The organism is Bradyrhizobium sp. CCGUVB1N3, assembly GCF_024199925.1.
Lineage (GTDB): Bacteria > Pseudomonadota > Alphaproteobacteria > Rhizobiales > Xanthobacteraceae > Bradyrhizobium.
In genome coordinates, this window is record NZ_JANADR010000001.1 from 8,021,376 (window position 1) to 8,079,046 (window position 57,671).

47 protein-coding genes, 4 pseudogenes and 1 riboswitch (2 of these 52 cut by a window edge) are annotated in these 57,671 nt (G+C 57.5%); of the genes and pseudogenes, 30 read left to right on the plus strand and 21 right to left on the minus strand.

Features of this window, described 5'->3' with window-relative positions; all coding sequences use genetic code 11:
- The 11 genes and pseudogenes from NLM33_RS38020 to NLM33_RS38070 all read right to left on the minus strand — a co-directional run.
- On the minus strand, nucleotides 1–130 hold the beginning of the coding sequence (locus NLM33_RS38020) for a GNAT family N-acetyltransferase (protein ID WP_371930040.1). 530 nt of this gene lie to the left of the window's left edge; 130 of the gene's 660 nt are visible here — the first part of the coding sequence; it begins with the start codon at nucleotides 128–130; the stop codon falls past the left edge of the window.
- 17 nt (nucleotides 131–147) lie between these two features.
- Nucleotides 148–329, minus strand: a pseudogene (locus NLM33_RS38025) (branched-chain amino acid ABC transporter permease); the annotation flags it as partial.
- 564 nt (nucleotides 330–893) lie between these two features.
- On the minus strand, nucleotides 894–1,577 hold the full coding sequence (locus NLM33_RS38030; RefSeq protein WP_254103531.1) for a helix-turn-helix domain-containing protein: 684 nt from the start codon (nucleotides 1,575–1,577) through the stop codon (nucleotides 894–896).
- Between the two features lie 780 nt (nucleotides 1,578–2,357).
- Nucleotides 2,358–2,687 carry a hypothetical protein gene (locus NLM33_RS38035; protein ID WP_254103532.1) on the minus strand — a complete coding sequence of 110 codons (330 nt, stop codon included), beginning with the start codon at nucleotides 2,685–2,687 and terminating at the stop codon, nucleotides 2,358–2,360.
- A gap of 38 nt (nucleotides 2,688–2,725) precedes the next feature.
- Complete coding sequence (locus NLM33_RS38040; RefSeq protein ID WP_254103533.1) at nucleotides 2,726–3,415, minus strand: ABC transporter ATP-binding protein; 690 nt, start codon at nucleotides 3,413–3,415, stop codon at nucleotides 2,726–2,728.
- Complete coding sequence (locus tag NLM33_RS38045; RefSeq protein ID WP_256570583.1) at nucleotides 3,402–4,148, minus strand: ATP-binding cassette domain-containing protein; 747 nt, start codon at nucleotides 4,146–4,148, stop codon at nucleotides 3,402–3,404. The genes NLM33_RS38040 and NLM33_RS38045 overlap by 14 nt, the downstream gene beginning before the upstream one ends.
- The gene (locus NLM33_RS38050) at nucleotides 4,145–5,161 is read right to left on the minus strand and encodes a branched-chain amino acid ABC transporter permease (protein WP_254103535.1); all 1,017 of its coding nucleotides are present in this window, start codon (nucleotides 5,159–5,161) and stop codon (nucleotides 4,145–4,147) included. The genes NLM33_RS38045 and NLM33_RS38050 overlap by 4 nt, the downstream gene beginning before the upstream one ends.
- Nucleotides 5,162–5,165: 4 nt before the next feature.
- The gene (locus NLM33_RS38055) at nucleotides 5,166–6,029 is read right to left on the minus strand and encodes a branched-chain amino acid ABC transporter permease (protein ID WP_254103536.1); all 864 of its coding nucleotides are present in this window, start codon (nucleotides 6,027–6,029) and stop codon (nucleotides 5,166–5,168) included.
- 77 nt (nucleotides 6,030–6,106) lie between these two features.
- Nucleotides 6,107–7,342: an ABC transporter substrate-binding protein gene (locus tag NLM33_RS38060; protein ID WP_254103537.1), complete on the minus strand. Its 1,236-nt coding sequence runs from the start codon at nucleotides 7,340–7,342 to the stop codon at nucleotides 6,107–6,109.
- Between the two features lie 119 nt (nucleotides 7,343–7,461).
- Nucleotides 7,462–8,298 carry a phosphodiesterase gene (locus tag NLM33_RS38065; protein WP_254103538.1) on the minus strand — a complete coding sequence of 279 codons (837 nt, stop codon included), beginning with the start codon at nucleotides 8,296–8,298 and terminating at the stop codon, nucleotides 7,462–7,464.
- 28 nt (nucleotides 8,299–8,326) lie between these two features.
- Entirely contained in the window at nucleotides 8,327–9,499 is a 1,173-nt protein-coding gene (locus NLM33_RS38070; protein WP_254103539.1) for a cobalamin-independent methionine synthase II family protein, read from the minus strand.
- Nucleotides 9,500–10,473: 974 nt separating this feature from the next.
- Between NLM33_RS38070 and NLM33_RS38075 the strand changes: the two genes are divergently transcribed.
- Nucleotides 10,474–11,379, plus strand: a complete 906-nt coding sequence (locus NLM33_RS38075) for a LysR family transcriptional regulator (protein WP_254103540.1) — start codon at nucleotides 10,474–10,476, stop codon at nucleotides 11,377–11,379.
- Between the two features lie 281 nt (nucleotides 11,380–11,660).
- Here NLM33_RS38075 and NLM33_RS49895 read toward each other — a convergent pair.
- Nucleotides 11,661–12,155, minus strand: a pseudogene (locus tag NLM33_RS49895) (GGDEF-domain containing protein); the annotation flags it as partial.
- Between the two features lie 565 nt (nucleotides 12,156–12,720).
- Between NLM33_RS49895 and NLM33_RS38080 the strand changes: the two are divergent.
- Entirely contained in the window at nucleotides 12,721–13,032 is a 312-nt protein-coding gene (locus tag NLM33_RS38080; RefSeq protein ID WP_254103541.1) for a hypothetical protein, read from the plus strand.
- Between the two features lie 318 nt (nucleotides 13,033–13,350).
- On the opposite strand, the gene NLM33_RS38085 is transcribed toward NLM33_RS38080, so the two are convergent.
- Nucleotides 13,351–13,623, minus strand: coding sequence for a hypothetical protein (locus NLM33_RS38085; RefSeq protein WP_254103542.1), 273 nt, complete (start codon nucleotides 13,621–13,623; stop codon nucleotides 13,351–13,353).
- On the opposite strand from NLM33_RS38085, the gene NLM33_RS38090 reads away from it, so the two are divergent.
- Complete coding sequence (locus tag NLM33_RS38090; RefSeq protein WP_254103543.1) at nucleotides 13,622–13,816, plus strand: hypothetical protein; 195 nt, start codon at nucleotides 13,622–13,624, stop codon at nucleotides 13,814–13,816. The two genes, NLM33_RS38085 and NLM33_RS38090, sit on opposite strands and share 2 nt — an antisense overlap.
- Before the next feature lie 111 nt (nucleotides 13,817–13,927).
- Here NLM33_RS38090 and NLM33_RS38095 read toward each other — a convergent pair whose 3' ends face one another.
- From NLM33_RS38095 to NLM33_RS38105, 3 genes are all read right to left on the minus strand, one after another.
- Complete coding sequence (locus tag NLM33_RS38095; RefSeq protein ID WP_254103544.1) at nucleotides 13,928–14,185, minus strand: hypothetical protein; 258 nt, start codon at nucleotides 14,183–14,185, stop codon at nucleotides 13,928–13,930.
- A 44-nt stretch (nucleotides 14,186–14,229) separates the two neighbouring features.
- A complete protein-coding gene (locus NLM33_RS38100; RefSeq protein WP_254103545.1) occupies nucleotides 14,230–14,454 on the minus strand; it encodes a hypothetical protein in 225 nt (74 codons plus the stop codon).
- A 315-nt stretch (nucleotides 14,455–14,769) separates the two neighbouring features.
- Complete coding sequence (locus NLM33_RS38105) at nucleotides 14,770–15,255, minus strand: MobA/MobL family protein (protein WP_254103546.1); 486 nt, start codon at nucleotides 15,253–15,255, stop codon at nucleotides 14,770–14,772.
- Nucleotides 15,256–15,316: 61 nt separating this feature from the next.
- Between NLM33_RS38105 and NLM33_RS38110 the strand changes: the two genes are divergently transcribed.
- The 3 genes from NLM33_RS38110 (at nucleotide 15,317) to NLM33_RS38120 (ending at nucleotide 17,567) form a co-directional block, all read left to right on the plus strand.
- Nucleotides 15,317–16,174 (plus strand): type IV secretory system conjugative DNA transfer family protein, encoded by an 858-nt coding sequence (locus NLM33_RS38110; RefSeq protein WP_254103547.1) that lies wholly within the window; start codon nucleotides 15,317–15,319, stop codon nucleotides 16,172–16,174.
- 109 nt (nucleotides 16,175–16,283) lie between these two features.
- Nucleotides 16,284–17,219 (plus strand): hypothetical protein, encoded by a 936-nt coding sequence (locus NLM33_RS38115; protein WP_254103548.1) that lies wholly within the window; start codon nucleotides 16,284–16,286, stop codon nucleotides 17,217–17,219.
- A gap of 12 nt (nucleotides 17,220–17,231) precedes the next feature.
- Nucleotides 17,232–17,567 carry a hypothetical protein gene (locus NLM33_RS38120; RefSeq protein ID WP_254103549.1) on the plus strand — a complete coding sequence of 112 codons (336 nt, stop codon included), beginning with the start codon at nucleotides 17,232–17,234 and terminating at the stop codon, nucleotides 17,565–17,567.
- A 622-nt stretch (nucleotides 17,568–18,189) separates the two neighbouring features.
- On the opposite strand, the gene phnY is transcribed toward NLM33_RS38120, so the two are convergent.
- The 3 genes from phnY to NLM33_RS38135 all read right to left on the minus strand — a co-directional run bounded on the left by phnY (nucleotide 18,190) and on the right by NLM33_RS38135 (nucleotide 22,078).
- Nucleotides 18,190–19,632 carry a phosphonoacetaldehyde dehydrogenase gene (phnY, locus tag NLM33_RS38125; RefSeq protein ID WP_254103550.1) on the minus strand — a complete coding sequence of 481 codons (1,443 nt, stop codon included), beginning with the start codon at nucleotides 19,630–19,632 and terminating at the stop codon, nucleotides 18,190–18,192.
- A 138-nt stretch (nucleotides 19,633–19,770) separates the two neighbouring features.
- On the minus strand, nucleotides 19,771–20,931 hold the full coding sequence (gene aepY, locus NLM33_RS38130; protein ID WP_254103551.1) for a phosphonopyruvate decarboxylase: 1,161 nt from the start codon (nucleotides 20,929–20,931) through the stop codon (nucleotides 19,771–19,773).
- 70 nt (nucleotides 20,932–21,001) lie between these two features.
- A complete protein-coding gene (locus NLM33_RS38135; RefSeq protein ID WP_254103552.1) occupies nucleotides 21,002–22,078 on the minus strand; it encodes a methyltransferase in 1,077 nt (358 codons plus the stop codon).
- Nucleotides 22,079–22,803: 725 nt separating this feature from the next.
- On the opposite strand from NLM33_RS38135, the pseudogene NLM33_RS38140 reads away from it, so the two are divergent.
- The 5 genes and pseudogenes from NLM33_RS38140 to NLM33_RS38160 form a co-directional block, all read left to right on the plus strand.
- A pseudogene (locus NLM33_RS38140) lies at nucleotides 22,804–23,683 on the plus strand (cyclohexanone monooxygenase); the annotation flags it as partial.
- Nucleotides 23,684–23,740: 57 nt separating this feature from the next.
- Nucleotides 23,741–26,191 (plus strand): CoA transferase, encoded by a 2,451-nt coding sequence (locus NLM33_RS38145; RefSeq protein WP_254103553.1) that lies wholly within the window; start codon nucleotides 23,741–23,743, stop codon nucleotides 26,189–26,191.
- Between the two features lie 609 nt (nucleotides 26,192–26,800).
- Nucleotides 26,801–27,724 carry a 3-hydroxyacyl-CoA dehydrogenase gene (locus NLM33_RS38150; protein ID WP_254103554.1) on the plus strand — a complete coding sequence of 308 codons (924 nt, stop codon included), beginning with the start codon at nucleotides 26,801–26,803 and terminating at the stop codon, nucleotides 27,722–27,724.
- 437 nt (nucleotides 27,725–28,161) lie between these two features.
- Nucleotides 28,162–29,055: a 3-keto-5-aminohexanoate cleavage protein gene (locus NLM33_RS38155; protein WP_254103555.1), complete on the plus strand. Its 894-nt coding sequence runs from the start codon at nucleotides 28,162–28,164 to the stop codon at nucleotides 29,053–29,055.
- Nucleotides 29,056–29,281: 226 nt separating this feature from the next.
- Complete coding sequence (locus NLM33_RS38160) at nucleotides 29,282–30,604, plus strand: MFS transporter (protein ID WP_254103556.1); 1,323 nt, start codon at nucleotides 29,282–29,284, stop codon at nucleotides 30,602–30,604.
- A 313-nt stretch (nucleotides 30,605–30,917) separates the two neighbouring features.
- Here the strand turns inward: NLM33_RS38160 and metE are convergent, their stop codons facing one another.
- Nucleotides 30,918–33,248: a 5-methyltetrahydropteroyltriglutamate--homocysteine S-methyltransferase gene (metE, locus tag NLM33_RS38165; protein WP_254103557.1), complete on the minus strand. Its 2,331-nt coding sequence runs from the start codon at nucleotides 33,246–33,248 to the stop codon at nucleotides 30,918–30,920.
- Nucleotides 33,249–33,351: 103 nt separating this feature from the next.
- A riboswitch (cobalamin riboswitch) is annotated at nucleotides 33,352–33,577 on the minus strand.
- A gap of 542 nt (nucleotides 33,578–34,119) precedes the next feature.
- Between metE and NLM33_RS38170 the strand changes: the two are divergent.
- From NLM33_RS38170 to NLM33_RS38215, 11 genes and pseudogenes are all read left to right on the plus strand, one after another.
- Nucleotides 34,120–35,050: pseudogene (locus NLM33_RS38170) on the plus strand (TauD/TfdA dioxygenase family protein).
- Nucleotides 35,051–36,316: 1,266 nt separating this feature from the next.
- Complete coding sequence (locus tag NLM33_RS38175) at nucleotides 36,317–37,639, plus strand: carbohydrate porin (RefSeq protein ID WP_254103558.1); 1,323 nt, start codon at nucleotides 36,317–36,319, stop codon at nucleotides 37,637–37,639.
- 360 nt (nucleotides 37,640–37,999) lie between these two features.
- The gene (locus tag NLM33_RS49900; RefSeq protein ID WP_371930159.1) at nucleotides 38,000–38,284 is read left to right on the plus strand and encodes a hypothetical protein; all 285 of its coding nucleotides are present in this window, start codon (nucleotides 38,000–38,002) and stop codon (nucleotides 38,282–38,284) included.
- 197 nt (nucleotides 38,285–38,481) lie between these two features.
- Nucleotides 38,482–39,867: a sugar ABC transporter substrate-binding protein gene (locus NLM33_RS38180; protein ID WP_254103559.1), complete on the plus strand. Its 1,386-nt coding sequence runs from the start codon at nucleotides 38,482–38,484 to the stop codon at nucleotides 39,865–39,867.
- Nucleotides 39,868–39,928: 61 nt separating this feature from the next.
- The gene (locus tag NLM33_RS38185; RefSeq protein WP_254103560.1) at nucleotides 39,929–40,891 is read left to right on the plus strand and encodes a carbohydrate ABC transporter permease; all 963 of its coding nucleotides are present in this window, start codon (nucleotides 39,929–39,931) and stop codon (nucleotides 40,889–40,891) included.
- 11 nt (nucleotides 40,892–40,902) lie between these two features.
- A complete protein-coding gene (locus NLM33_RS38190; RefSeq protein ID WP_254103561.1) occupies nucleotides 40,903–41,763 on the plus strand; it encodes a carbohydrate ABC transporter permease in 861 nt (286 codons plus the stop codon).
- Entirely contained in the window at nucleotides 41,760–42,701 is a 942-nt protein-coding gene (locus NLM33_RS38195) for a ribokinase (protein WP_254103562.1), read from the plus strand. Before NLM33_RS38190 ends, NLM33_RS38195 begins: the two co-directional genes overlap by 4 nt.
- Nucleotides 42,698–43,468, plus strand: coding sequence for an SDR family NAD(P)-dependent oxidoreductase (locus NLM33_RS38200; protein ID WP_254103563.1), 771 nt, complete (start codon nucleotides 42,698–42,700; stop codon nucleotides 43,466–43,468). The genes NLM33_RS38195 and NLM33_RS38200 overlap by 4 nt, the downstream gene beginning before the upstream one ends.
- The gene (locus NLM33_RS38205) at nucleotides 43,461–44,288 is read left to right on the plus strand and encodes an HAD-IIA family hydrolase (RefSeq protein ID WP_254103564.1); all 828 of its coding nucleotides are present in this window, start codon (nucleotides 43,461–43,463) and stop codon (nucleotides 44,286–44,288) included. Before NLM33_RS38200 ends, NLM33_RS38205 begins: the two co-directional genes overlap by 8 nt.
- Entirely contained in the window at nucleotides 44,288–45,400 is a 1,113-nt protein-coding gene (locus tag NLM33_RS38210; protein WP_254103565.1) for an ABC transporter ATP-binding protein, read from the plus strand. Before NLM33_RS38205 ends, NLM33_RS38210 begins: the two co-directional genes overlap by 1 nt.
- 131 nt (nucleotides 45,401–45,531) lie before the next feature.
- Nucleotides 45,532–47,211, plus strand: a complete 1,680-nt coding sequence (locus tag NLM33_RS38215) for a phosphoenolpyruvate hydrolase family protein (protein WP_254103566.1) — start codon at nucleotides 45,532–45,534, stop codon at nucleotides 47,209–47,211.
- A gap of 7 nt (nucleotides 47,212–47,218) precedes the next feature.
- Here the strand turns inward: NLM33_RS38215 and NLM33_RS38220 are convergent, their stop codons facing one another.
- Complete coding sequence (locus tag NLM33_RS38220) at nucleotides 47,219–47,725, minus strand: hypothetical protein (protein ID WP_254103567.1); 507 nt, start codon at nucleotides 47,723–47,725, stop codon at nucleotides 47,219–47,221.
- Between the two features lie 534 nt (nucleotides 47,726–48,259).
- Here NLM33_RS38220 and NLM33_RS38225 point away from each other — a divergent pair.
- From NLM33_RS38225 to NLM33_RS38260, 8 genes are all read left to right on the plus strand, one after another.
- Nucleotides 48,260–48,637, plus strand: coding sequence for a nuclear transport factor 2 family protein (locus NLM33_RS38225; protein ID WP_254103568.1), 378 nt, complete (start codon nucleotides 48,260–48,262; stop codon nucleotides 48,635–48,637).
- Between the two features lie 808 nt (nucleotides 48,638–49,445).
- Nucleotides 49,446–50,960, plus strand: coding sequence for an amidase (locus NLM33_RS38230; RefSeq protein WP_254103569.1), 1,515 nt, complete (start codon nucleotides 49,446–49,448; stop codon nucleotides 50,958–50,960).
- A 211-nt stretch (nucleotides 50,961–51,171) separates the two neighbouring features.
- Entirely contained in the window at nucleotides 51,172–52,347 is a 1,176-nt protein-coding gene (locus tag NLM33_RS38235) for a sugar ABC transporter substrate-binding protein (RefSeq protein WP_254103570.1), read from the plus strand.
- A gap of 70 nt (nucleotides 52,348–52,417) precedes the next feature.
- A complete protein-coding gene (locus NLM33_RS38240; protein WP_254103571.1) occupies nucleotides 52,418–53,383 on the plus strand; it encodes an ABC transporter permease in 966 nt (321 codons plus the stop codon).
- Nucleotides 53,380–54,921, plus strand: a complete 1,542-nt coding sequence (locus NLM33_RS38245; RefSeq protein WP_254103572.1) for a sugar ABC transporter ATP-binding protein — start codon at nucleotides 53,380–53,382, stop codon at nucleotides 54,919–54,921. Before NLM33_RS38240 ends, NLM33_RS38245 begins: the two co-directional genes overlap by 4 nt.
- Nucleotides 54,902–55,933 carry an ABC transporter permease gene (locus NLM33_RS38250; protein WP_254103573.1) on the plus strand — a complete coding sequence of 344 codons (1,032 nt, stop codon included), beginning with the start codon at nucleotides 54,902–54,904 and terminating at the stop codon, nucleotides 55,931–55,933. The genes NLM33_RS38245 and NLM33_RS38250 overlap by 20 nt, the downstream gene beginning before the upstream one ends.
- A 99-nt stretch (nucleotides 55,934–56,032) precedes the next feature.
- Nucleotides 56,033–56,998: an IS481 family transposase gene (locus tag NLM33_RS38255; RefSeq protein WP_254103574.1), complete on the plus strand. Its 966-nt coding sequence runs from the start codon at nucleotides 56,033–56,035 to the stop codon at nucleotides 56,996–56,998.
- Nucleotides 56,999–57,118: 120 nt separating this feature from the next.
- A protein-coding gene (locus NLM33_RS38260; protein ID WP_254103575.1) for a hypothetical protein crosses the window boundary here: on the plus strand, nucleotides 57,119–57,671 show its 5' portion. The gene runs 29 nt beyond the window's last position; only the first 553 of its 582 coding nucleotides appear in the window; its start codon is at nucleotides 57,119–57,121; its stop codon lies off the right edge, out of view.

Consider the following 57,671-nt stretch of genomic DNA (forward strand, 5'->3'; position numbering starts at 1 on the left):
CGGCTTGTACCTGGCCGCCCCCAAGTTCGGCGGCTAGCGCAGCAACCATGTGGGTCACCGTTGGGGCGTCATCGACAGACACTTCGCGCGTCGTTACCATATGTGATCCTCCTCCGAGCTCAAGCAACATGGCATACGATTAAGCGGCAGCATCGCGACCAGCGTGGTCGCCAGCGCGACCGCAAACGACGTCCCACGCGCCACTCGACTGACGAAGGCCAGCGCCGCTAACAGCAGTATCGCGCCTTGAGCGAAGTTCAGGATACCGGAGGCCTTGTAAATCAGCCAAAACTGATGGCGATCAGCAAATGTGTTCCCCCGGAGAGCAGCGCGAGAGCTACTAACCGACATCGTTGTCCAGTGGCGAAATCCTCTCAGACAATCTTCGAATGCGCGAGTCCAAGACAAACTCTTTTTGATAGGGCGAAGATAACCAGACCTTTGTATTTTCCCAGTAGACGCATCGATCCTTGCTCGCAGTGAAAAACACCGGCACGCATCAGGAGACCACGAAATCGTGCAAGTAGCTGATAACCCCACGCGCGCACCTGCTTTTGGCGTCCCGCTGGCTCATGCGTCCGCCGCGCGCGCAACCCGTTTAAGCTTCGTACATTGCTTCTCTCACCTTAGCTGACGAGGCGGCCTGCCTCATTCATCGAAGTTCGCTAGCGGTATTCCAGTTTGAATCCACTCGTTTTAGATCGGTTACCGAACACCGGTGCACGGCGATATTGCTTCTTGAAAGCGCAGCGCTCGTCGAATTTGCTCAACGGTCGCTGGGAGCCGCTCGGCGAGCTCAGGCTCGGCGATCAAATGTCGTAATTGAAGTTCGCGCTGGACGTGCAAACGCAAGATTCTCCTGCCACAATGCCAATCTCCAATTCCAGTTGTAGCTAGTTGTGCAAGTCGATGCGCGCAAGCAATCCGCGGTCCAGGATCGCGATTTCGCGTTGAGTATTGCCGATGAACTCAAGAATGCCTGCCTTGTGCAGCTGAGACACCGCGCGCGATACCGTTTCGAGCGTCAAGCCAAGGTAATCAGCGATATCGCGGCGGGACATCGGCAGCGAGATTATGCCGGCGGCGGTCAGACGCTCGTCCATTTCCAGTAAAAACGCTGCAACCTTCTCAAGTGACGTTTTGCGTCCCAGCAGCAGCATGTGGTTTTCCGCGTGCTGTAGGTTGCTAGTCGTCAGACCAAGTAGGTCGCGCGACACCAGGGTATCTTTCTCGGCCACTAGCTCGAGGCTTTGTCGTTTCATCAGGCGAAGAGTGGTCTCAACAACAGCTTCAGTTGTAAAGCGGTGCGTTCCACCGTTCCCGAGCCCAAAAATATCGCCAACCAAATGAAATGCACCGATCTGACGCCGACCGTCGGAGAGCAGTTTGTAACTCCGCACCGCACCTCGTGTTACGAGATAGACGTAATCGGCGGGTTCCTTTTCACCGTAGATTTCTTTCCCTTTTTTGTACGTGAACTCGCCTAGATTGACGATCGGGTTTGAGCCGCTCGCCAAGCCGAAGTCTTTGAGCGAGTTTGGGCGAGGCGTTTGGTCTGTCGTGATGCGAACAAACATCGGCCGGCTCCTAGATCAAAACCCAACTCGAATAAAAACTGTTGCGAGACAAAGTGCAGTGTCCGGCACGTCTAGCAGCGTTCAGCGACTCTAATGATGACATTAGTTTCCACAAGAATAGCAAGGCCGTCAACCTCGAGTGTTGATCAAGGCCAGATACAATCTGACGATAATGGATCGGTGGCTGATAGCTTGCGGCCTGGCATTGAATCCAAGCTCACGGACCGTCGTGAGATCTGGCAAAGGCTACACCAACGATTTCCGGCGTCCCGAACCTGCTTAAGGGTGAAATGCGTCACCGTTCCGCAATAACTCGCCGTATCTCGACTTGACCGGATTTTCGGGCCTGTGAATACACGCGAAGCCTCGTTGAGGTGCATCAACAAAAGATCTGGTCGGCGATGCTACCGAGTTCGTCTTCAAATATGGAGGCTGAAATGCATTATCGAGTACGATCAATTTTCGCCGTGGCCGTTCTTGGCTTGATACCGATCTCTGCAGAGGCCGCTTCAGAGTGTCCGGTCACCGGCGTCCAGTCGAGTTGGGGTGTGAATTCAAGCGGCTAGTTCAGTGTTTCGGCCGGTGGCACCTGTCTATTGCCGCTCAAAATGGACGGAGTGATTGCCGCTTCGACCATCTCGCAAAAGCCCGCACATGGGACGCTCAAGAAGCTGAATGTATCGACATACACTTACACGGCCAAGGCAGGTTACAAGGGCAGCGATGCGTTTGCCGTCAGCTTTACGGGAAAGGGCCCCTCGGGTTCGGGAAAGTCAGTAATCACAATGAACGCAACAGTTCAGTGACACGCGTGCCGTAGTCGGTTTGGTGATGGACCTGCTGGCCAAGACTAACGTCGGGAGTGACCTTGCTCCCGGCGTCGCTCAAAGGCTGGCGATGAAGCAAGGCACTGCCGTCTGCACATTCGCTGCCGATCAGGATTCGGCGGGCGACGCGCTTCTCACGGCACGTATTGACGAACATCAGGTACTTTTGTCGATTGTCATAAAATCGAAAGTTCTTCGTGGGGTCGACTTCGGTGATCGCTTGAACCTCGGGGCGCGCAAATTCAGTTCGCCCAGCGGACGACACGTTAGCCTCTTTCTTCATGATGGTAGGCGGACGGAAGCCCCGGCGCCGGCAAGACCTCAGTCGGTCTCGAAGACACTGTCGGCGAGGAGTTCGGTCGGATTGCGTTCCGCCACGATCTGTCCCTTCTGGACGACCAGCGCTCGGGCAACCAGCGAGGCTACGAAACTGAGATCCTGATCGGCAATGATCATGGCCGTCTTTTCCAACCGCTGAATTGACGATAGGCATTCGGCGATTTCGTCAGTCACCGAGGGCTGAATGCCCTCTGTCAGTTCATCGAGCAAAAGAATCCGGGGCGAGCGAACCATGGCGCAGGCAAGCGCCAGCAACTGCCGTTCGCCTCCACTCAATGCACCGCTGGGGCGTGCGAGAAGCTTTTCGAGCCTCGGAAAGATATGCAATATTTCGTCAATCGGCTTTGCCTTGCCGGCGCCGGGCATCATGCCCGCGAGCGACAAGTTCTCCTTGACGGTCAGGCCGGGAAAACCCGCGCCGCCTTGCGGCGTGTAACTAAAGCCGAGACGACTGCGTTGATGGGCAGGCAGAGCTTCGATGGCAACACCGTCCAGTACGATCCGGCCACCTTCGACCGGCAACAGCCCCATGACGGTCTTGAGCAAGGTGGTCTTGCCCATACCATTGATGCCGATGATCCCGAGAATCTCATGAGCGCCGAGATCGAAGCTTAAGCTGCGCAGTACCTGTGTGTTGCCGTAGCCGGAGACCAAGCGCTCACCTTTCAGCATGAATGGCCTCTTTCTTGCGGCCGAGATAGATATCTCGGACGATCTCATTTGCCTCGACCTTGTCCATGGTGTCCTCCATCAACACTTTCCCCCTGTGCAAGACAGTGACCCTTTGTGCGAGACGGGCGATGAACTCTAGGTCGTGCTCGACCACGATCACCGTGGCACGGGCGTTGAGACGTTTGATGATGTCGACGGTCTTCAACATCTCATCGCGCGTCATGCCGGCGGTTGGCTCGTCGAGGAGCGCGAGACGGGGATCGCTCGCGAGCAGCATGCCGAGTTCGCACCATTGGCGATGTGCATGCGAAAGGGGCGCGGCCGGCTGTTTTGCGCGACGGTCATCAAAGCCGATCTCCTCCAGTGCCAGCTCGACGACCCTGTCCAGCTCGCGCTTTGGCAGTCCCCTCCGCAGGGCGGCGAGGCGGATATTCTCTCGGACGTCAAGGTTGGCGTAGATGCTGGGAATCTGATTCTTGATGGCGATGCCGAGGCGCGCAATGCGATGGGTGGCGAGGCCTTGCAGATTCTGGCCCTCGAACAGGACGTGGCCGCTGGTCGGCTGGTGTTGATGGGTGAGGCATTTGAAGAGTGTGCTCTTGCCAGCGCCGTTCGGGCCTATGAGGCAGCGGATTTCGCCGGCGGTCACGACGAGGTCGACGCCATCAACTGCGGCAACCCCGCCGAACCGTTTAACAAGGCCCCTCGTTGCGAGAATGGGTGCGCTGCTCATGCCGGTTTCTCCTTTCGCCTCAAGATGCCAGAACGGTTCTGGAACCTAGGTTTCGACAACTTAAGAATCATCGGCAGCAGGCCTTGAGGGGCGAGCAGCACGAACAGGATGATCGTCGCGCCGAAAATCAGCTCCGTATTGAAGATCTGGTTGGCTCCGAGCTGGCTGCTGAGAAGCTGGAAGCCGAAGCTTGCCGCGACGGGGCCGACAAAGGTTCCGAGCCCGCCGGCAATCACCCACAGAACGAATTGCGAGGCTTGCGGAAGATCGAAGACGTTCGGGCTGACGAAACCCATCACCGCCGTGTAAAGCGCTCCACCGAGCCCCGCAATGGCAGCACTCACGGCAAAGCCAACGAGCTTGTAGAAGCGAATGTCGTAGCCAAGGAGCTCGCTCCGCAACTCACTTTCGCGGATCGCCGTCATGATGCGCCCGGCATCGCTCGAACGCAGGAACGAGAGCAGAATGTAAGCGCCTGCAAGCGCCAGCAAACAGATTGAGAACGTCGCTTCCGTGGATAGTAATGCCTGCGGATCACCTGGCATATTGAGCGAGGGTACTGCCGTGATCCCATTGAAGCCGCCGAGCGGCACCTGACCGATGTGAAATGAGGGATCGGCAGTCGACGTCATGAAGGAATAGAAAATCAGCGTCACGCAGAGCGTAATGACGCCGAGATAGACGTCGCCCAGACGGCTGAAGAACAGAAAGTAGCCAAGGATGAGCGAGAATGCGACCGGCAACAGGGTTCCGATCAAAACGGCAAGCGTACTGTCGCCGAGATTGGAGACCGCGATCGCATAGGCGTAGGCACCGAGACCGAAAAAGACCGAATGTCCGAGGTTGAGAATCCCCAGCGTCCCCCAGACAAAGGCGAGACCAAGCGCTGCGATCGTCATGGCCGAAAAGGCGGACAGATTGACGAGGTCAAATGGCTCCAGAACGAACGGCCCAAAAGCCGCGAAGAGCACGAGAGCGACTGGAAGCAAGACATGTTTGAGTTGGCGCAGCATGACGCTATCGGCCTCGGGTCCACGAGCTGGAGACGCCGGTCGGAAACAGGCGCAGGATGATCACGGCCAAAAGAAGCAGCGAGGCCTGACCGACGACCGGCGTTGCGAAATAGGAAAGCAAGGCCTCAACCGGCCCGAGGATCGTTGCGGCTGACAGAAAGCCGGTGATCAAGGCCCCGCCTCCGCTAATCACGGTCACGAAGGCGCGTGCAACATAGGCCGCGCCCATGTGAGGGAGGACGCCGGATATCGGCGCAAGCAATGCGCCGGAAAGGCCACTGATTGCTGCGCCGATGATGAAAGTGGTCGCATACACGCGATCACAATCGATTCCGAGGGTGGTCGCCATCTCCGAGTTTTGCATCGCCGCCCGCGCGATCAATCCGTATTTCGTCCAGTGCAACACCAGAAGAGAACACACGACGAGCAGGGCGGTGATTGCGATCAAGAGCAGTTGGTAAGCACCGATGGAATAGGCTCCGACCGGAATATTGCCTAGCGGCGCGCTCACACCCATCGTTGTGTTGCCGAAGACAGCGGTCACCGCGCCAATCAAGAACAGGCTAAGCCCCCAGGTTGCCAACATCGTCGTGACCAAATGACCGTAGAGCCGGCGAATGATGAGTAGCTCGACTACAGCTCCGATCATGCCGACGACCATTGGGGCGACAACCAGCATGGAGAGCCAAAGATTTACGCCGGCATGATTGGCGATCACGGTGGCGTAACCGCCAAGCATGATGAATTCGCCATGAGCAAAATTGATCACCCGCATCATGCCGAAAATGATAGCGAGCCCCAGGCTGATCAGGGCGAGAAGCGCAATGGAATTGACCACCGCAAAGCACAATATGACGAACTGGTCCATGGTCTATCCTGACCTGCGAAGACGGAGACAGGCGAACGAGGCGGCGCCGCAGAGACGGCGCCGCGAGCGCCGGCCACTTAGATCTGGGGCATCAGAAAGTCGGTCTGGTTCGGATTGGTGAAGACGTTGCACTTGCCGCCATATGTATCAGGCGGAATCTGCTCCCTCTTCTCGATCAGGCTCCAGACGCGGTTCTTGACGGTGATAATGTGAACGTCTTGCGTCGTATTGTGGGTGGGGCCATCAGTGGTCATGACTCCGGCCGGACCTTCCCACCGGATGCCGCTTTCGAGGACGGCGAGAACCGCTTCGCGCTCGAAGCTGCCGGCACGTTTGACGGCTTCCGCCCACAGCATGACGCCGCTGTAGCCGCCAAAAACTTCGCCGTTGATATAGGGATGGTTCTTGCCGGCCAAGGCTTCGACCTTGGCCAGAAACTCCTTATTCTTCGACGTGTCGAGTTCCTGGAAGTAGTTGTAGGCGACGATCACGCCATCGGTTTCCTCCGGAGCGAGGATCTCGTGCTCATTGCCGGCGGCAAAGACGATTGAGATGATCGGAATCTTCTTCAGCATGCCGGCCGCGGCCCATTGGCGATAGAAGGACATAGCCGGACCGCCAACGAGGCAGGAATGCACGATATCTGGTTTTGCGGCCTGGATTTTTGCGATGGCCGCGGTGAAATCCGTAACATCCAGAGGATAGTAGTCATCGGCCAATACCTCGCCACCTTGGCGCTTGGCCATCACGTGGTTCCAGATGCCGAAGTTACGGGGAGCGTTATAATCTGATGCAATATAGTAGAGCTTCTTACCGAGATTCTTGAACGACCATTCGAGCAGCGGAACAACCTGCTGGTTGCCACCAGTGTTGACGCAGAAAGAGTTTTTCTCGCAAAGACCACCTTCGTAAAAGGAGCCATAAATGAAGGGTATCTTGTATTTGCGTAAGACGGGGCGCGTGGCTTCGCGCGCGGCTCCGCTAAGTGCACCTTGCACCATGACGACCCGATCATTCAGCGCCGCCTTCTGCGCATATTGCGGGTACTTGTTGATGTCGGACTGGCCGTCATAAACCTTGAGCTCGACTTTTTTGCCAAGCAGGCCGCCCGCGGCATTGATCTCCTCGACGGCGACCTTCATGCACAAATTCGACGGCACGCCATAAATATCAAGAGGTCCGGACAAATCGTGCAACGAGGCGATAGCGACCGTGTCTGATGCGGCCCAAGCGCGGTCGGCAAATGAGCCGGCGATAGATGCAGCGGAGATCGCCGCGGAAGAAGCGAGAAACGTGCGACGGGACAACTTCATGAGAATGCTCCTTGGAGTCCTGAAAAGAAGCCCAATGGGTGCGAACAACCGCTCCGCCGGGGCCAGACGACGGATGGGCATAGGGGACGGATGCGGGGGCATGAGACCCCGCCGCGAAATCAGAGTTGAGATCGTCGTGCTATTGGAACGACTTGGCGCTCGACGGGGAGGTTCGGCTCGTACCGATATTTTGCGCTTGTATCGAGAAAATCGTGGGTGTGGATGACCACGGCATCGGCGTTCAGGAAAGCGATCGCATAGGCCGGAGGCTCCATACTGCAGGGAATTCCCTGCTCGTGACTAAAATCGAGCCACAATTGATGATTGAGCCCCCGCAAGGTGGAAAATGGAATGTTTTGCCAGCTGCCGGTGATTGGGCGATGCACATGCCCGAAGAATAGATGGCGGATGGAATGCCCGTCGAGAATACGTCCGAACGCCGCACCATCGTCGAGCATGATGTCGTCGGCAGGCCTGAAGTGAACCGACAGCGGCGGGTGATGCATGAAGAGATAAATCGGCCTGCCGTGTGCCTCTTCCAGGCGCGCGCGCAACCACGCCTGGCGCTGCTCACAGTAGAGGCCGGCATGGCTGTCCGATCGTTTGGTATCGAGAAAAAGAAAGCGTCCCGCCGCCGTGTCGAGCACGGATTGAATGAAGCCGAAATCGTCGACGGGAGCTTCGGAAAATACACTACGGAAAATAGTGCGATCGTCATGGTTGCCCATGAGAAGCCGCACCGGCATCGGCAAGACCTCGAGCGCCTCGCGTAGGCGAGCGTAGGCATTCCGCTCGGCATGATGAGCAAGATCGCCCGTGATGACGCAAAGCTCGGCATCTGCATGATGCGCAGCCACGTCGGCCAAGCAGGCTGTCAAGCGCTCGCCTGGATCGTTGTCGAAGAGACGATCACCTGTTGGAACCAGGTGAAGGTCGGTGATCTGGATGATTTTCATGTGGGTGTTTGCCAGCGGCTTTGCGCTTTCACGAGGCAATGGCTTGCTTGGAGCGCGTTGAGTTCGCGTTCCAGAGCCGGCGGGATGCAATCTCGGCGCCTTGCACAAGCGACTCGAGTTTGCGCCAGGCAATCTCCGGGTCGACAGTGTGAAAGGTCGCAAAGCTCGCGAAGCCGCAGTCCGTTCCAGCGATCACGCGCTCGCGGCCGACCAGATTGGCGTATTGCTCGATGCGCTGCGCGACAACTTCGGGATGCTCAATGTAGTTCGTGCAGGTATCGATAACGCCTGGCACGATAATCTTGTCATCAGGAAGTCGCGTTTCCTTGAACAAGCTCCATTCATGCGCGTGGCGCGGATTCGCTGCCTCCAGCAGAAGCGCCATTGGCCGCGCTTTGATGATGATATCGAAGATCTCGTGGAGATCGATGTCGTGGTGATGCGGCGACTCATAATTGCCCCAGCATAGATGTAGGCGCATCCGATCGGCGGGAATGTCGCGCAGAGCGTGATTGAGCACTTCGACGTGAAGAGCGATCTCCTTGCGGAACTCCGACACATCCATTGGTTTGGCCCGAAAATGGCGGCCGAGCGCCAGATCCGGACAATCAATCTGCAGGAGCAAGCCTGATGCAGCGATGGCATCGTATTCATGCTTCATCGCATCGCCCAGCGCATAGAGGTAGGCTTCCTGCGATGGATAATATTTGTTCGGCATGTAGTGGGCCATGATCCCGGGAGACGAGGCGTTCATGAACGCTTCCTCGATAGAGACCGTGTTGAGTGCCGCCTTGAGATTGGCGATATCCGTCGCCACCGCCGCCTCTCCCTGGTACTCGAGAGGCCCCACGCAGGCGGGAGTCTTGATATCGAGATTGACCCGCTTTGCGAAATTCGAGAATTCGGCCAGTTCGGACAAGGCAAGCGGCTGATCAACGCCCGTCAAACTTGTCATACGCTCGCGCGCATAGGTCGAATAGGCGTATTTGCTCATTTCGCCATCGTCGACAACCGTTAGGTCAATACTCGCCTGTTTTTTTACGATGTCGACGACCGCTGAACTGATGCTGGCCGCCAGCAACGGACCGCGGTCGGCGTCCAGTCCGCCCTTTTCTTTTGCTAGCAGCATCTCCTCCAATAGGGGCGGCCGCGGCAAGCTGCCGACATGTGTCGTGAGGATTCGATCGGCGCTTATTTTCATTCATCTCTCCTGTAAATTTTGGCGAACTCGGCTGACGGCCCTCTATCCGCGCTTCTGCGGAGCGAGGAGCATCTCCTTCACTCGTGATTTCATTGGGCGTGAGCGATGCGGTCTCTGACTACGAGCCGAGAGCGCATAGCGGCTTGTCGCCTGCTTTTCGGAGAAGAGGCGTAGCAAGCGTTGTTGACGCGTAAATGTCTTGATATTAGCCTTGCTAATAGAAGGAGTATTGCTTCTATTAAATGAGCTGGCTTCCAAATCGACTCAGTATTGCCGCTGCCGCTTTTATCCTGCGCGACGAGCCTGCTGATCGCAGTCAATTGTCCCGCCCGGTACCACCGTTCTCGCTGAGAAAATCCAACGAATAACTTTAATTGTCAGTGCGCTCCGTTCCAAAGTGGTTTGCAGCTGGCACTATCATTTAATGCTGTTCTTTGGCGCAGATAAGTTGCTGCTAAGGCGAGGTTCTCTGGTTTGCCTATACTCGAGACCAACGAGCGAGGCTCCAAGCTCTGCTTGGAGAAGCAGCGGAAAGTTTGACATTTCGTATACCATGTGATGTTCATTCCCAAGTACCACAGGAAGACTGTACGGCGACCTGAGGCAACATCTCGGAAAGTTGCTTCGTCGATTCGTGATGCAGAAGCAGAGCTCGGTTGAGGGGAGGGGATGTGAGAACCTTCTCGGGGCCGGGAATACGTTGTTTTGACCGTCGGTCGAGACGAACCCGTGAGTAGAGAATGCATCAGGAAGAAAGAGGCCGAAGATCCGCACCTTTATCGACTGTCCGGGTGGCACTGAGTCCACCTTTGGGTGTCCTGATCAATTGGGGTCGCACTGGCGATGCTTACGTCGAGCCTGAGCAGCCCAACGAGTGTTGGTTCTGCCAGAGACAACGGACGGTGCGCGAGAAGGCCTTGACCCCCGCTTGGGAATGCGAATCCACCGCAATAGGATGAGCAGGCTTCTACAGCATGAAAATCAGTTCTCACCAGACTGCTGCCTTTACTGAGGTCTTCAGGCGGAGAAGCGTTTCTGAAGCTGCAACCGTCCGCGGTGTCACCCAGTCGGCCGTCACCCAGCACCTTGCCAAGCTCGAGCAACATATGGGGACGACACTCTTCATTCGCCATCGCACCGGGCTCGTGCCCACAAAGCCCGCTCAGGAACTGTTTGCGCTAACTGATCGCGTTCGGGTTCTGGAGCAATTGGTCGCGGAGAAGATCAATGCCTACAGTGATCTATCGGCCGGCCATCTAACGGTGATCGCGAACGCGCCGTGTCCAGCGATGCCGATCATCTCCGAATTCAACCGGCGTTTTCCGGCGGTGAGGATCACGTTTTCACTCGTGCCCTGGGAGCTTGCTAAGCAGCGACTTGAAGCGCGTGATGTCGATATTGCTATCATCACCGAACCTGATGACCTTGCCAGCCTATTCCACGTGGAGCTGAGCATAACTCGGCTTATGGCGCTCGTGCGACGCGAGCATCGGCTCGCCTGCAGACCGACACTCAGTCTGGCTGAACTTGCACAAGAAAGGATAATTCTAACCGAGGATGGTTCTCTGACGCTACGAGAAGTGGAAAAGGCGTGTCTTGAGAACAGCATAAATATGCCGAACGTTATTAAGATGGCGACTTATCCCGTTCTAAAGGAAGCCGTTCTGCACGGAATCGGGGTAGGTATTCTTCTTCAAGACAGCGTTTTTCCGGCAGAGGAGCTCGTGTACAAGTCTGTCGATGAATTCTGCAGTGATTTCAAAACGTATATTGTCACGACATCGGATAAAAGACGCCTACGATGCGTAGAATCATTCTTTGAAACCGTTCAGATCTCCATTGAGAATCAACCAAGCATTCGCCACGCCGACACAGATTAGAAATCCCATTGTGGCCGCCTTGTGCGGACTTAAGGAACATCGTTCGAGGTGGTTGCTCCGCGACGGGGGCCTGTTAGAATACGCTCTTGGATGGTGAGCGTCGAGGCGCGAGAAGTACGACCGCGCTCGCCGGAGATCTCAGCCGGGTGTCGTTGGTTTCATGGATGTCGCTTCGGCCCCTCCGATGTCGTGGGGTGGTATCACAAGTTGGTCACATGCCTATCTCGGGATTCATTCCGCTAGCAATGCCAGCGCCGTACGCGGCGTCGCGCGGCACGATGGTCGCTCGGCTTGCCCAAGATTGCCGTCCCCACGAAAATCGGAGCCGTGAATGCAATCGCCGCCACCGGAATCGTAGCGAAGGCGAATGCCCCGCCCGCGAGCATCCCGGGGCAAAGACATGTGACCACGAGTTGGCCACCATTCGAGGCGTCGGCGAAGAAAGCCACGGGAACGACCGCCCAGGCTGTTCCAAGAACGAGTGCATTTCGCACCAGCCGATGCATCGCCTGTCGGGAGACGAACTGCGGCTTCCTAATTCGTCGTGATAAACGCGCCTTCAAGCCTATCGTTAACGCGCCGCAAGCCACGGCAGCTGCGCAAATCAGGGCATGGTTTCTGTTGGGCGAGTGCCAGAAAGCAATCGCAAGCACTGTCGCATTGCAGGCGTTGGCCAGCATTATGCCCAGGGAATAACCAAGCACGAGGGAGATCTGCTCCGCGCGAATGTGCGCTGCGACCGCTTCATCGGTCGCTGGGCCGCCGAGAGCTGCCAGATCCCCCGCGAATAGCTTCGAGAGATACGAGGATGCTCTGCTCGAGCCTGCTCGCCTTTGCGTTCACTTAAAGGGACGCGCTCGTTGCGTTTTTGCGCCTTGACCAAGCAAAAAGTGCTTGGCGGCCAGCAAGCCCAGCAGCACGGTGCCTGACACTGAAAACGGATTGACATATTCGACCAGCTTGCGGGCAACGGCTTCCGGGGGGCAAAAGGGCGTTTGGTGGTCACCGCCAAAACTTGTGGTTCAGACAAGATTTCATAGCCGCGAGCCTCCGAACGTTGTGGAGAGATTACGTAGATGAAAACGGTCATAGCTCACGCGCCATTGCAGGATGACAGCGGTTCTTCACCTTTATCCAGTGCTTTTGCCGTCGGCCGCGGTAAGGCGATCGAGGTGTGTCCAGACCTGCCCCTCAGAATAGGTCTGGCCCGGGTCAATTTTAAGGACATTGTCGAGGTTAACACTAACTCCGCCTTGTCGGCGCGGCGGACAACGCCATTCTTGTTAGAGCGATCCAGATGATGGATTGCAGTGCGGCTCGCACTCAAACTGGAAGTGAAATGTGACGATTATCCTAGGCCTGCTAGGGAGCGCAATCATCGGACTGGCGACGGGCCTGTTCTTTCGGGTCTGGGCCATGGTGCTAGTGTCTCCGGCGATCGCGATCCTCGCCGCGATCATTCTTCAGGCCGCCGATTTTGGCTTCTTCGCTGGCGTGTCCGTCGTCACCGGATGCCTGGTCGTCAGCCAGATCGCCTACCTGCTGGCAGCAGCGTTCCACCTGCACAAGGGGGACATCTCAGTTCAGGACGAAGCTGCCTACGGTGACCCAGGCGAACACCGCCATCAGGACGTCAGCGACAAGCACCAGTAGCGCAAGGCCCGTCCAGGACGGCAGCTTTCGGCGCAACCGGAGGGTTTTTCGCCGTGTCAGCAGACGGCCCCGTAAGAACGGAGGTGCGTGCCTGACAGCAATGCCAGCCGCACTTTTTTGAAACACCATGGATCTCATTGCGGCACACCTTTCAATGCTAATGGTCGGTTTGCCGTTTCATCAGCAAGAGCAGTGCCAGTGCGGAGCATGCGCGGCAGCGGCACGGCGGAGGCGCGGAATGACAGCGTTGGAAGTGTGGCACGGAACCTGCGTGTCAACGTGGCACGGGCGGTGCCTCCGTTAGGGCATGTGGCGCTTTCACCGGAAGTGCTTGCGGTTTTGACGCTGAATATCGAGATGCGCCATGTCATCGGGCATAATCTTCGCGTCGCGGATGCAGCTTTCGCGGAGCGCGCCGCTGATGCTCGCCTGGGCGAGACCGTGCCACTTGTCGGTGCTGACATCCTGCAATTCGCGGAAATCGGCGGGATGGTCGTAAACGGCATAGACGCGTGGCTGGTTCACCACCGCCCGTCGAAAATTCGACGACCAACCGGTCGTGGCGCCGCCTGCAAGGGAGCCTACTGCCATGAAGATTGGCGAGTTGGGACGGCTCGCGGTCAAAATTGGGCTATGGATCGCTAAGGAGTCGACCCACGGCTATAGCGATTTCATGCCCGAGAATGAGTTGATCGCCGCGTTTCCAGATGCGTCGATTGATGAATTGGGTTTCGCCCTCGCCGAGCTATCAACCGTGATTTCATCAACACGATCCCGTTTGTAGCTAAGCGGCTGCCGCGCATGACAAGCAATGCCGGCCTCTACATTACGGTTGATCCCTATGCCTTGAAGACCGATCCCGCTGCTGATGTCGTGACCCTCGTCGACATGGCCCTCAAAGAAGGAGACTGTCGGGGTTGAGGAATTGCATAAGGAAACGGGCTGGCCGCTCCGCCACTTTAATCCAGCTTTTGCCTATCTCATTTCGCAGCTTCCGGTGCAGCAAAAAAAACGACAGCATCGACACATCCAGCGGACCGCAAGCGGTGGATGCACTTTCGTCCTCGCAGGTCAAAGCGGGCGCGATCTTGGCGCAGACTTTCTGGCGCGCTGGCTCGTCGAGGCCGAAGGTTGGGACGTCGAGTCTGCGCATGATTTGGCCACAGCCGGCTTGCCGTTCTGGTCGCGCCGCGCAATTTACGCCAGCAACTCCCGCTGACGCGCGTCACGTTGCGCTTTGAAAGCAGCGACGAAGATCTCAAGGCCGGCCGAGGTTAGACCGTTCTTAGTGACCAGACCCAGCCGCATAAGGTTGACCGTCTCGATTAGACTGTCGCCATGTGTGGAACCTCCGCCGAACAGCTTAATGACAATTCTCTGCTCCCTGCGAGTTAGCCTGTTCCAGAGCGTCAAGTCGGCCATCCCATGCCTCACGCGAATCGCTGCATGACACTGATGAACTAGCCGATCGCCCAGAGGCGAAATCGTGGCAGCGGCCTCAATGCTGCGAGCAGAGACTGTTTTTTTGTAGATGCCCTGATGGTACCGAGCTCGCGAGGCGGCGATGATGATCGTGCACGGAGCCGACCCGCCCTAGAAAATGCGAGTTTGCTTGCGCATGTTACGTCGCCGACGCTCGATCGCCAACACCTTGGGCGCTAGCCGAAAGGTGTGGGCGGGAAATGGCGCCGATGCGTAGAAGGTCCCTGGCGAGGGAACACGCCGGGGCCTTTTCGTTTAATGCCGATGGCCCAGTCCAACTCCAAGGCTGCGAGCCTTCTGTCTCAACGAGCCTTCGGATTGCTTCTTCACAGCCTCGCGGGCGTCACCGCTGCAAGCTTGCATTGCTGATCGGCCGCCGCGTCTAACATCGCAGCGCCCGAAAGCAGATTCGGCGCGGGCCCGGTCTGTCATCCAGGCCGGTGCGCCGGCCGGCAATCGGATCTCGATAAACACGGCGTCTCGCCGGCCGCCGAAGGCGCTGTCCTTCTCCTCGGTCTCAGTCGCCAGGGTCTCGCCCGCCCGGTAGGCTGCGGCGGCAACAGCCGACCGGCCGTCTCTCCGGCTGACGTTCTTGACGCGCAAGTGGTAGATGGCCGCGGACGCCTCACTCACCACGGTTGAAGCGCGCCCCCTCTCAGGCCGCGCCGGCGTCCAGGGGGGCTGGCACTCGTCCGTTTTTCCCAACGCAGCGCGCGTTAGCCGAAAACCAGCGAAACGCATCGCCCCCACTCCCAGAAATACAATGCGTACTTGTTGGCGGCGATGCGTAAGTGAGCCGCTCTTGCAGGAAACCTGCAAAATGCTGGCACACTGGTCGTTGTTTGACCAGATCGATAGGGGTAGGCTCAGCTCAGGGTTGTGGGGCGTAGTGTTGAGTAGTTCGTTCAACTTCACGAGGGAGCTGAGCATCTTCCGCTTGGCTGGCAGTTTGGGCTGGAAGCTCGCTCGCCAGGTCAAGGCGGAACGGTTTCGCCAGCCCATTGCGCAGAAATACGACGTCAAGACTGCCGAAGCGGTCGCCGCTGCGATCACCTCCGGCCGCAGCTATCAGGCCACCCTTGATCGGGACGAGACTGCAGAGCGCGAGAGGCTCCTGATCCAGCCACCGCCGCTGCATGGGTCGGCTACCTGGCCGGACGCTGCCGACCTAGGACGCTTCTTCAAAGGACGTGACCACTTCGACAGCCCCTCGTCCATTCTGCTCGGGACCTTTCAGGAAGGCGGCGCGCGTAAACCGGCAAGGTTCGTACACTGGGACGGCGAAGGACACCTTCTGACCGTCGCTACCACCCGGGCGACGAAATCGGTGACGACGATCATCCCGAACCTGCTGCGCTACCGCGGAAGTGTTGTTGTGCTCGATCCGAGGGGCGAACTCTGCCACGGACCTCGGCCTGGCGGGCAAAGCAAGTGGGGCCGGTCGACCGGATCGCGCCGTTCGATGACGGCTCGGACCCGACCACCTATCATTTTCCCCAGAGACGGGTTGAATCCCCCCGCACGCATTCGGTCCCAGCATAAGGCGCGCGGTATGGCACAACTGATGTTTCAGCGCGACCCGCGCGGGAAGGATCTGCGGTCGGGGACTATTAGATCTCAGTTCGAAGCGGGCCGTCGAGGGGGCGGCCAGGTTACTTGATGCAAATTGTTTATTGTGGTGGGGGATTTGGATGGGCCTACATATAAGGGGCAATCGCTTATGCTTGGTTGCCGTACTACTCTTCTTGAGTGGATGCTCTATTCACCCAGTGACGGACGACGTCGCGCACATTTCAGCATCCAATATTGCGCGACAAGTTCGCTGTGAGGCCCGGCAGGCGGTCATTGACGCATTGCTTGGCTATCTCGCTAGCCCGGACAACAACATCAACAAGAACAAGCTCGACGACTACTCGTTCGCAGTAGGCAACGAGCTGAAGCGAGCTTATGACCTGGATCACGAGTCAATCAGAGCATTTGACCCGTCGCAGGTAACGGGCTTCGCGCGCACTGTGACCAAGCTCCTCTACAGCACTGGCATTGCCTACTACTACGATTTGACGGGCCTCGAGACGAATAACATAGATCCGGCCGTGGACTTGATCAGGCCGACGCCTATTACGTCACTTGTGACCCTCGGCCTTATCGGGAATTTTGACCGGCAAAGGCAGAATGAGTGGTCATTTACGATCACGGACAATTTCGGAAACCTTGTTCAAAAGACCAGTGAAAGCTACTGCACGAACCATTTGGTTCGAACCGAGGATTTCGTCTACCCGATCGCGGGAAAGGTTGGCCTCGCCAAGCTGATTAAAGAATTCACTTTGATGAGCCTCTTCGAGAATCTCGATCAGCTCAACAAGGACGTGGCGACGGTGAAAAAGGGGCCGCCGAGCATGGTTCAGCAACTTCAATTCACCACGACCATCGGTGGTGGCGCGTCGCCCAAGATCGTTTTCGCGCCAAAAGGGCCACCGTTCCAAGCCACCGACGTGAGCTTTCCGGTGACGATATCGCGCAAGGATACACATCAGCTGACCGTGGGACTGTATCTGGACAAGGGCGAGGCAAAGACGCTCGAAGCCGTCCGTGGCCCGATTTACGAGGGTTCGCTCATCACCGCTTCAGGCGGACGAGCCGAACAAGGTGCGGCGCGGGCGGTTCAGCAATTCTTGGCACTGAAAATCTTTAGACCGACACCATAGAGGGAGGGTTACATGGCGACAGTTAAGAAAACCAAACGGTCACCGAAGGCACGCAAAGCCGGCAAGAAAGCCGCCGCTGCTAAGCCTGCGCGCGCGGGTGGCACTCACGTCGACTTTGGCTTGCATGGCTTGGGTAAAATCATGAGTGCCATTCACGAGGCTGGATTGGGAGAGGACCTCAGCAACCACCTTGAGTCTTCCGGGCAATTCGTCAAGGTACGCCGAAAAAGCCTGACAGCTATCAAGGACTTTGTGAATTCGAAGCCACAATTGTCGGGGTTGGCTGAGACGATCGGAGGATGTGATTGTCCGCCGGATGATCCCGGTTGCGTCTATATTCCCGGATAGTGGCCGGCAATGCGCTGACAACATCCACGAACGAAGCCGGGCCGCGAAACGGCCCGGTCCGATTGACAGGTGAGCTAACACCGTCGAGCTAGAGTTCGCCCCGATGCGCCTGCGTTCCTAACCTGTACATCGCAACCGCCTTCTCAGAGCTTGGAAGGCACGGCGCTCGTTGATGCGTGGGTGCCGTCCGGGGGCGCGCCGGGCCCTATTTCTTCTTCTTGCTAACTTTTCGGGTCGTCTTAGCGGACCCCGAGCGCTTCGGCGGCGGACGCACGCTGACATGGTGCCTCGTGTCGCCTTTTTTCCCGGACTTCTTGCTCATGCCGATGCGTCGCAACAGGCTACCAAAGGGGGCGGCTGGAGAATTCTCTGGCTTTCGAGGCGGTCGCGATCGACGAGCAGGGCGAGCCGGTGCGCATCGTCGTTCCAGATCCGCGGGTTGCCCGAGACCGGGGATTTGAGCGGCGCGCAATGCGTCTGCACACGCTGTTCGTTAAGGACTTTGGGCCCCCACCCGGCGCGCGCTTCCGTGCGATGGACACCGACGTTCAGCTCGTCCCTTATGATAAGGATGCAATAGGACGATTCCTCCGCCTTCGGCGCCAGCCAAAAAGCATTTGGCCTAGACTGGCCATGGAAGCGAGTAGGTCTTCAACTGCGTGAAGCTACGCATCGCTTCCAGCACGCCCTCCTTGTGCCCGAGTCCGGACTGCTTGATTCCCCCGAACGGGGTCAATTCGGTGCGATATCCGGGAACTTCCCACACGTTGACGCAGCCAACGGCGAGGCCGTCGATGAGCTTCGTCACATGATCGAGCCGGTTGGAGCAGACTCCGGCAGAAAGTCCAAACTTGGTCGCGTTGGCGATCGATATGATCTGATCAATATCGTTCGGACAACGGATGATCGGCAGCACAGGTCCGAATGTTTCTTCAATAACCAGTTCGGATGTTGGTGAGACATGGTCCAACAGGGTCGGCGGATAAGATGCGCCGTCAGGTACGTTGCCGAGCAATAGAGTAGCACCAGCATCGACGGCATCGGTAACGCGCCGAGCAATCAGTTCGGCCGCTTCTTGATTGATGACGGTGCCGAGGTCAACCGATGGATCGCTCGGATCGCCGGTCGAGAGCTTCCGCATGTGATGGAGCGCCCGCTCGGCAAATTCGTCGGCAATAGGGTCAACCACGAGTGCCCGCTTGACGGCTGTACACCGTTGACCCGAATACTTGATCGCTCCTTGAACAGCCAGATGCGCCGCCCGATCGACATCGGCATCTTCAAGCACAATGATCGGATCGTTTCCACCGAGCTCCAAGATGAGCTTCCGGTAACCGGCCCGTTCCGCAATATGATGCCCAGCGCGAACGGAGCCGGTAAATGTGACCAGCTCCGCATCGGGATCGGTGAACATCGCATCTCCCAAGCCGTGGGGGGCCCCTGTCAGGATCGAGAGCATACCCTCCGGAAGGCCTTGCTCGTACAGAATCCTGCCAAGCGCCACAGCAGTCAACGGCGCCCGCTCAGACGGCTTCAGGACCACGCGGTTGTTCGTCGCAATGGCGGGAGCGAGTTTATGGCTGACGAGATTGAGAGGATGGTTAAACGGCGTGATAGCGGAGATCGCACCGGCGAGTGGTGTGCGCATGGAAAAAATGCGCCGATCATGGGGTGTTACGCCAATGTCAGATGGATAAATCTCGCCCTCGCTCTGGATCAAGGTGTGGGCAGCAAATGACCAGACATCGCATGCACGCCCGGCTTCATGCAAGGAGTCCTTCAGGCAGAGGCCGGTTTCTGCCGTGATAAGCCGAGCAAACCGGTCTTGATCTCTTCTAACGGCGCTTGCCGTCCCCAGGAGGATATCCGTTCGTTCGCGGCGCGTGAGCCGAGGATGAGTCCGCGCAGCTATCTCAAATGCTTGGCGTGCATGCTCCGGTCTGGCCTGCGGGACGCTGCCAAGAAGCATTCCTGTGAATGGATTGCGGACTTCGATAGTCGCGTCCGAGTGGGCAGGCGCGCCCGCGATGAGCATTGGATGATAGTCTTGATCGTTATCGTGCATGCCATAACTCGATTGGTTGCGCCCATTTAAGATCCGAGATCGGTCTCGCGTTGCTTCGAAGTAGCTTGTTAGCCCATAACAATCCGGTTCCCGCCTCCAAACAGAGCGATCAAAATCAGCATACGTCCGACCATAGAACTATGACACCCGTCCCTTTTTGCCGGTGGTCGCGGGCTCTTTACGGCGATTGCTGACACAGCGCTGAAAGATAGTTTTGTTCTGTAGGGGAGAATATCGACTCGTGACGCGGGGAAGCTGAGGGGGATGGAGGCGGTTGACTTTGCAAACCACGAAGTGAGGCCCCTTACGCTGAGAGCATTGCCGCATGATAGTCGCGATATGCTCGGCTCGCTCACAACGGGTAGCCGTTCGATACCCGCAGGCGGACGCGACAACTTCAAGAGACGTCGTTCGTGATGTCGAGAGCTGACCGCCTGTCGAAACATACCCTTCGTTGTCCAGCACCACATGGATGAGATTCTGGGGGCTGGCGTAGCCAATAGTCGATAGAACCCCCATGTGCATGAGCACGCCGCCGTCTCCATCCAATGCCAGGACGGGGCGGGCAGGCGAGGCCAGCGCGAGTCCTGCCGCGACCGCGCTGCAATGCCCAAGGGAGCCCTGCATGTAGAAATTCAGAGGACGATCTTGGATACGGAACAGCTCACGCGAGATGAACCCGGTCGTAGAAACAATGAGAGTGTCGTTTTGGAGCTGCTGGCAAATCAACTCTATGGCTTGCCCGACACTGAGCCCGTAGTGGATTGCATCAGCTTGTGGTTCAGCCGCGCTGCAGTCGGATAGCTGGCCTTGCCGAAAGAGCAATGCAAACGGGGCAGCGCGATGAAATTCATCGTTGCCGCGCGCGAGCGCGTGATCCAAGCCGGATTCGGTCCCATCAAAGTCACACCATTCAATGGAGAGCTCGTTCAAGAGAGTTTTTGTCTTGGCGCCCATGATCGCGTGTTGTGGCTCGTCGACAGATCCATCGGGGTGGCCGCGAACGGACAAGAGGAGCAAGAGCGGAATTTTGTTGACCATCAACAGAGACGTCAGCGGGTTGATGATATTGCCGAGCCCAGAGTTTTGAAGCGCAACGACGCCTCGCTGTCCTGAGAGAACCGCGCCAGCAGCTAGGGCAATTGCGCTGCCTTCATTGGCTGCAGGCACGGTCAGGAATCCCGGAGAGTCAGCCACCTGGTCAAATAGATCGCCAAAGATGGAACACGGTACCCCAGAAAAAATGCTGTACCCAGCCGCGCGGATCTTCGACAACAGAACGCGGGTTGGAATAGACATGTCGTGCTCACGCGATTCATAAGAGGAGCGGCGGAGTAGGTCGCTCCCCAAAGTGGTAGAGTCATAAGCGTCAGGCGATCTTTTTCGCGACGATAAGGCTTCGATTGCAGATGGACTTGTGGTAGTCGACTTCCTGGAAGCCGGTGCTCTCCAGCATGGTCCGCATGTCCTCGAAGGAGTAACAGCAGCCCTCGTACCCCGTCGTAAGCAGCACGGAGTATTCTGCCTCGGCAGCCGGAGACGGGTGGCCTCCGCGGTCGTCAGGGTGGCAGCTGTAAATTGCGATGCGACCGCCGCAGTTAATGCTGTCGAACGACTTGCTCAGGAGCAGTTGGACCTTGTCAGGTCCCCAATTGTGAAGGACGTGCGAATAGAGGTGCAGGTTGGCATCCCGGGGCAGGGGGTCGACGAACATGTCTCCAGCTATGACATGGGCACGACCCGGGTACAAATTGCGGTCAGTGAGACAGCTCCTTGCAAGTTGATCAACGGGCGGACGCTCAAAGACCGTTGCCGAGAGTGAAGAATAGCGCATCAACAAATGCGCAGAATAGACGCCTGATCCACCACCTACATCGAGCAAAGAAGTATCGTTCGTGCAGTCAAGCAGCTTCGCGAGGTGCGGAGCAAAGATCCGTCCGCGTTCCTCCATGCCGCGTGTGTTCAGATCGGCAAACTCATCCGTCTGCATCAATGCGTCCCAGGTCTTGGTTACGCCGCGCTCAACGTGCCAGGTGTCCGAGCCGTCCTGTCGCAGGATCTCATAAAGTTCCCGGACGGAAGGCTTATACTTCATCGTCGCAATATACGAGGCGATGTTGTCCGCGGAATTGCCACTCAGATACTGAACGGCGCTGGCCGTTGCGTGCAGCCGGCCGGATTGGTCGGAGATGAGGCCCCACGATTCGAGCAGTCGAACCATGGTCCGCGTTGGCCGCTCCCGAAGTGAGAAATGGAGTCGCAGTTCCTCCTCGGTTACCGGGTGACCATCCAGGTAAGTAAAGAGATCAAGCCATGAGACTGCGGCGATATAGAGATCCGCAGCATACGAGCTGTCGCGCCACTTGATAATTTGTGAGACATCGGGAGGGTAGACAGAGGCGGCTTCGGAGATATGGGTGCGTGACGACAGTGCAGAGGATTGCATTGGCGCAAGTCCTTAGAAGGATTTGTATCTGTGGATGAACTATTGCTGAATTTCGGCTAGCCAAGTCCGACGTTCAGCTAGCAATCAGCGTCATTTAGATCAATTGCTAGTATTGGTAGTTGATCTTTCGCAAACTCTTGCATCCCGCACGATGTTGCTGAAGCGGCGGCCAAGCTCCGAAAATCACAAGCTGCTCATGCGAGCCCCCTTAACTCCTTCTCACCAACAATCGTAAGGCTCGACAATCCATATCTGCGGAGCACGTTTGGATATGCTTAGCGATCATACGGTCGCGACGCTCGTTCGAGGCCGTGCAAGAGGTTGCCAGCACCGAATTTGGTTGGCGCGCAACCGCTGGTGTGCGCTTGTCGCTCGCATTCCGGTCGCGGCCGGACCGCTGTCGCGTTGTAGCGAAATCTATCCGGCTTTGGAGCGGTGTTCTTGAGTAGTCATATTAGAATGCTGCGACTCGCGTTGGTGGCGCTGTAGCACCTCGGACGCATGTCGCAACTGCTTCAAAGCGCGTGAGGCACCGCAATCAATCGCGGACGTCTGGTCGTTGTCTTCGCTTGCCTATCGCGGCCAGTGGCTATTGGTACGATACTTGCTGTTCTCCTCGCCAGATCTCAAAAGCGCGCAGGAGGAGAAATGAACCGGACCAGGATCGGGGCCAATGGTGGAAATGGCGTGCATGCGACAGCGAAATTCGACGCCGTGGTCATCGGTGCCGGCGTCGCCTCTCGGCGCACCATGTGTCTTTCCCGGGGCAGGAGACGTTCAAAGGCCAGGTGTTTCATACGGCGCGATGGCCGCAGCAACAGGTCGATCTTGCTGGCAAGCGTGTGGGCGTGGTCGGTATCGGAGTGACGGGCATCCAAGTGATCCAGACGATGGCGGAAGAAGTTGGCCACTCAAGGTGTGCGTCCGCACGCCGCAATGCATCATCCCTATGAACAATCCCAAATACGCCGCCGCAGACGTCGAATCCTACAAGTCAAAGTTCAAAGCGCTTGCCGAGCGGCGGCCGCATACGTTCACGGGCTTCGAATACGATGCTGAGCGCGCCTGGGCCGATCTGTCCCCGCAACAGCGCCGCAAGGTGATCGAAGACTGCTGGAACGACGGTTCTGTGAAGTTGTGGATTTCGTCCTTCATTGAGCGAACGGCGCTTTGATCCGCATCGACATCCGCGGTCGCGATGGACGATCAGTGAAGGAGGAGTGGGGCAGAGACATCCGGACCACTATGGGCTTGCAGGTGCACGGATATCCCGATCTCTTCACGACCGCGGTGCCGCTTGCGCTTTGCAACATGACCACCTGCCTGCAGCAGCAGCTCGAGTGGATATCCGGATGTATCAGCTATCTCCGTGGCGAGAACTTGAACGTGATCGAACCGACCAAAGAGGTGGAGGATCAACGGGTGGCGCATCATGATGAGATTGCCAACGAGATGTTAATCGCCAAGACCAATTCCTGGTATTTGGGATCGAACGTCGAAGGGAAACCGCGCCGGGTCCTCTCCTACACGGGCGGTGTCGCCGGCTATCGTCAAAAATGTGACGAAGTCGCCGCAAGCGGCTATCAGGGCTTTACCATGCACTAGCTCCACACTTAAGCCGAAACCGGCGCGAGTGGTCGCGAGGTTCAAGGGTTCCCCTTGATGGCTTTTTTTGATTGGGAAAATGGAACCGTGACGGGAGTACTATCAAATCTGCGGGTCGTCGAGATTGGCAGCGCGGCGGCAACGAGCTATTGCGCGCGATTGTTCGCCGACTTCGGCGCGGATGTTCAGAAGATCGAGCCGCCGGCCGGCGATCCACTTCGCTATTTCGCGCCGCTCACTCCAATGGACCAAAGCGCTTGGTTCGCGTTCCTGAACTTTAATAAGTCAAGCACGATCATCGATCCCGCTGCCCCGAATGCGATCGCGCGGCTGACTGCAATGATCGAGAATTGCGACATTCTAATCGACGGCAGGGACATTGATCCGGCGGATTGCCCGTCCATTGACGTCGCCGCGATCCGCCAACGGCGATCCAGATTGATCTCCCTTCAAGCGAGCTGGTTCGGCCGCGAGGGTCCTTATGCAGGATTTGCCGCGACCGATACGACGATCCGCGCGCTCGCCGGCCTCATCAAGCTGGTTGGACCGGTCGAGGGGCCACCATTGCACGCGCCGGATTTCCAGACTGGTATCCTCGGTGGCCTGTGGGGGTTCATCGCCGCAGCTTCTTCGACGGTTGCGCAAATCGCGGGCGAAGCTGGGCCATCGTGGTCGGTCAGTATCTTCGAATCGAGTCTCACCATCAGCGAATATCTCATGTTCGAGGCGTTTGCACGCGGCGAGGTCGTGCATCGGATTGGTATTAACCGCTTCTGGCCGATTTTTCCGGGCGGCATTTACGAAACCAAGAAAGGCTGGCTCGGCGTGACGACATTCACGCCCGCGCAGTGGCGCTCATTCTGCGACATGCTCGGCCTGTCCGGTCTGCGCGATAATCCGGCGCTGGTCCTTGGCGAAGAGCGTCTGAAGCACATCGAGAGGATCGAACGACAGTTCGTGCCGAGGCTGAAGGCACGGACAGCGCAGGAGTGGTTTGCGGAGGGACTGAAGCGGAGGATCCCGATCGTGCCGGTGCCCGACACGTCCGATCTGCTCCTCGATACCGAGAAAAGGGCGCGCGGCGCAATCGTGCCTGTCGTCCTTGGCCAAGAGGAGGGCAGGACCGCTGGGTCGATGCAGCGGCTGACATTGACGCCGCCGCGCCGCGGAGGCAGGGTTCCGGCGCCCGGCGAGCAGCAAAGTTTCGCGGAAAACCGAAAGCAGCGATCCTTGGCCGCGTCGCGGACGCCCAGGAGCATCGGTGCCGGCCGGCAGCCCTTGCGTGGGGTTCGCGTCATTGACTTCACGATGGGCTGGGCAGGCCCGTTGTGCACGCGCACCCTGGCTGATCTTGGTGCGGACGTCATCAAGATCGAGTCCACCCAGTACCCGGATTGGTGGCGCGGTGTTGACCGGCGGCCCGCTTACGTCGACGCTCAGATGTACGAAAGGGCGCAAGCCTTCTGCATCATGAACCGCAACAAACGCGGCATCACGCTGGACCTCACGCAGCCCCAAGGCCTTGCTCTTGCCAAGCGTCTTTTGGTGGGGGCCGACGTTGTCGTAGACAATTATTCTGTTGATGTGCTGCCGAAACTCGGACTTGGCTACGATGTGCTCCGAACGCTCAATCCTCGACTTGTCATGTTGTCCATGTCAGCGTTTGGCGCGAAAAGCCTCTATCGCGATTGTCGTGCCTACGGCTCCACCCTGGAGCAGGGTTCTGGGTTGCCGAACGTAGTCGGAAACGTGGATGGGCCACCCGTGATGAGCCACGTCGCCTTTGGGGATGCCGTTGGTGGTTTGAACGGTTGTGCTGCGGTTCTGGTCGCGCTGGTTCACGCCCGCAATACCGGGCTGGGACAGTTCATCGACCTTGCCCAGATCGAATGCATGATGCCGTTTGCGGCGCCGTGGATCACTGTTCACTCCATCGGCGGTATGCCTCCGCCAAGGTACGGTACTCGACATCCCCAGTTCGTGCCGCATGGCTGCTTCCGCTGCGCGGGTGAGGACAGCTGGGTCATGGTAGCCGCAAGCGACGAAAACATGTGGCCAAGGCTTGCCATCCTCATTGGGCGGTCAGACTGGGCGATAGACGTCTCGCTGAGATCTACGGAAGCTCGCCGCGGCATTGAAGACGAAATAGAGAGGGCCATCGAAGCCTGGACGACTACCCGCGATGCGGATCAGGCTATGTCAGAGTTGCAGGCGGAACGAATTGCGGCCGGCGTGGCCCGACAGCCAACCGACCTGCTCAAGGACCCACATCTCAGGTCGCGCGCATTTCTACAGGATATCGAACGTGCCTTCATTGGCTTGCACCCACAGCCCTCAATACCGATCCGCGACGGCCCACTGCCCTTTGCGATCCGCACGGCGGCGCCAACGCTCGGAGAGCACAACACCGATATCCTATCAGAACTTCTCGGGCTTTCCGACACGGAGATCGCGCAATTGGCGTTGGAAGGCATCATCGGGACGTCGATGGTCTCCGAGAGAAACTAGCAAAAGCAAACGACCTGTCGTGAACCTGGTAGATCGCCCGCCGATTTCGTTTCCGAAGTCTTATGAAAAGGCAAAAGGCACAGCATGCCAGGGGCGGATAGTCGTCGACGTGACCTCGACCGGAGACTGAATGCGAGTTTTATGCAGGGGCGACACCTGATCCCAACCTGTAACAAGGTCGCTCCTGAATCTCTTGCTCTGAGCCTTACGCGCCGCTTATCGACTGCGGGAGTTGGACCAATGCATCCGATGCGTATTGCCCCAAAAAGCTTTTCGCGCCAATTTCGTGTTCGCAGGATTTGAAGCGGGCGACGACATCTCGTTCTGACCGCAGGCACGCCTGCGCGATGACCAGCGATCGAGCCGAGCTATGTCCTTACGATCTAATGGTCTGGCAATTGGCCCAGCTCTTGCTCCACGTCCTACCGCCACCGTGAAGCTCCGCCGTCGGAATTATCCGCCGTAGAGCATTCCGATGCGAGATGCTTTCAGTGTGTCAAACGACTGGTGAATCGAAAGCGTGACCTCACTCATCAGTGAAGGCTGGATTCACATCGCTATGCGGCTTCGGACGCTATCTCGCCTCAAGCACATGGGAGGGAGAATGGCATGACCGACGCTAATGCGACCGACACGGAACTCTCGCCCGACCGGGACTTCGCAGTCCGTCGACGACTATTCTTTCTCGAGGTGAGCACCAACCGTATTCAAGCGATGAATCCGGATGGTTCCGGTAGAAAGGTTATTGTCGCCGATTGTCAGCCTCCTGACGGAATCGCCATCGATGTCGGCAATAGTCACATCTATTGGACCAACATGGGGTCCGGTGTCGCCGTCAACGATGGTTCGATCGAGCGCGCAAATATCGATGGAAGCGCTCGCAAAGTCATCGTTCCGCCCGGCGTCACGTTCACACCGAAGCAGATCCAGATCGATCGGAGAGGCGGCAAGCTCTACTGGTGTGACCGCGAAGGGATGCAGGTTATGCGGTGCAATCTCGACGGCTCTGAGATAGAGACGCTGATCGAGGCAGGCTGCGGTGACATGGACCGGCGCGACCCGACCAGGTGGTGCATCGGCGTCACGATCGACACCGAGCGCCGCAAAATCTACTGGTCGCAAAAAGGTCCTGACAATGCCGGCCGGGGCCGTATCTTCCGCGCCGACATTGACATCCCCAGGGGTGAACACCCGGCAAACCGCTCCGACATCGAGGTGCTGTTCAATGGCTTGCCGGAACCGATTCACCTTGAATTCGATCTGGCGAACCGCGTGCTCTATTGGACCGACCGCGGTGATCCTCCGCGTGGCAACACAGTCAATCGCGCGCGTGTCGACATAAGGACGGAGCCTGAGATCCTGATCACGCACCTGATGGAGGGTATCGGCATCGCGCTCGACGTTGCCGGCAACCAGATGTTCATCACAGACCTCGCCGGTTCGATCTATTCCGCCGATCTCGATGGAAAGAACAAACGCAATCTCCTTTGGTCTCAGGGAAATTTCACCGGCATCGGGTATGCCGAAATATAACCATCGAGGAATTGAAATGACCGGAAACAAGCCGGTTTCGACCACGCGCCGTCGTCGGCACCAACCTGTTGGCACGAGCTGGACGGCGCTGTTTGCCACAAGAGCACAGATCGTCGCAAACGCCATGGCACTGAAGGCAGAAGGCACGCCGAGGCAGTTCGCGGCGTCCGACGCCCAAGCGGTTGGGCCTCGCGTCCGAAGCGCCGCTCTCGACCCGCAAAGTTCGCGACCTCACCCGCATAAGGTGCCGACGGCACCGTTCTCGTCCGGAACAACGAGCCCGAACGGCTCAAACGACCGGGATGAACGCCAGGTGTTGGAGGCTTCGACTTGCCGCAGAGGTCACTTGCCTGGACGTCTAGCATCAAAGCGTTCTTGAGCGAAGTGGTCAGATCCGCCCATAAGTGACTTCAGCAGTCGATGTCAGGAGACGAAGTATGAACTTTGAGCGCAAGGTCATTGTCACGATTGCGCCAACGGGAGGCGTGGTGAAAAAAGCTCAAAACCCGCACCTTCCGACCCAGCCCAGCGAGATCGCCGAGGATGTGTACAGGTGCTACGATGCGGGCGCATCTATTGTGGCATTGCATGCGCGCAGGCAGGACGATGGCGCGACCTGTAGTTCGGAGATCTACCAGGACATCAACTCCCGGATCCTGACAAAGTGCGGCATCATCATCAATAACAGCACGGGCGGGGGCATCGATGGAGATATGGTGCGATCCATAGGGCCCGGGCTCGATGAGGTTATATTCGAACAGCGTCTAAAAGGCTTCGAAGCCGGCGCTGACATGGCGACATTTGGCGCTCATACCGTTCTGGCCAGCTTTGGTGGCCGTGAGATTGTCGTTAACACCTCGCCCAGCCGCTGCAACATCATGGCAAAACGATTCCAAAAGACGGGCATCAAGCCTGAATGGGAATGTTTCTCACTTGCTCATCTTCTCCAAGATCCGATACGCCTTATCAATAAAGGGTTCGACAAGCCGCCCTATTGGATCAATTTCGTTCTTGGCGCCGATCGCGGAATCCAGGGGGGATTGCCGTACACTCCGCAGATTCTCGACATGCTCATCGGGAATCTTCCAAAAGGAGCGATGTTTTGCGTTAGCGGGGTCGGTCGAGCTCAGTTGCTGGCAACCACTCATGCGGTGCTCGCCGGCGGCCACGTTCGCGTCGGACTCGAAGACAATCTGTACCTCGAGCCGGGTATACTTGCCACTAACGTGCGGCTTGTCGAAAGAGCGGTAAGAATTATCCGAGAACTCGGGTACGAGCCCGCCACCGCAGTGGAAGCGCGCACGATGCTCGGGCTTGCGCCACCCAAATAGTCCGGTATCGACAGTTTCCCAATCGGAAGATGACTCGTTGATCCGATGAGCGGCTCTCGACAGGTCCAGAGCATGAGCGCCAATCGTGCAAAGTGTTGTTGATCTTTGAAAATGAGCGATCGGCCACCTGTGGCAAAGATCCTCAAGTTTCAGCCTGGTATCGCCGCGCAGCTTCGGTCCTCGAAAAAGGACGTGTCGTCGGCGTCAATTTGTAGGAGCAGAACGAGTGGTAGTCTCCGTTGCTGCCCAATGTCATGCCAACCATGAGGCGAGCTCTAACCTGGTCGCGAGCGCTGTTGCCAAAAACACGCGGCGGCTGGTGCCACTTTTGGGTCTTGCCTATCTCTTCAACAACCTTGACCGGACCAGCGTCGGCATCGCTGCACTGCAGATGAACGAAGCCATTGGCTTGAGCGCCTCACAATTCGGCTGGGGCGCGGGGATCCTTTTCTTTGGTTACTGCATGCTGGAAGTTCCCAGCAACATGATGATGTATCGTTTCGGCGCGCGCCGCTGGCTCGCCCGCATCATGGTGACCTGGGGCCTTGCAGCCGCGGCGACGGCGTTCGCCGTTGGACCATACAGTTTCTACGTGATCCGCTTCCTTCTGGGTGTGTTTGAAGCAGGCTTCTTCCCCGGCGCCATTTGGTACATCTCAATTTGGTTTCCGGCGCGAACCCGAACGGGCGTTCTTGCCTGGTTCATGGCTGCAACACCGCTGTCCGCGTTGATCGGCAATCCAGTCTCGGCTTTGCTATTAGAAATGGACGGGGTGTGGAGACTGGCCGGCTGGCGGTGGATGTTTTTGATCGAAGGCCTACCGGCCTGCCTGCTCGGGGTTCTATGCCTCGTCCTGCTTGCCGACACGCCGGACAAGGCCTCGTGGCTGACGCCCACCGAGCGTGATGCGTTGCTGAACGAGCTCGCAACGGAGAAGGACAAGAAGGTCAAAAAGGATCTCTGGGCCGCGATGAAGGACGTCCGCGTGCTCAAGTTGACGGGCATCACTTTCGCGTTTACGGTCGGTTCTTATGGGATCGGCGTCTGGCTCCCCCTGATGCTAAAGAGCCACAACTTGAACAACACGCAGGTCGGTTGGCTCTCGGCCGTGCCCTATCTCTTTGTTACGATTGGCATGTTGTACTGGGCGCGCCGTGTCGATCGTAAGGGGTACAGGATCTACAACCTGATCGCCGCATTGATGCTTGGCGCGACCGGACTTGTCGTTTCGGTGATGCTCACCTCGCTCGTGTCGGCGCTCACATGCATGACGCTTGCTCTGATCGGCACGATCTCCGCGTGGACAATCCTCTACACGATGCCGCAGAGTTTCCTTGTCGGCGCTGCTGCTGCCGGAGGCATCGCATTCATCAATTCTATTGGTGCCTTTGGCGCCTTCGTCGGTCCGTACATTGTTGGCGTTCTGAAGGATGCGACGGGATCCTTTGATATCGGTATGATCGCAATGGCATTCATCCTGGTTGTTGCAACCGGCATCGCCAGCAGCCTTAGACCGGTGGCTACGTATGGTGATGACTTTCCTTTCTGAGCGGGCCGCCTGAGTAGAGGCCCCTCCAACCAATCGTTAAGCCGCAGCGTAGCGTCTGCTGAACGACCGATTGGAAATCGCTGCTGCTTCTCACGTCGTCTGAAACGGTCCTCACCGGGCTCCTTGCAGATGCAATTGGCCGCGCCCGCGCATCTCGCTGCCAAGTGACCCAGCGAGGCTGCAATGGGCGCGACCGGCTCACTCAGCGGAAATGCGAGTTGTCGGAGTTCCTCCATTGAAGCGAATGCATTTGATCCAGAAACGGATCGGCATTCCGCCAAATGAACGCAACTCTAACTACCGAGCTCACGCATCAAGACGCCTTGCGAAGTTCGCGTGCCGCCGCGACCATGTTGACGAGCGCCGGACGGACCTCCTCCCATTTGCGGGTCTTCAGGCCGCAATCAGGATTGATCCAGAGCTGCGAGTCCGACAGACGTTGGCGGGCCAAGGCGATGAGATCTCCGATCTCAGTGGCTTCGGGAACGCGCGGCGAGTGGATGTCATAGACGCCGGGGCCGATGTCGTTGGGGTATTTGAAGGCCGTGAACGCATCGAGCAGCTCCATCTTCGAACGCGACGTCTCGATCGAGATGACATCTGCGTCCATCGCGGCAATTGCATCGATGATGGCGTTGAACTCCGAATAGCACATGTGGGTGTGGATCTGCGTCGCATCTGCGACGCCGCAGGAGCAGATGTGGAAGCTTTCCACTGCCCAGTCGAGATAGGCCTTCCAGTCGGATCGGCGCAGCGGCAAGCCTTCGCGTAGCGCGGCCTCGTCGATCTGGATCATGGTCGCGCCGGCCTTTTCGAGGTCGCCGACCTCGTCGCGGATCGCAAGCGCGATCTGGCGGCAGGTCTCGCTGCGCGGTACGTCATCGCGGACGAATGACCAGTTCAGGATCGTCACCGGCCCGGTGAGCATTGCTTTCATCGGTTTCTTGGTCAGCGATTGCGCGTAGCGCCACCATTCGACAGTCATGGGCTTCGGTCGCGAGACATCGCCGAACAGAACCGGCGGGCGAACGTAACGCGAGCCGTAGGACTGCACCCAGCCGTGTTGGGTGAACACGAAGCCGGAGAGCTGCTCGCCGAAATACTGCACCATGTCGTTGCGCTCGAATTCGCCATGCACGAGCACGTCGAGGCCGATGTCTTCCTGCCACTGCACCGTACGGGCCGTCTCCGCCTTGAGGAATTGCTCGTATTGCGCGTCCGTCAGTTTGCCCTTGGCATGAGCAGCGCGAGCGTTGCGAACGTCGGCGGTCTGCGGGAACGAGCCGATCGTCGTCGTCGGAAAGGCCGGCAGACCAAAGCGCTTGCGCTGGACCTCTGCGCGGTTGGCAAAGGCGCTGGTACGGCGGCGCATCGTGTCGTCGATCGCTGCCATTCTCGGTGCAACGATCGCGTCGTGGATTTTCGGGGAGGTCTCGCGCGCCGTCGCCACCAGATCGGATGCGGCCAGGGCGGCTGCGACACTCGCCTCGCCTGCGAGCGCCTTCGCAAGGACCGTGAGCTCGCCGATCTTCTGCACCGAGAAGGCAAGCCAGCTCTTCACGTCCGGATCGAGATCGGTCTCGAGCTCAAGATCGATTGGGACATGCAGGAGCGAGCAGGAGGGCGCGAGCTGCACGCGATCCCTGCCGAACGTTGCAATGACGGGTTTGAACCGCTCGATCAATGCCGATAGGTCTGAACGCCACACGTTGCGGCCATCGATGACGCCGAGCGAAACCACGAGGTCCGCGCGGGCGCCGCATTCAATCTGGCTCAATTGTTGGGGAGCGCGGATAAGATCGACGTGCAGTCCAGCCACAGGCAGCTCCAGAGCGGTCGCCAGGTTGTCGCCGATCGCCCCGAAATAGGTGGCCAGCATGATCTTGATGTCAGGTACCTCCTTGGCGAGACACCCATAAGCCCGCTGAAGCGCATTCCGCGTGGTCTCGTCGAGATCAAGCACCAGACACGGCTCGTCAAGCTGGACCCACTCGGCTCCGCGTTTCGCCAGCTCCTTGAGAACCTCGACATAGACTGGCAGGAGACTATCGAGCAGCGAGATCGGATCAAACGCCAGATCAGCGCTCTTGCCGAGCTTCAGGAAGGTGACCGGTCCAACCAGAACCGGACGCGTTTGATAGCCAAGGGCTTTCGCCTCCTCATATTCCTCGATCGGCTTTCGGGAGGAGAGCCTGAAGGTCTGACCTTTATAGAATTCGGGCACCATGTAATGGTAGTTGGTATCGAACCACTTGGTCATCTCCTGCGCGGCGGACCCGCCGGCGTCATTGGGGTGACTGCTATTTGCTTCATGCTCCCCGCCTTGAGAGCCGCGCGCCATGGCGAAATAGGTCTTCAGCGGGACCGGACCTGCCTCCCAGCCATACGCCTCGGGAATGGCGCCCACCATGACGCTCGTGTCGAGAACCTGATCATAGAGTGAAAAGTCATTTGAGGGGATGACGGTGACGCCAAGCGAGTGCTGGCGCGCCCAGTTGGCGACACGAAGTCCGGCCGCAGCTTCAAGAAGCTGCCGGCTGCTGATCTTGCCGGCCCAGTAGCCTTCGAGTGCCAATTTGAGTTCGCGGCGTGGCCCGATACGTGGCGTGCCGAGAGTTGCGACAGGAAGTGAGAGAAGAGACATAGCTTTAACCCCATTATGGTGGGGGCAAAGGCCATGGCGGACGCGGGCAGGAGGGGCTGCGAAAGCGCCTGCTGCTTGGCGTACCACCGGACACCCCGCCCGTGGACGTTTATGTTGTCGGGGCAGGTCTCCTGGCTCGCGGGTCATCGTCTGCATCCGGCCTTCCCGAAGCATCTGCTTCAGTGACACGTATGGATGCGGACTCGCCGCTTACAGTTGCGGGGGCAGCGCCGGCATTACTTCAATCCTGAACGGATCGTGAGTGCACCGGCTTCCCTCTTAGCTCCAGATCGAGCGAGACCTGGAGAACCTCGACGCCTTCGATTTATCTGCAACCGGGGCGGTACGTCAACCTCTGAGGAGGACCACCTTTTCTGCGGCATGCTGCCGCGAATACGGCCTCAACAATGGAGGTCACTCCAAACGAACAGCTTGACGACGGGGTGCAAAACCAAATTTTGACCAGCGCCCCTGACGGCCATTGTTGTCGATAGGCTTGGCAGCCCTGTCCTTCCGATCTCAAGCGTTCTCATGTCCTTATCCAACGCCATGAGTTTCTTGTTCGTTCGGCACAGGGCGGCAATTTCTGCATCGATCGTCCAGCGAAGTCTAAACCTTTGCGCTCCGGTCAACTACCAATGTTAGCAATTGATCGAACCGGCAGATCGGTCAATCATGGAATGAAAGACCGTCACATAGGCCACACCTCACCTGTCGCAGACCCCGTTAAGAGCGCACGAGGGTGGCTTGTCGCCGTCACCGTGGAGTTTGACGGACCCGCTATGCGGTCCAGCAATTTGGCGTTCGACAGCCCCTATCGCAACCGAGCAGCTGGTCTGGCGAACAAGCCGCGAATTTGGAGAGTGCCGCTATGATTGCAACGGGCCTGTCGGATAATGTCATTCCTCGCGCCGACATCGTCAAACGCGCAGCGCGCATCGGAGCGGAAATCCGAAACATCAAGCTGTCGGGCGATCTACCGGACCAGACGATCGCCGCAATCAACGAGCTGCTGCTCGAGAACAAGGTGATCTTTTTTCGCGACCAGGGTCATCTCGACGACGCCGAAGCAGGAGCGCTTTGCTCTTCGTTTCGGAAGTCCGGCATGTCATCCGACGCTCGGTGCCATTAAGGGGACGGCGTCGATTATCGAGCTTGATTCGGTCCGCGCCGGCAGCCGGGCCGACCTGTGGCACACCGATGGGACCTTCGTCGATGGCTACCCTAAGATTGCGGTGCTGCGAGGCGTTGTGATGCCACCGTTCGGTGGCGATACGGTCTGGTCAAACACCGTCACAGCCTACCTCGACTTGGCACCGCCGCTGCAACGGCTTGCGGACAAGCTCTGGGCCGTTCACAGCAACGCCTTCGACTACGCAATAATGCCCCGCGCCAGCGAGCTCGACAAGAAGCACTTGGACGAAGTCTTCACCAAAACGATCTATCAGACTGAGCATCCAGTCGTGCGCGTCCACCCCGAGACTGGCGAACGCACGCTGCTCCTCGGCGCCCTGGTGCAACGTTTTGTTGGCATCCCGAAATACGACGGCCAGAAGCTGTTTGATCTGTTTCAGTCTCATATCACGGCGCTCGAAAACACCGTGCGCTGGAGTTGGAAGGAAGGTGATGTGGCGATGTGGGACAATCGCGCCACACAACACTACGCGGTGAACGATTACGGCGATCAGCATCGGGTCGTTCGTCGCGCCACCGTCGCTGGCGAGGTACCCGTCAGCATCGATGGTCAGAACAGCGTAACGCGCATCAAGAGAGCAAAAGAGCCGGCCGCGAAGGTCGCCTAGCCGGCCCACAGGATTGACCGCGGTCCGGCCGATGCAAACTCTGCCTTTGTCACCCATCCCTGTATGCAGCATCGGCAGCTCGACGATGTCATTGAAAGCCATCGTGCCAGCTCTTAACCCAAGAGCGGCATGGATTCCCGGAGAGGTCGCATCGGGTTGATGGAGCTGCGTAGACCTGCAATGGACGAACCGCAAGAACGCGGGTTTTGTCGCGTCAGCACAGGCGCTCTTCATTCGAAAGAATGTCCTCCTTTAGGTTCCTGCGCGTCTCTCGATCGGTTTTCTCCCGCGTATTGGCCTCGACACTTGCCGAGCCGCCGCGCCTTCTGAACCAGAGTCAGCACGTTTCGTTGGTCTTGGGCGAGCTCGAATGCCGTCCAATCCCATAGCTATGGCTATTCAGTAGATTGAAGATGGGTCGTCTATCCGCGCAAATCTATCGCGCATCAGCAAAACCGGCTTGCCGCTCTGCAAGCGCTTCCGCGGTGGTCGATCCCATGTCTTTGCGAAGCACGCTATGAGCGGGAAAGCCAACCTCTTCCAGCAGACGATCCGACGACTTCGTGGCGACCACGCCAAGAGCGTGCTTTGCGCGTCTCAGTGTCTGTAACGAGCCGACGTCCTGAAATGGTTTTTGCATCCACCTCTCGGAGCGGAATGCCTGGAGAAGCGAATATTCAATCGAACGCGCTGTCCGTTGGAAATTGAGCACGCGAATCGATAAGCAGCGCCTTACCCCCGGTCACCTGCCAACCTTGGCAATTGATGCAGCCGGCGGGCACATGGCAATCGTGCGTCAACGAGAGTGGTGCCCCTCACGTCAAGGAAGTCGGGATGCGATATGGATCTGGCCGCAGCAACGACGGGCCTGATGAATCTGCTGTCTCGTCATCTGCAGCTATGGGGTCTACTTCTACTGCAATCTCTCTCGTTTCATGGAAGGCGAGAGCAAACTGTCTTGCGCGGTCGTCAAGCACTCAGGCGTCAAAGGTCTCGTGGCTTCGCTCTCGTCAGTTGCTTTGTCTCGCGGCTCGCGCGCTGAAGACGAAAGTTCCTGAAGCGAGCGCGCAGAGATGGTTTGCTGTTGCACTGTCTCTCGCCGCGAGTACCGTCGGGGGAGCGGCGGGAGCACAAGCTGCCAACGAGCCTAGCCCCAAAAAAGACACTTCAAGTGAGATTGGGTCGGAAAGAATTCAAAAGAAAAACCTTACGGCTCTCAAATCCCGAAGCGGTCGGTCCCAACGAGCCGGGCGTCTCGTCACTAGCGTGGCACAAAATACGAATTTACTTGCGCCAAAATCCGACGGTGCGGCTCTTCTTGCGAAGAATGGAACTCAAACGAAGGCGGCCCCTTTTGCAAAGTTCGCGCACCTCCAGGAAAAAGGTATGTGGCTCAATATTCCCGGGCCGGCCGATACGATAGATCAGGATCACGGCGGCGTTAGATCTGCGCTGGAAGAGGTCGGGATCGGCTATGTCGGCGGGACAGTAAATACCTTCGTCGTCAATCAACTGCCGAATGCAGCGAGAAGCACCATCCGCGATCAGCTATATGTCGGCCAGAACCCGACGTTTAATACGCTAAACTTCATGATCGCGACGTACGATCTCAGCCGGTTTGGGATTCCCGATGGTCAGATCATCGTGGGAGCCGAGCAGCAATATTGGACATGGAAGCCTGGCGGGCCAGATAGAGTCGGGATCAATACGATTGCTTACTATCAGACCGCTTTCGACGGGAAGCTCGAACTCAAATTTGGTTACCTCAGAAACATAAATGAGTTCGTAGGCACGGTGGTCGGAGGGAACGCAGCAGTCAACGTGTTTGGAGCATCATCGAATATCTTGTACCAAGCAGGCATAAGCAACAATGCGGCGCCGACGCCAGCTCTCAATCTGAAGTACAATTTTGATGACCGCTTCTACAATAAAGCCTCAATACAGCGTTCGCTCAGTCCAGACGGTCAATCTGCGCAGATCGCTGAAAATCCGACGGGCTTGAACTGGAGTACGACCAACGCTGGCGTTCTTTTTCTCGACGAAACCGGCTACAAGAACAAGGCTGCTCCAGGCTTGCCGGAGACTTGGTTGCGGGCTGGTGCCGGATTCAACAACAGCAGCTTCACGGACTTGCAGCATCCGGCTCAACCGAGAGCCAGCGGCAATAGCATCTATTACTTCGCCGCGGACAGGCAGTTCTGGCAGTCTGATGCCCAAGGCTCGGCAGCTCGTGGCATCTATGCGGGATTTTCCGTCATGTACGCGCCGCCTGACTTAAATCGAGTCAGTCAGTACTATGAGCTTCGTCTTTATGCGAAGGGGCTGTTTGACAGCCGGCCGCACGATCAGATTGCTATTGTTGCCACCAACACTGCGTGGAGCAACTTCGCAGTGGATGCTGCCTTGGCCAAGGGCCATTTTGTGCATCGCGACAGTACAGCGATTTCTGGAACATACACGGCGCATCTGGCGCCGGGGATATATTCAAGCTTGGGACTGACATACATCAATAATCCGACAAGCATCACATTCACACCCCGTACGGGACATGCGTTGAACTTGTTGGTGTCCACGTCGATATTCTTCTAAGATTCGAGAACTCTGTGCGTCCGCTATGCTCGCTAGGTGAAGGCGGACATCGCCGCTAGTGCGCCACTGCATAGAAAGAGATGTGAGCCATGTCGCGACTCTCGTCTTGGCAGTTGGTCGCCTAACGTGGCTTCTTAGGCCTGATCCAGTCCCACATCAGGCGAATCAGGGCAGACGGCACGCGCCATTGCCCAGAAGCGTTGTATGTCGGCTGCTTAGTTCCCGTGTTCAGGGAAGCGAAAAATGCAGTGTTTCGGCAAGGCTCGCGCTATTGGACGAGGACAGCTGCAGATGTCAAAGCGGCGCTCGAGCGAGTCTTATCGGAGCAACTCTAAGGTGTGAAACGCGCTTGCAACCGCGCTGGTGCCCGAGTTCGGGTATGCAAGTGTCGCCGGGATGGTGCGGACCGCGCTCAACGAACATCGATCGTTTCTCGATATCGCCATCGAACGTGGCTTGCTGGGGCAGAAAGACGTCCACTCGCTCATGCGCCGCGCTGCGGTTGAATCGACAAGCACGGAGTCTACGAGGGAGACGAAGCGCAATTCAGGGCGGAGGATTCGGATTGCGCACGTTCTGCTGGGACGCTTCCGCCTTCGCCGTCGGATTGTGTTTCTGTGGTGGAGAGAGCGACCAACGGCTTGAACGATCCGCTGTCGGGGTCGTGATAGCGAGATGCCAACGCGCGACCTCTCATTTCCAAATTACCCAATTTTACCCAACCTTTGTCTTGAAAGGCCGCTAGCGGCGAAAGAATGGCGGCTAGCCTTCGCGCTGCTGCGGCCTTTCGGGAAGAGGAAGGCGAGTGGTTTTGCGGGCCAAAGAGCCCATCGGAGGGAAAAATGCCAAGAAAGCTCGCCGCTTTTCGCGGCCATTCGGCCAATTTTGCCAGAAGAGCTCTGATCTGCTCCACGCTTTGGGCCGGAACAGCCGTAGCGGTTACTCAAGCCAATGCGGACGACATCAATTGGCGGCAGTTCGAGGGTGCGTCGATCGTCTGGGCATACGACATTCATCCGTATGCCGACGCGGTCGCAGCCCAGTTGCCGGAGTTCGAGAAGCTCACGGGCATCAAGGTGACGCCGGAGCTTTATCCGGACGATGCCTATTGGAATAAGCTGACGATCCAGCTCAGCACAAAGTCACCAAGCTGGGACGTCGTGGGTACCGGGATTCAGCCCGCCTGGGATCTCGCACCAGGCCAGTTGCTTGAACCGCTCGATCCTTATCTGAACGACCCAAAACTCACCGCGGCGACCTATGACTACAAGGATTTCTTCCCTGCACTGCGGGATTCGCTGACCTGGAAAGTGAAGGAAGGGCAGATCGAGGCCGGAAGCGGGCAGGTGTGGGCCATCCCGCATGGCTTTGAAAACATCCAGCTGTTCTACCGTAAGGACATTCTCGACAAATACGGCATCGACGTTCCGACGACTCCGCCGCAGATGTCCGCGGCCTGCGAGAAGCTGAAGTCTGCGGACCCCGCGATTACGCCATTAGGCGTCCGCGGCGTGCGGTTTTGGAGCAGCATCCACACCGCTGCAATCTCGATTGCCAAATCGTATGGCGTGCGCGATTTCGTCATCAAGGATGGCAAGCTGGAGACAGGGCTGGACTCGCCCGAGTCGATCGCGTTCCACAAGGACTACGTGGATATGATCAAGAAGTGCGCGGCTCCGTCCTTTGCCAACGACAATTGGTACCAGGTGGTCGATGGCATCAACTCAGGGCGAACAGCAATGGCGATCGATTCCAACATGTTCGGTTTTTGGAATGACGTGACCGGCAAGCCCGCCTCGGGTAAGATCGCGTTCGCGCCCCCGTTACACGGCCCGAACACCAAGACCTTCGAATCCAATATCTGGATCTGGTCTCTTGCAATGAACGCTGCGTCCCAGAAGAAGGGAGCAGCCTGGCTGTTCATCCAGTGGGCAACGTCAAAGCAGGTCGAGTTGAATGGCGCTGTTGCCGGCAAGCTCGTGAACTCTCCGCGCGCCTCCACGTGGAGCGACAAGACGTGGCTCGAATATGCAGCAAAGCCGGAGTTCAACAACTTCGTCGCGACGTTCAAGATCGTGCAGGACAGGGCTACACTTGCCTTTACGCCGCGCGTAGGCTTTGCCGAAGCAATGAATGCTTGGGCCGTCGCCATGCAGAAGATGGTCAATGGAGCTGACGTGAAGGCGACGCTGGTTGATCTTGCGTCAGAGATCCGTTCGTCCATGTGAATGGCAAAGCAGGGCGGCAGGTGTAATTGCCGCCCCTTTCGCATCATAGAGATCTAATGACATGGACCTTCGAGGATCCGACGGAATCGTGACGCTACAGTCGTCGGCCAGCCAACTCTCCACGTCAAAAGATAGGGTAGAAAGGCGCGCCGAGGAGCCGCGCATCGACTGGTGGAGCATTGCGGCGATCGCTCCTGCTATCATCATCTTGCTCGGATTTCTGTTCCTGTTCTTCTATGGTGTCTTTCAGTCGCTCACAGACCTCAAGTTCGGTCGGCTGCTGGTCCACTTCGTCGGCCTCAGCAACTATGCCGTGCTGATCAAGACACAGGATTTCTGGAACAGCGTTCGCGCCACTCTTGTCTACGCCGGATCGGCCGTAATTGCGGAGGCTGCATTCGGACTCGCACTTGCCAAGCTGTTCGCAACTGACGTCTTCCTTGCGCGCGTGATGCGGCCGGTCATTCTGTTGCCTCTCGTCCTGCCCCCGATGAGCGTTGCGCTCATGTGGACGACGATGATGGACCCGCAGAACGGGATCATGAACTACTTGCTGTCTCTTGTCGGGATCGGCCGATTTGCATGGATTTCAGATCCAACCACCGCAATGTTCTCCCTGGTCCTGATCGACGTATGGACCTACACGCCATTTTTTGCGCTTATCATCTTCGCTGGCCTGCAGGGCATCAATGAAGAGGTGAGAGAGGCGGCCCGTGTCAATGGTGCGAAGGGATGGGCAACCTTTGTGCATATCGAGTTGCCGCTAATTGCTCCCTACATACTGATCGCTGCAGTATTTCGGCTGATCGAATCCCTCAATCAGTTCGACATCATCTTCGGGACAACGCAAGGCGGTCCCGGAAATAGCACCTCCGTCCTGTCCGTCCGCGCCTACGTCACTGCCTTCCAAAATCTCGCCTTTGGCCGTGGGGCAGCCCTTATGGTCGTCAATTGGTTGATCGTGCTGGTTGGGACCTTCACCATGGTCAAGCTGTGGCGCTTCGTCCGCCAGCGCGTTAGCTGAGGAGGCAACGTATGCGATTGAAACGCACGACCTCCGCGAATTTGATCCTCAACCTGCTCGTCGGCATTTGCGCACTGATCCTGGCCTTTCCGCTCATTTGGATCGTGATGATGTCGCTGAAGCAGCAGGCAGAGGTGATGACCTGGCCACCGACCTTCCTGTTCTCGCCGACATTGGAAAACTTTCGCGTCTTGTTCGACGTTGCCCAGGCAGGCGCAACCAGCTACGGCACCATCAAGGTCGATTTCCTGACGCCGATCTCGAACAGCGTTGTCATCGCGCTTGGCTCTGTCATCGTGTCCCTGATCGTCGGGCTGCCCGCGGGCTACGTCCTGGCGAGACGCGACATTCCCCTCAAGGAAGACATTGCCTTCTTCATTTTGGGCTTCCGTTTTGCGCCGGCGCTGCTGGTCGTCATTCCGCTCTTCAGCGTTTTCCAGACCATTGGACTCTATGACACTTATATCGGCATGATCTGGGTCTACCAGGTCGTCACATTGCCAATGATCGTTTGGCTAAGCCGCTCCTATATCGAAGACATCCCGAAGGACATCGAGGAGGCGGCTGCCATGGATGGCGCCAAGCCGGTCCGGGTCGTGTTGCACATCGTGCTGCCGCTTTTGAAGCCTGGCCTGATCGGCGCCTCGTTGCTGATCTTCCTGCTCGCCTGGCACAATTTCGCCCTTGGCCTGATTCTCTCGTCAACCAAGGCGCCGGTGACCGTCGCCCTGCTCAAGCTGCTTAATCCGGGCGTGCAATTCTATCCCGTCATGGCCGCAGGATTGGTCGTGACGATGATCATTCCGGTCATTCTGATCGTCATCGGCCAGCGTCACCTCGAACGTGGCCTCACCTTCGGTGCCGTAAAATGAATGCCAGGCCGTTGATGTTCTTCGGAACGACCAATCTCGACCTCTGCTTCAATGTCGAGCGGCTGCCAACGCCCGGTGAAAGCCTGATGGGAACGTTGACCCGCCACCCGGGAGGGAAGGGCGCCAATCAGGCCGTTGCCGCCGCCCGGCTTGGGCTGAAGCCGCACTTCTATACGTGTCTCGGCGAAGACGCTGCCGGTCACTGGCTGTTGCAGTCCCTGACTGAGGCGGGTGTTTGCACGGATGCGGTCAAGATTGCACCGGGAGAAGTCTCCGGCTCGGCCCTGGTCATGGTCGGGGATGACGGCTCCAACATGATCGTCATCGACCCCGGCGCCAATCTGAACGTCACCTCGCAGATGATCGAGACCGCGGCCGAGTTCATCGCGCAGGACGCGATTGTGGTCGCCGAGATGGGCCTGCCGATCGGAGCGCTTAACCGGCTCTTCGAGCTGAAGCGGGACAAGCACTTCGAACTGATCTTTAATCCTGCGCCGGTGAGGCCCGGGCTTCCATCGACGGCGTGGAGAAGCGTTGATTTTGTCACACCGAACCAGACGGAAGCCTTTGAGCTGACGGGAATTGAGGTCGACGACTTCGATAGTGCCGCCCACGCTGCGCTAAAGCTTCTCGATCTCGGGCCACGTGCCGCGCTGATCACCCTCGGTGCGCAGGGCGCCTATTATGCAGATGAAAAGCACTCCTTTGCCTTGCGCGCTTTTCCCGTCAAGGTGGTCGACACCACGGCCGCAGGCGACGCCTTCAACGGAGCATTCGCCGCGTCTCTCGCGCAAAGGCTGTCTTTGAGCGAAGCCGTGAGGAAGGCCCTGGCCGTGGCCGCCCTATGCGTGACGCGGCGCGGCGCTCAAAGCTCCATGCCGAGCGCGGAGGCCGTTGACGAGTTTCTAAAGTCTCAAACGATCTTGGAGTTGGAATGACCGGACAGTTCTCAGTCTCAGATAGGACGGTGCTCGTGACCGGAGCCGGTGGCGGCATCGGCTCTGCCATCGTGAACGCGTTTCGGGCAGGTGGGGCGAAAGTCCTTGCCACCGATGCAAACCTCGAAAGTCTCGAGGACACTTTGGCAAGCTTGCCCTATGGCAACGGGGTATTGCCGATGGCCATGGACGTGGCGCGCGAGCAAGATGTCACCATGGTGCTCGACGAGGTTGCCAGACGCTTTGGCCGGCTCGACGTGCTGGTCAACAATGCCGGTATCAAATCTGCAGAGCCGCTCCTGAACGGTAGTCCAGAGAAGATCGAACGCACCATCCAGATCAACTCGGTCGCTGTCTTGCACTGCTCCAAACTGGCGATCGAGCGCTTCATGAAAGCCAAGGGCGGCAGCATCGTCAACATCGGCTCCTCCCTTTCTTCCCAGGGGGCAGTCTTCAACTACCAGGCAGGTGGCGCCGACTATTGCTTATCCAAGGCGATCGTTCACGACGTCACTAAGCTTCTCGCCTACGAATGTGCGCCCCTCAAGATCAATGTGAACGCAATCGCGCCAGGAATCATCGATACGCCGATGCACGGACGTCCGCGTGAGGAGACCGAAGCGCGCCACAGTGGCCGGATCCCCTTGGGACGGGTGGGCGTACCCGATGATATCGCAGGATTGGCGGTTTTCCTCGCAAGTCCTGCAGCTTCCTACATGACGGGGCAGATCGTTCACGTGAACGGCGGGATGCTGATGAATGGCTAGCGGTAGCTCTGGCCCAAACTGGCCGCCGATCGAAGGGATCATTTCGGATCTCGACGGCGTCGTCTATCGCGGGAACGCTGCGATTGTCGATGCCATCCAGGTATTTGGAGCCTGGCAGGCGGCCGGATTGCCGTTCTGCTTCGTGACAAACAATTCCACCCATACGCCGCAAGATGTCGTCCGCAAATTGGAAGGTTTTGGGCTTTCCGTCGCACCGAAAGACGTTGTCACGAGCGCCATCACCGCCGCCGAGCTGATCCGTGCGAAATACCCGGACCTCATGCGCGTATTTGTCATCGGCGCACCGTCTCTTGTGAAAGCTATGGCAGACGTGGGGCTCGAGGTTACCGATCGAAAACCTCAGGCTGTCGTCATGGGGCTCGACCGTCAGATCACGCATGAGAAACTGCGAATTGCGGTCGAAGCGATCTTGAATGGCGCTGCCTTCATCGGCACTAATCCAGATCTCCTCTTGCCGACCGCTAGCGGATACGAGCCGGGCGCAGGAGCAACGATCACCGCTGTGGCGGCTGCCACGCAAGTCAAGCCCGTGATCGTCGGTAAGCCCGAGCCGCACATGATCGAGACCGCACTTGCGCGTCTGGGGACGGCGCGCGGCTCCACATTGCTGATTGGCGACCAGATTCAGACCGATATTCAGGCCGGGAAACGAGCCTGCCTGCCGACCGTGCTGGTTACGACGGGGGTGCCCCCCCGAGAGGATCCATTACTGGTGCCGCCCGATTTCATCGTGTCCAGCCTGGAAGAGATTGGGGTGAGGCCGGCGCCGGTTGGAAGTTCGCGACAGAGGAGAGCCTGATGTCCGATGTTCGTTTGGAAGGCGTCAATAAGGCCTATGGGACCATCCAGATCCTGCGGAATATCGATCTGACGATCGATCACGGCGAATTTGTCGTATTCGTTGGGCCATCCGGGTCGGGCAAGTCGACGCTGCTGCGAATGATCGGTGGTCTGGAGCGAATTAGCGGAGGACGGCTCTTGATCGACAACGAGGTCGTCAACGATGTTGACGCGGCTGACCGAAACCTCGGCATGGTGTTTCAGAGCTATGCTCTTTATCCGCACATGACGGTGCGAGAGAACCTTGCCTTTCCTCTGCGCATGGCCAAAGTGCCGAAAGACGATATGGCTAGTAGGGTCGCCGAGACTGCGTCGCTGTTGCAGATCGATCACCTGTTGGAGCGCAAACCTCGGCAACTCTCAGGAGGACAACGGCAGCGCGTGGCGATTGGACGTGCCATCGTGCGTGAACCCAAAGTGTTCCTGTTCGACGAGCCGCTGTCGAACCTGGATACCGAGTTGCGGGTGCAGATGCGGGTGCAGATTGCCAAGCTGCACAAGCAGCTTGGCAACACCATGATCTATGTGACCCACGACCAGGTCGAGGCCATGACGATGGCCGACAAGATCGTCGTGCTCAAGGACGGCAACATCGAGCAAGTGGGGAGTCCGCACGAACTCTATCACAATCCGGCTTCTCGCTTCGTGGCCGGGTTCATCGGCTCGCCCAAGATGAATTTCCTCAACGGCCACATCGAGGCGGCGCACGCGGCGGGCATGGACGTCAAACTCGACGCGGGTGCGACGGTCTCCGTCCCCGTTCTGCCTGATCAAATGCTTGTCGGCAAGCCGATCGCGCTCGGAATTCGCCCGGATGATTTCTCTCCATCCGTGGCGGGGCAGACCGATATCGGAATCGAGCTTGACGTCGATTTCGTCGAGCATCTTGGCAGCGTCACCTACATCTACGGCAACGCTGGCAAGGAATCCGTGGTCGCAAAAGCGCCCAAGCCCCAGCCGCCCAAGAGGTCCGGCAAGGTTCGTCTGGCCGCTTCGCCAGCGGACTTCCACCTCTTCATGTCGAACGGAAAGGCGCTACGACGGTTGCACGCGCCCGCAAATTGGAGCTAGCTTTCAAACCTGCCCTGCAGGAGGCGGGGCCGGTCATGCACAGGCCGACGGACCAGGTAAAGGGCGGCAGTATCAGGCAGTTCTTCCGGAACTCCCGGTCGTTTGTGCTTGGGGCGGGAATCGGATCTGGTATGACCGCAAGAGCGGCCGAGCGTGCGGGCGCAGATTTCGTGCTTGCGCTCAATGCCGGCCGTTTTCGCGCCATGGGAGGCTCTTCGCCGGCCTCAATCCTTCCAATCCGAAACGCCAACGAATTCGTGGCCGGCTTTGGCCGGACCGAGATTCTGCATAGCACAAAATTGCCGGTATTTTTCGGGGCCTGTACCTTCGATCCGCAGCTCGATATCGACGGTTTTCTCGACCGCATCACCAGATGGGGCTTCTCTGGGGTCAGCAACTTCCCGTCCGTCATCCATATCGATGACTACAGGCGATCATTGCTTGAAAAGTCCGGCCTGGGCTACGCACGAGAAATCGAGCTCCTGGTGAAGGCTGCCGGACGTGGCCTGATGACTATCGCCTACACCCGCACCCAATCCGAAGCAAGACGCATGGTCGAAGCAGGAGCTGAGGCCATCTGCATCAACTTCAATCTCAACCGGGGGATCGAAAGCGGGTCCGATCCATCGATCAGCCTGCCGGAGCTTGCCGCGCGCACGAGCGCCGTGGCGCGCGTGGCTCAATCCATCGACAGAAACGTGATCTGCCTGCTCGGCGGCGGACCTATTACGAAGCCTGACGAGCTCCTGGATATCTGCCGCGAAACAGGTGTCCAAGGCTTCATCGGCGGCTCCTCGCTCGACCGCGTCCCGTTGGAAATGTCGGTTCTTGAGGTCACCTCGGGCTTCAAGACAATTCACTTGCTGCGCGAGAAGGTCGATCTTCTTGAGCGCCAGCTCCAGTTGAGCGGCTTCAGGCACGGCATCATTGCGCAGTCGTCAGGCATGAAGCGTGTCCTCGAGACCACAAGGCGCTTGGCCGGCAATCCCAATCCTGTGCTCGTCTGGGGCGAGGCCGGATCAGGCAAGCGCCGAATAGCTAATCTCATTCATGCCTTCAGCGACCGGAAACACACGAAGCCGGCGCTATTTCACTGCCGGCCGGGTCCGGCAATCGACACGGTCGGTGCGCTGTTCGGGGCAGAGGGCGACGAGAACAGGAGACGCCAACTGTCGCTCCTGGAAGCTGCAAGCGATTCTACGCTCTTGCTAATGCATGTCGATCAGCTGTCGCGGGATGGGCAAGAGCGTCTTGCCGACTACCTCGAGACGGGTACTTTCACGCCGCTGAACGGCGCGTCCGTTGTAAGGTCAAACGCCCGGATCGTCGCAACGGCAACAGTGGCTCGCGGCGCGGGCTTGGCAAGTGTTCTATGTCCCCGCCTTCTTGCCTTCTTTGTTGGGCTCGACATAGAACTACCCGCTTTGCCAAATCGTCTGGAAGACCTTCCGCAGCTCATTCAGCATTTTACGGTCGAGGCCAAAGGGGACTCGAACGCGCAAACGCTGGCAATCGAAAAGTCGGCGTTCTTGGCGCTTGCGGGCCATCATTGGCCCGGCAATCTTCGAGAATTGCGCCAGATCGTCAACCAACTTGTAAGCTTGAAAGACACACATATAGTTAGTGACGTCCTCAAGCCGCTTTTGAGCGCGGCATCCCCCACTAGGCCCACAGCGGCATTTTCCGAGCGTGAGTGGATCATCGAAGGCTTGAAACGAAACAGGCTCCATCGTGGCAAGACTGCCCGTTCTCTGGGGCTTTCAAGAAAGACGCTTTACAACAAGATCAAGAAGCTGCGGATTTTGGAGTAGCCTACCCTCACGTCTTGCGCACAGGTCGTCTCGGAGCCGTCGTATTCAAAAGCGAGAACTTTGGTATCGCCGATCCCTGTTGGCCAAGGCTGACCAACTCCATCTGGTCGCAAACCCTCAGCGCAAGAGCCTCTTCCGGCAAATACACGATACCTTCAAGACGCGACCCTAGTCGCTTCTCTGCCACGGTGATTTCAGAGTCCCTGGCAGCAGTGAACAAGATCTTGAATCCGAGGCTTGCGAACCATTCCATACGCCGAAATTCGAGCTCAAGTCCGGTATTAACCGGCATGCCAGCCGTGGGCCGCTCAATGATGGACGCAGGTGGGAAATTTACGACGCCGGAAATTTTCGCGTCTTTCAATAAGTCGGCAAAATCCTCCCAGCAGGCAAAGGGATCGATCATAACCATGGCCGCATAGACGTGAACGGATGCTTTCTGGTGGAGCGCGCGGAGGTCTCGCAAAAGGCAATCGTTCCAGTCGATGACAGGCAAGGTTGCCATTACGAGCATGCAGCCTTCTGGAAGACTCCGCAAGGACGGCGCGTAAATTTCCAGAGGTGCGCCCTTAGGCGCGACCGATAGGTGCCTGGTAAGCTTGCAGATGACTGGGGCCCTCACGGCTTTTACCTGATCTTACCCATTCGGACGTTTGGCCGATCTTATACAGCGTTTCAGCACAGTCTAGACTATCCCTTGTCAAGAACGATCCTGGAGAAAATCGTGTCGTGTCCGGACTACTCTCCGGCCATGAGATGACGGATCGCCGAATTGAGACTCCTAGGAAGTCTGATGCGATCAGCCAACTTGGCCGTGATGATCTCCGGCAGCCCATTTGGATGCGTTGTGGCGACCAACTCAGGCTGTCACCTGGTAACGATAGCTCTTGGATCCGCTGGCAGACCGGCTCGTCTGCTTCCTCCCTAGACTTAGGCCGCTGGTAGAGAAATCTGGCAGCGGTCTTTTTTCCGGAGGTCACTTGCTGCCAGGCGATAAGGACGATCTATCCTTCACTTAGCCCGCAGCTCTGCTGAATAGGCGTTCACCGTGAATCATGACCAAACCATGCTGGATGTGCGCGCGTTCCTGGAGCTTTGGGCGCAAACTTTCAACTCTCACAGGCTGGAGCATCTGGTTGCGTTATACGCAGATGATGCGCTGCTTCACGGCACGTCTAGTTCCACGCTGTATATCGGCGTCGAAGAAATACGCACGTACTTCCATGACGGAGCGATGGCAAAATTCGACGTATGGTATAGCGTCAGGCTGGCGGTCGATGTTGTTATGGTAATCGGAAAATATGCCTTCTCTGAAATGCGGCACGGTCAGCATGTGACGACACCGGCTCGGTTTACCTTTGTGCTGCGTCGCCACGACGGCGCATGGAAAATCTTACATCATCATTCATCCGCCACCCCCATATAAAGTTATACTGGCTTATAGTTGGGGTTAGAGCGACAGCGTCAACCTGCCTTGCTCTACCGCTCCTTTAACCATTAACCGAGAGCGGTTGCGCTTGTCGGTGTGGCCTCTCGCAAGCCACACCCCACACCGCCGCAGCGGATCTTAGCTGCTTGAGGCCGCGCACGATCCGGACCAGGACGGCAACGTCGGCCGAAGACCGGCGCCTGTTCGCCACCACAATCTCGGACGCGACACGAAGCGATTCCTTCCGACGTAGGTGCCGCTAATTTATCGCCGGGACGGAGCCTTTCGCGAACAGCTCTCCAGCAAGCCGGCCCTCGCCACGCATCGTGCCAGTTTTAGCGGTGCCGAAGGCCATCCGGCGCAAAGCTCCGGAAATTGCCTCCCCGCACGATCTTCCGCTTCTAGACCATGTGGACGTCGCCACATGAGCAGCGGCAATCGACATAACTGATCGCTTCCGCATCATGGACATAAAGGAGTGTCGGCGATGCCAATTAGGATCAGACCTAACCTGGCGAAGCTCGGCCTTCGGACCAACGGATCGATCTGGAGGTGAATTTAGTCTTGCGAAGCGGCCTCTGCTAACAACGGCGCCCGTCCCCTGCGACGGTATGCCCGAACAACCCCCCCCTTCATGTATGCCATCCAGACGTTGTCGCTCTCTTGCAGCATCTTTCTTGGCTGCATTACCCAAAGTTACCCAGTTCGTATAACGGGTCGTAGCCTCGATCAAACTGCACTCCGTACTCTCGTTTGAATGGGCCACCACAGATTGGTCCACCGTAGGAAACGACAGGAGAGCCAAGTGTCAGTTGTCTCGCCCACACCAGCGCAGTTGCGAGATGTGGCAGCGCAATGCGGCCTTTCACTGACCGACGAGGACATTGTTTCCTTTCGCGGTCTCATCTCGAAATCGCTCGACGCTTACAAATACATTGAAGCCATTCCCGACGAGTTGCCAGCCGTAAAATATGCGCGCACTCCGGGCTATCAACCTCCGCCCGAGGAGAATTTGCACAACGCATGGTACCGCAAGGCTCGTGTCGAGGGTGCGCCGAGCGGGAAGCTCAAGGGAAAGACCGTCGCGCTGAAGGACAACATCATGTTGGCTGGGGTGCCAATGATGAACGGCTCGGCGACGCTCGAAGGATTTGTACCTGATATCGACGCAACCATTGTCACCCGCATGCTCGATGCGGGAGCCGAAATCGCAGGTAAGGTGCATTGCGAATGCTTTTGCACATCGGGTGGTAGCCATACCGGTGCGCTTGGACCGGTGCACAATCCTCATAAAATGGGCTACTCTGCGGGCGGCTCGTCTTCGGGTTCCGGCGTTGTCGTCGCGCTTGGCGAAGTCGATATGGCGATCGGAGGCGACCAGGGTGGCTCAATACGCATGCCCTCGTCCTTTTGCGGCATTTACGGCATGAAGCCGACCTGGGGTCTTGTCCCCTATACCGGCATAATGCCCAATGAGCTGACTCTCGATCACGCTGGCCCTATGACCGCAACGGTTGCCGACAACGCGTTGCTGTTGGAAGTGATTGCTGGAGACGATGGTTACGATCCGCGCATCAAAGCACCGAAAGTCGATGAATACACGAACGCACTCGGCCAAACTGTCAGCGGATTAAAGATCGGCGTTCTCAAGGAGGGCTTCGAGCAGCCCGGCGCGGAAGCTGCTGTCAATAGAGCGGTTCGTGAAGCGGCCAAGCGCTTCAAAGATCTCGGGGCCTCGGTAGAAGCGGTCTCTGTACCGATGCACCTGCAAGGTGCCGCGATCTGGACGCCCATTGGTACCGAGGGCGCGACACAAACCATGATGTTCGGCGACGGGTTTGGTACCAGCCGATCAGACCTCTTTTCACTATCACTCATGGATTTCCATCGAGGGTGGCGCCGGAAGGCGAACTCCCTGTCGGAGCAGGCGAAGCTGTTCCTGTTGCTCGGCACCTACATAAACAACACGTACGGGCCGCGATTTTACGGCAAGGCCGTGAACGTCTCTCGCCGCCTGACCGCTGCTTATGATAGCGTGCTGAAGGACTACGATCTCCTTCTTCTGCCAACGACGCCCATGAAGGCGACCCAGCTGCCGCCGCCGGGCGCCAGCCGTGAGGACTATATCACTCGCGCGACGGAGATGTTCACCAACACCGCTCCTTTCAACATCACGCACCATCCGGCGATGTCGCTGCCTTGCGGAATGGTGGATGGCCTGCCCGTGGGTCTGATGATCGTTGGCCGTCACTTCGAGGAAATGACCATCTATCGGGCGGCGCATGCGTTCGAGCAGATTGGCGACTGGAAGAAGATGTAGAGGTGCGGCAGGAGTGACGCCGTAACTCTTCCCGCAGTCGTCAACACCACAAGCTTTGAGACGATCAACTGTGGAGCTCGCAAGACCGTCAGTACGACAACCGGTCAGCATTGTCGTGCTAGTCGCGCATCTGGCGAGGACGTCGGCGGGCGCATCCGGATCACGCTTTATCCAGAGCATCAATTGTTCAATCAAGCAGAGGAGGGAACTAATGCGCAACTTGTCTACCTACTTTTTAGCAACCGCGGCGCTGCTGGGATCGCTTACCGTCGCCAGGGCCGAGGATGTCCTATCTGAAGTATCCACACTCGAAAACGAATATTTTAACAACTGGTCGCAAGGTGCCGAGCAGGCAGCGAAAGCGCTCGGTTTGAACTACCGCATCCTTTCAGGCAAAGGTGACGCCGCCAAGCAGATCGAAATCTATGAGGCTCAGTTCGGCGCAGGCGTCAGAATTACGTTCGGCGAAAATCTCGTTGCTGCCAACATAAAGCCCATTGTTGAGATGGCGAAGAAGGTCGGCGCCGTGCACGTTGCCGTTTGGGAATCCGTGCCTGGCTTCCATCCCTTGGACGCGGGATCCGATAACTATGCCTTCGCGACGTTTTTCACGCCTGACGATGTCGATAATAGCTACAGAATAGCCAAACTGCTTTTTGACAAGATCGGCGGCAAGGGTAATGTCGTTCACATTACAGGCTTCCCTGGGGTTGATGCGGACATCGCTAGAACTGCAGGTTTCGAAAAAGCTCTAGCTGAATACCCGAACATTAAGGTCGTCGCCCGTCAGCCAGGGAAATGGAATCAAGTCGACTCCCGTAAGGTGATGGAGGACCTGTTGGTGGCTCATCCCAAAATCGATGCGGTCTTCGGTCAAAACGACTCGATTGCACTCGGAGCCATGCAAGCGGCCGAAGACGCCGGCTTGCATATTCCGATTACTGGCCTGGACGGTAATCGCGAAACGCTCAAACTGGTGAAGGAAGGCCGAATTCTTGCAACGATGGGCTTTACCCCACAGTGGCAAGCCGGTTTTGCCCTTGTTCGGGCTTACGACGTCGCGAAAGGATTCAAGCCGAGTCCATGCGAGCGCATGATGTACACCGGAGCCAGCCTGATCACGGCGCAGAATGTCGACAAATACCAGGCGTTTCTCGCCGGCGTGAAACTTCCCTTTGATTGGAAGAAAATGTCGCGGGTTCTCCACCCTAGCGATTGGGACGCTCAGAACGTGGTTTGGCCGATTGACGTCAAGACATACTGGGGGAGCCGTACGCCCGCCGGATACAAATTCCCGAAGGCGTACCAAGATGCCTTCGACGCAGGTTGCGTCAACCAGCTAAAGGCGGAGTATAACGATCATTACAAGCAGCGAATCCCCGAGTGATCGCTTTTCGGCGCCTCTCTCTCATCAGAGGGAGGCCCCATCGTTTATTCGTGTCCGATGGGACCGCAAAATGAGCGAAGCTTCACTGATGAGGCGTAGGGATAGCGAGCTATCGCGGCGCGCCATAGTAACAATTGTGGTCTTCACCATCGCCTGCATCGCTTTTGGTGTGGCGGCTCCGTCCTTTTTTACCGTAGCAAACATGAGGGCAATTGAACTTTCCAGTTCTGTCCTCCTCATCGCATCCGTCGGCGCCACCTTCGTTATCTTGATGGGCTCCATCGATCTCTCGATCGGGGCAATTGCGAGTTTCTGCGGCATGCTGGTCGCATGGACGGCGCCAGATCTCGGCTTATGGTCGGTTGCCATCGGTTGTTTCGTCGGTGTGGCATTCGGCGCGATTAACGGGCTCATCTACGTCTACCTCAAGATTCCCTCGATATTGGTGACGCTTGGAACAGCAACGACTCTTTCGGGCGCGGTACTCTTCATTTCAGATGGCCGATCGCTGACCGTATCGAACCCGGCTGTCGTTGATGTAGCCCAGGGCGCCTTCATCAATCTAGTCCCCAATGCGGTCCTGATTTCGGTGATCATTTTCGCCGCTGCAGTGTTCGTTGGCGATCGTACACGCTTCGGACGAATGACGCTCGCAATCGGAAGCGACGAGCAAACAGCTGCTCTGATTGGGGTCAAAGTGAACAGGATCAAGATCCAGGCGTTCGCGGTGTCTGGCCTTCTCGGGGGATTTGCCGGAGCGGTGCTGGCCGCGCGTCTTGGATCGGCCACGGTAACAATGGGCGGCTACATGACGCTTGACACGATCACAGCCGTAGTCGTCGGCGGGACTGCCGTCACGGGGGGCACGGGCAATATACGTCTAACGATCATCGGGGTCCTGTTCATAACAATCCTTTCTAACGGCATGAACATTCTTGCCTTACCCCCCTATTTGCAAACCGTGATTCAAGGGATCGTCATCCTGCTTGCTGTGCTTCTAAACACAACACGTACGAGTGCGGAGGACGTGAAATGAGGGAGGGGCGCACTCCCATTTTCACGATGCGCAATGGATCGAAGCGCTTCCATGGCATATCCGTCATCGAAGGAATCGATCTCGACATCTTTCCGAACGAAATTGTGGGCATTGCTGGTGAAAACGGAGCAGGCAAGTCGACGACCCTTAAAATGATCGCCGGCATTTATCCTCCGAGCGACGGAAGCATGGCCCTTTCCGACAAGAGCTATAGGCCGCTAAACTATACTCGGGCAGTTGAGGCCGGGATCTCAATGGTGTTCCAGGAGCAGGCTCTTGTTCCAAGCCTGGCCGTCTACGAGAATATCTTTCTCTCATTGGAAGCCAACTTCAGCAATCGGCTGGGTATCGTCGACACAAAGGCGATGATAGCCTTCAGCGAAAGACACCTCAAAGACCTTGGTCTCGATTACATCGATCCCCGCTGTCGTACGGGCGACTATGCTTTTCACCATCGGCAGATGATCGAGATTGCCAAGGCGTTTGCGTTGGCCGAGTACTTCCATATTGATCACCCGATCATCTTGCTTGACGAGCCGACAGCGGCAATCGGCGAGCGAGAGGTTCAGGTTCTTTTCGAATCGATTCTGCGATTCCGTCACCGTGCATCATTTGTCCTCATTACCCACCGCCTTGCGGAGTACGTAGAGCTTTGTGATCGGATCTACGTCTTCAAGGACGGCCGAAACGTTGGCGAGTTCGTAGGAGAAGAGATCACTGAACAAAGCCTCCACAAGGCGATGGTTGGTCGGATTCGGGAAGATGAATACTACCTGGAGAAGCGTCAGCTCAACGTCGTGGAAGCACCCCTTGCAGTGTCGGCCAAAGGCCTGAGCGGTCATAACATCAAGAATGTCAGCTTTGATGCTCGCAAAGGTGAGATCCTTGGGGTCGGCGGCCTGGTGGGGTGCGGCAAAGAGGCTGTGGCCAGGGCGATCGTCGGATTCGATCCCTTCCCATCGACCGGAACTATCGAAGTGAACGGCGAAGTCTTGCCGCTTCGTGGGCGTGCCAAAGCTGCGATCATGCACGGCGTTGGGTTCGTACCCAAAGAGCGGAAGACCGAAGGCATCGTTCCATATATGTCGGTTGAAGCGAATATCTCACTGGCCTCGCTGCCGCTCGTGTCTCGCCCGGCAGGCTTCATTTCCCGTTCCCGGGAACGAATTCTTGCGGAAAGGTACATCAATGGGTTGCGTGTCCGTTGCAATGGCCCAGCACAGCTCTGCCAATTCCTTTCCGGGGGTAATCAACAGAAGGTGGTGATAGCCAAATGGCTGGCACGAGAGGTTCAAGTGCTGGTCCTGGACAATCCTACACGAGGTGTGGATGTCGGCGCAAAACAAGAGATTTACAGTCTGCTAAGGGACTTGGTGGAACGGGGAGTATCGATTCTGCTCATAACAGATGATCTCCCCGAACTTATCGGAATGTCAAACCGCATTCTCGTCATGCGAGATGGTCAAATCCAATTCGAGTGCAGTGCGCCTGCCGATAGCAAGCCGACGGAGCAGGAACTTGTCCAACACATGGTCTGAACCCCAAGTCGCTGCGCCGCGATCAGGTTTGAAAGCAAGATTCCAGGTCGCAGAAGAATTCTACAGCCGTCATCGCCCAATCATAAATGCAGCCGGGCCGTTGTTGTTGCTGACGGTCATGGTCGTTGTTTTTGCGCTCATCAACCCGCGTTTTCTGAGTTGGGTGAACCTATTCAATCTGATGCGGCAATCGTCCATCCTGCTGATTGTATCGACAGGCATAACTTTTGTGATCCTCACGGGTGCGCTTGACCTTTCTGTCGGCGCTATCGTGACCCTTGTGGCGATTTCATCGGCGGTTTTGATCCGCGACTTTGACAGCGGTGCGGCCGGAGCCGCCTTCGCTGGCGCAGCCATCGGAGCTCTGTGCGGCCTAGTAAACGCAACGCTTGTCCTTCGTCTGCGTTTACCGTCCTTTGTGGCTACGCTTGGCTCGATGACCATTATTGGCGGCATTTCCACCTGGCTTAGTGGCGGAGTAAACGTGTTTTTTCGCAGTCCAAACCTGACATGGGTTGCGTCAGGTTCGATCATTGGCCACATTCCAAACTCTGGAGTTTTGGCGCTCTTGATTTATGTCGTAGCTTCTTTCGTCGGCGCAAGGAGTCACTTCGGAAGATCTTTGTTCGCGATCGGCGCCGGAGGCGTAGCTGCTCGTCTTTCCGGCATTGATGTGCTTCGCACCAAGGCGATCGCGTTTGTCGTATCCGGGATGCTTTGCGGAATTGCCGGATTGCTTCTCGTCGCACGAACCTCAACGGGAACTGCGCGCATGGGAGATGATCTACTGCTTCAAGCCATCGCGGCCGTTGTAATGGGCGGAACCGCGCTTTCAGGCGGTTCAGGGGGCGTTCATCGAACGCTAATTGGCGTGTTGGTGATCGCCGTACTTCAAAACGGTCTAAACATCGCAGGCGTACATACGTACGTCCAAATCATGGTCACCGGGCTCATTGTAATCCTATCTGTTACGATAACGCTCGATCGATCACGGCTGGCCTTCATAAAGTAGAAGGGAAAGCTCTCGTCGGGCATTTCTACCGAGGTAGACTAGGTGTTTAGTCCCAGACTTTGATGGTGCATCCTTATCGCACGATTCGAAGGAAGCGCTATGGGACAAATTTTACACGGCTGCGCCACCACGACGGAGGCAGTCCGTCGAGCAATACAAAATAGTCAAGAGAGCCTGAGAGCCCTCGCTAAGCGCTACGGGATCAACCAGAAGACTGTTGCGAAGTGGAAGCAGCGTGAGACCGCCGCTGATCTCCCGACAGGCCCCAAGGAAGCAAAGTCGACTGTCCTTTCCATCGAGGAGGAGGCGATTATCGTCGCTTTCCGGCGGCATACGCTACTGCCGCTCGACGATTGCCTCTATGCGCTACAGCCGACCATCCCGCATCTGACGCGGTCATCCCTGCATCGCTGTCTTCAGCGCCACGGCATCAGCCGATTGCCGGAGGCCGAAGGCAGCAAGCCTTCGAAGAAGAAGTTCAAGGCTTATCCGATCGGCTATTTCCACATCGACATCGCTGAGCTCCAGACCGCTGAAGGCAAGCTCTACCTCTATGTCGCTATCGATCGCACCAGCAAGTTCGCCTTCGTGCAACTGGTCAGAAAGACGGGAAGGAGCTCGGCCTCGGCCTTCCTCGAAGCTCTGATTGCGGCTGTCCCATACAAGATCCACACGGTTCTCACCGACAATGGGATCCAGTTCACTTTCCCGCCACGCTACGCGGATGGCCCGACGGCAAGATACGTGACGCACATGTTCGATCTGCGCTGCCAAGAGAATGGCATTGAACATCGGCTGACCAAGATCAAGCATCCCTGGACCAATGGCCAGGTCGAGCGCATGAATCGCACGATCAAGGAAGCGACCGTCCAACGCTACCATTACGATCGACACGATCAGCTCGAAGCTCGCCTTGCCGACTTCATCAACGCCTACAACTACGCTCGGCGGCTGAAGACCCTGAAGGGACTCACGCCTTACGAATACATCCGCAAATGCTGGACTTCCCAGCCAGAACGATTCAAACTCAACCCGCTCCAGCAAATGCCGGGACTAAACTCCTAGGCCTAAATTAGTATTCTTTGTCGATTGAGGGCCAACAGATAATCCTGCTTGCCCTCGTACTTTGGTGTATCGCCCCGTTCTTTGATGCTGCGCTCAGTGGTTCGGACAGGGAAGCGCTCGATGCCGTGGAAGCGCGCATCGCTGAATTTGATACGATCGATCCGGGATCGGATGCGTTTCGCTTTGCGCACGATCCCAAGGGGGCAGCCGATCAAGCTCGGCGTGACCGAAGTGGATCTGCCCAATCTGCAAAAGGTGGTTGCGAGTATTCACAACTTTCTCAAATGCGTCGATTTGCAGTTTCCACGGGTACGGGCTTGCGCCCTGTCGGCACTAAGAGGGCGCGCTATGAGCCTGTCGAAGCGCATTCTCTTTGGTGATGATCCTGCGAATGACGAAGCCCGGGCGCGGATTCATGAACGGATCCTCAAGCGTCTTGAGCTATTCACGTTCAAGATCCCGACGCGCCGACGCAATCGATTAGGGATGGGCGGATACTGGGACCCGATCTGGCCGGGCAGCGTTCAAAGCGCTGCCGGCGAGCTGAAGATCGATACCGTCCAGATCAACAGTCATGTCTGCACAAGATCGCAGGCGGAGGCCGACGCGATCTCGGCGCGCGCTACGGAAGTCTATCAGGAGCGCGTCAAGAGTTCCCTGAAGGTCGCATCGG

Excerpts from the sequence above, each read along its gene's own strand:
- NLM33_RS38030 (WP_254103531.1), bottom strand. The coding sequence starts at position 1,577 with ATGTTTGTTCGCATCACGACAGACCAAACGCCTCGCCCAAACTCGCTC.
- NLM33_RS38035 (WP_254103532.1), bottom strand. The coding sequence starts at position 2,687 with ATGAAGAAAGAGGCTAACGTGTCGTCCGCTGGGCGAACTGAATTTGCG.
- NLM33_RS38040 (WP_254103533.1), bottom strand. The coding sequence starts at position 3,415 with ATGCTGAAAGGTGAGCGCTTGGTCTCCGGCTACGGCAACACACAGGTA.
- NLM33_RS38045 (WP_256570583.1), bottom strand. The coding sequence starts at position 4,148 with ATGAGCAGCGCACCCATTCTCGCAACGAGGGGCCTTGTTAAACGGTTC.
- NLM33_RS38050 (WP_254103535.1), bottom strand. The coding sequence starts at position 5,161 with ATGCTGCGCCAACTCAAACATGTCTTGCTTCCAGTCGCTCTCGTGCTC.
- NLM33_RS38055 (WP_254103536.1), bottom strand. The coding sequence starts at position 6,029 with ATGGACCAGTTCGTCATATTGTGCTTTGCGGTGGTCAATTCCATTGCG.
- NLM33_RS38060 (WP_254103537.1), bottom strand. The coding sequence starts at position 7,342 with ATGAAGTTGTCCCGTCGCACGTTTCTCGCTTCTTCCGCGGCGATCTCC.
- NLM33_RS38065 (WP_254103538.1), bottom strand. The coding sequence starts at position 8,298 with ATGAAAATCATCCAGATCACCGACCTTCACCTGGTTCCAACAGGTGAT.
- NLM33_RS38070 (WP_254103539.1), bottom strand. The coding sequence starts at position 9,499 with ATGAAAATAAGCGCCGATCGAATCCTCACGACACATGTCGGCAGCTTG.
- NLM33_RS38075 (WP_254103540.1), top strand. The coding sequence starts at position 10,474 with ATGAAAATCAGTTCTCACCAGACTGCTGCCTTTACTGAGGTCTTCAGG.
- NLM33_RS38090 (WP_254103543.1), top strand. The coding sequence starts at position 13,622 with ATGAAGATTGGCGAGTTGGGACGGCTCGCGGTCAAAATTGGGCTATGG.
- NLM33_RS38085 (WP_254103542.1), bottom strand. The coding sequence starts at position 13,623 with ATGGCAGTAGGCTCCCTTGCAGGCGGCGCCACGACCGGTTGGTCGTCG.
- NLM33_RS38095 (WP_254103544.1), bottom strand. The coding sequence starts at position 14,185 with ATGCGCAGACTCGACGTCCCAACCTTCGGCCTCGACGAGCCAGCGCGC.
- NLM33_RS38100 (WP_254103545.1), bottom strand. The coding sequence starts at position 14,454 with ATGGCCGACTTGACGCTCTGGAACAGGCTAACTCGCAGGGAGCAGAGA.
- NLM33_RS38105 (WP_254103546.1), bottom strand. The coding sequence starts at position 15,255 with ATGCGTTTCGCTGGTTTTCGGCTAACGCGCGCTGCGTTGGGAAAAACG.
- NLM33_RS38120 (WP_254103549.1), top strand. The coding sequence starts at position 17,232 with ATGGCGACAGTTAAGAAAACCAAACGGTCACCGAAGGCACGCAAAGCC.
- phnY (WP_254103550.1), bottom strand. The coding sequence starts at position 19,632 with ATGCACGATAACGATCAAGACTATCATCCAATGCTCATCGCGGGCGCG.
- aepY (WP_254103551.1), bottom strand. The coding sequence starts at position 20,931 with ATGTCTATTCCAACCCGCGTTCTGTTGTCGAAGATCCGCGCGGCTGGG.
- NLM33_RS38135 (WP_254103552.1), bottom strand. The coding sequence starts at position 22,078 with ATGCAATCCTCTGCACTGTCGTCACGCACCCATATCTCCGAAGCCGCC.
- NLM33_RS38145 (WP_254103553.1), top strand. The coding sequence starts at position 23,741 with ATGGCTTTTTTTGATTGGGAAAATGGAACCGTGACGGGAGTACTATCA.
- NLM33_RS38150 (WP_254103554.1), top strand. The coding sequence starts at position 26,801 with ATGACCGACGCTAATGCGACCGACACGGAACTCTCGCCCGACCGGGAC.
- NLM33_RS38155 (WP_254103555.1), top strand. The coding sequence starts at position 28,162 with ATGAACTTTGAGCGCAAGGTCATTGTCACGATTGCGCCAACGGGAGGC.
- metE (WP_254103557.1), bottom strand. The coding sequence starts at position 33,248 with ATGTCTCTTCTCTCACTTCCTGTCGCAACTCTCGGCACGCCACGTATC.
- NLM33_RS38180 (WP_254103559.1), top strand. The coding sequence starts at position 38,482 with ATGCCAAGAAAGCTCGCCGCTTTTCGCGGCCATTCGGCCAATTTTGCC.
- NLM33_RS38185 (WP_254103560.1), top strand. The coding sequence starts at position 39,929 with ATGGACCTTCGAGGATCCGACGGAATCGTGACGCTACAGTCGTCGGCC.
- NLM33_RS38190 (WP_254103561.1), top strand. The coding sequence starts at position 40,903 with ATGCGATTGAAACGCACGACCTCCGCGAATTTGATCCTCAACCTGCTC.
- NLM33_RS38195 (WP_254103562.1), top strand. The coding sequence starts at position 41,760 with ATGAATGCCAGGCCGTTGATGTTCTTCGGAACGACCAATCTCGACCTC.
- NLM33_RS38200 (WP_254103563.1), top strand. The coding sequence starts at position 42,698 with ATGACCGGACAGTTCTCAGTCTCAGATAGGACGGTGCTCGTGACCGGA.
- NLM33_RS38205 (WP_254103564.1), top strand. The coding sequence starts at position 43,461 with ATGGCTAGCGGTAGCTCTGGCCCAAACTGGCCGCCGATCGAAGGGATC.
- NLM33_RS38210 (WP_254103565.1), top strand. The coding sequence starts at position 44,288 with ATGTCCGATGTTCGTTTGGAAGGCGTCAATAAGGCCTATGGGACCATC.
- NLM33_RS38215 (WP_254103566.1), top strand. The coding sequence starts at position 45,532 with ATGACCGCAAGAGCGGCCGAGCGTGCGGGCGCAGATTTCGTGCTTGCG.
- NLM33_RS38220 (WP_254103567.1), bottom strand. The coding sequence starts at position 47,725 with ATGCTCGTAATGGCAACCTTGCCTGTCATCGACTGGAACGATTGCCTT.
- NLM33_RS38235 (WP_254103570.1), top strand. The coding sequence starts at position 51,172 with ATGCGCAACTTGTCTACCTACTTTTTAGCAACCGCGGCGCTGCTGGGA.
- NLM33_RS38240 (WP_254103571.1), top strand. The coding sequence starts at position 52,418 with ATGAGCGAAGCTTCACTGATGAGGCGTAGGGATAGCGAGCTATCGCGG.
- NLM33_RS38245 (WP_254103572.1), top strand. The coding sequence starts at position 53,380 with ATGAGGGAGGGGCGCACTCCCATTTTCACGATGCGCAATGGATCGAAG.
- NLM33_RS38255 (WP_254103574.1), top strand. The coding sequence starts at position 56,033 with ATGGGACAAATTTTACACGGCTGCGCCACCACGACGGAGGCAGTCCGT.